Genomic DNA, 57,671 nt, shown 5'->3' on the forward strand with positions numbered 1-57,671 from the left:
CAGACGCCCCGGCGCGTGCTGGGTTGCTGGCTCGGCGATGGTGCTGTTGCAGAGGCGCGTCAGGTGTTCCGTGGCGCAGGCATTCCCGATTTCGACACGCCCGAAGAAGCGGTGCGCGCATTTTCATTTTTGCGGACCTACCGCCTGCATCAGGCCGAGCTGCTCCAGACCCCCCCCGCGCGCAGTGCGGCCCGTCCCGTCGACTTGCCCCGCATCCGCACCATCGTCGATGACGTCCTCTCCAGTGGACGCGAGCTGCTCACCGAGCCTGAGGCCAAGGCGCTGCTGGACGCAGCGGGCCTGCCAGTGGTGGCCACACGGGTGGTCGGCACCCAGGCTGACGAGGCCCTGAAGGCCGCCGCAGAACTGGGCTTCCCGGTGGCCCTCAAGATCCTGTCGCACACCATCAGCCACAAGTCCGATGTGGGCGGTGTTCGGCTCAACATCAGCACGGAGCCCGAGCTGCGCGAGGCTTGTCTGGCGATGCTGGCGCGGGTGCATGAACTGCGACCCGATGCCGATGTGCAGGGCTTCACTGTGCAACGCATGGTCAAGCTCAAACACGCCCACGAGCTGATCATCGGTGCCAGCGTGGACCCAGTGTTCGGCCCGGTGATCCTGTTCGGTCAGGGTGGTACAGCGGTCGAGGTGCTGGCCGACCGCGCCCTCGCGTTGCCGCCCCTCAACACCCCGCTGGCCCTGGCGCAGATCGAGCGCACCCGGGTCGCCAAGCTGCTGCATGGCTACCGCGACGAGCCCGCCGCCGACATCGCCGGCGTGGCCCAGGTGCTGGTAAGCGTCTCGCAGCTGCTGGCCGACGTGCCCGAAATCGCGGAACTCGACATCAACCCGCTGCTGGTCAACCACGAAGGCGTCGTGGCCCTGGACGCACGCGTGCGCGTGTCGGCCAAACGGCCGGCAGGTGCTGCCAACTTCGCCATCCAGCCCTACCCGCAACAGCTGGTCGAGAGCTGGGCCTGGCAGGGCGAGGCGATCACGCTGCGCCCGATCCGCCCGGAAGATGAGGATCAACACCGCCGTTTTCTGGAGCAGCTCGATCCCGAAGACATTCGCTTGCGCGTGTTCTACAGCCGCCGCAGCATCGAACACAGCGAACTCGCTCGGTTGACGCAGATCGACTACGCCCGCGAAATGGCCTTCATAGCCACGCGCCCCACCACCGACGACGGCGAAGAGACGCTGGGCACGGTGCGGGCCTCGGTCGACCCAGACAACCAGACGGCCGAGTTCGGCGTCATCGTCCGCTCGGACCTCAAGGGCAGCGGCCTGGGCCATCGGCTCATGAGCAAGATGATCGAGCACCTGCGCGCGAGGGGCACCCACCGGCTGGTGGGCACCGTGTTGCGCGAGAACAAGGGCATGCTGGAGCTCTCGCGAAGTCTGGGGTTCCAGGAGAGCGCCAACCCCGGCGATCCGGGCGACCATGGCACCCGCTTCGTCTCGCTCCATCTGCAGCCCGACACGTAAGCAACGCGCAACGGGCCTCAACGGTCACCCCATGGCGCCCGCCACGCACCGCGACATCAGCCCGTTGCTGGGCGGCTTCCTCACCGCGGTGTTCGCCTGATCCGCCATCGCGGCATGACCTTGCGCGGGCGCGGCATGGCCAGATTGACTAAAGTGCGCGCATGGATTCACTGACACAAATGGCGCTCGGCGCAGCCGTGAGCGTGGCCGTGATGGGTCGACGCACTGCCGTGTGGAAGGCTGCGGTCTGGGGCGCCGTTGCCGGCACGCTGCCCGACCTCGATGTGGTGATCGACCACGGCAACCCGGTGCTCAACATGGTGCGCCACCGTGCGGAGAGCCATTCGCTGTTCTACCTCACGCTGTTTGCGCCACTGCTGGCTTGGGTGGCCGCCCGGGTGCACGATGAGCTGCCCTTGTTCAGACGCTGGTGGCTGGCCATCTGGCTGGTTCTGGTCACCCACCCCCTGCTCGACAACATGACGGTCTACGGCACGCAGTTGCTGATGCCATTCACCGACCACCCCTTCGCTGTGAGCAGCATGTTCATCATCGACCCGGCGTACACCCTGCCCTTGATCGTGGGCGTGGTCACGGCGCTGCGGCTCAAAAACGATCGCGGTTTGCGCTGGAATGCGGTGGCGCTGGCCCTCAGCACGGGCTATCTGGGCTGGAGCATGCTGGCACAGCACCATGTCACCACCATCGCCCGCGCCTCGATGCCAGCGCCCGGCATCCCGGGCCATCAACTGCTGGTCACCCCTTCTCCTTTCAACACCGTGCTCTGGCGCTTGGTGGCCACCACGCCCGACCAGTACTTCGAAGGCTACTACTCGCTACTCGACCCCGAACCCACGGTGCGCTGGACAGCCCACCCACGCGGTGCGGAACTGATCAAGCACCACGGGGCTGTCGACGCGGTGGCGCAGATTGCAGCGTTCAGTCAGGGATTCTTCAAGTTACAGACCACGGTGGACCAGGGGCGGGTGCTGCTCTCCGACCTGCGCATGGGGCAGGAACCGGCCTACTCATTCCGCTTTGACCTGGGCAAGCCGGGCGAAGTGGGCGCCGCTCCAATTCAACAGCTGAGCATGCGCGCCGACATCGGCATAGCCCTGCCCTGGTTGTGGCAACGTTTGCTGGGGCGCACACAGGCCACGCTAGCTACACAACCCGGTTGAACGTGTCTGCGCCCTTGCAAGGTGCAAAAACCTCGGTGTGACATTGCACATCCTTCGGCATGGGTGCGGCACGGTCGAATGCCAGGGCAGGCACCTTCGTGGGTGCAAATCGGAGCGCTGGGCCCAAATAGCGGCGCTCCGCAGCGAGAGCCCACCTGCCCCCATGACGCATGGCTGGTGCGCAGCAAGGGCGCTATTCATCGCTTTAGCAAGCCAGATGGTGTGTATAAACACGGTTTTGAAAAAGGTTTTTAGCAGAGCCTCTGAGCCGCTCCGCGCCATAAACGACACAGCGAGACCATCCCATGACCCAACCCGTTTTCTGGCGCTTTATCGCACCATGGGCGCTGGTCACGCTGTTGACAGGCGCCGCGATCACCGTGTTGCTGATCGATGAGCAGGAGCAGCGCAACACCCGCACGGCGCATGAGCAAATGCAGCTGTCTGCGGAACGCATCACCGACGAGGTCGCCAACCGGTTTCAGCTCTATCAATACGGCGCCCGTGGTCTTCGGGGCATGGTGGCTGCCAGCCTTGGCACAGGTTTGACTCACTCAAAAATCCTGGCGTACTCACGCACGCGCGACGTTGAGGGCGAGTTTCAAGGGTCGCGCGGCTTTGGCTACATCGAGAGGGTTCCGGCCCGCCAGAGCGACAGCTATGTGGCACTCGCGCGGGCAGACGGCGCACCCGATTTCGCCATCAGGCAGCTCACGCCACATGACGAAGAGCGGTTCATCATCCGCTACATCGAACCGCTGCAAAACAACCGCAAGTCGCTGGGGCTGGACATCGGATCTGAAGCGAACCGCCGCAACGCGGCATGGGCTGCCTTGCGAAACAACAAGGCCACCATCACCGCGCCGATCACCCTGGTGCAGGCCAGCGGCGCTTCACTGCGCTCGTTCCTTTTGCTGCTGCCGGTATACCGCCCTGGCCTGCCTATCGACACCATGGCTCAGCGCGAAACGGCTGGCGTGGGCTGGGCTTACACCCCCCTGGTCACCGACGAGGTTCTCAAAAGCCTGTCTCTGAACGAAAACCTGCTGCACCTTTCGATGAAAGATGTCACCGACAGCCCCATCGGCGAGGTGTTTTACAACCAGGAGCAGCAGGCACAGTCGCGCTTCACAACGGGGCTGGCCACATCCTTTCAACGCGATATCTTTGGGCGCAGGTGGCAACTCGACTTCGATGCCTACCCGGACTTTGTGACCGGACTCAATCTCACGCGCCCCCTCAGTGTTGGCATGGTCGGCGGGCTGATCACCGTCCTGTTGGCCGTCCTTCAAGGCATGTGGATGATCATCATGCGGCGGCGGCGGGAGGTCGGGGAAGCCAACGCTTCGCTTGCTGCCATCGTTGAGAACGCGAGCGATGCCATCATGAGTGAGTCGCTAGAGGGGCGCATCCTGACCTGGAACAATGCCGCGGAAGCGATGTTTGGGCATACCCGGGAAAGCGTCCTTGGCAAACCTATCGCGACCCTGTTGCTGCCAGCCCAGCGGCAACATGAAGACCAGGACCTGATACTGCTGGCCAGTCGGCAGCGCTCCCTTGCCCCATTCGAGAGCACGCGTCTGCACCGGGACGGCCGGCTCATAGACGTCAGCGTGACCGCGAGCAACATTCACGGCGAAATGGGCCAGATTACCGGCGTCGCCTTGCTGATGCGCGACGTGTCCGAACACAAGCGCCACGAACAAGCCTTGCTGGACCTCAATGCCCAACTGGAGCAACGGGTCGAAGAGCGCACGCAGGAACTCAACGTCCATCGCGCCGAACTGGAGAGGGCACTTCGGCTGCAACACGACGAGCGGTTGCGCCTTCAAAGCATCATCGAGGGCACGGGTGCAGGCACCTGGGAGTCGAATTTCCAAACCCGCGAACTTCGCATCAACGAAAAGTGGGCGAATATCCTGGGGTACACCAAGGCCGAACTTGAGCCGGTCAGCGCGGCCACCTGGGAAGCGCACATGCACCCCGACGACCTGGTCGAGGCGCAGGCGCTGCTTCTATGGCACATCCATGGCGAACTGCCAAAATTCGAACTTGAAGCCCGCATGCGCCATCGCGACGGCCATTGGGTGTGGGTGCTGTCTCGAGGCGAACTCAAGACCCGCGATGCGAATGGTGAGCCCGAATGGATGTACGGAACCCACCTCGACATCACCGCGCGCAAGAGCGCACAAGAGCGCCTTCGCAACAGCGAGGTGTTTCTGGAACGTGTCAGCAAGGCTGCCGGCGTGGGCGGCTGGCGCCTGAGTCTCGTCGACCAAAAAATCACCTGGACCTCTCAAACCCGCCTCATCTCCGAAGTCGATGACAACTACGAACCAGCATTCGAGACTGCGCTCGCTTTTTATCCGCCTGAGGCCCAGCCTGGGCTGACCGCCGCCATACAAAATACGATCGATACGGGCGAGCCGTTCGATCTGGAGCTTCCCTACATCACCGCCCGTGGCGAGCATCGGTGGGTCCGTTCGGTGGGCGAGGCTGAGTACGGGCCATCGGCAGGCGCAAAGAGCCCGGTGGCACTGGTCGGAGCTCTGATGGACTTCACCGAGCGACACGAAATCGCCGAAACATTGATCCGAGCCCAACGCGATGCCGAAGCGGCGAACCGCAGCAAGAGCGCATTTCTGGCCAACATGAGCCACGAGATTCGCACGCCGCTCAACGCGGTTCTGGGCGTTTTTTATCTGCTGTCCGATACCCGGCTGGACGCCAGTCAGCGCCTGTTGCTGAGCAAGGCCCAGCTCGCGGGCCGCTCTTTGCTGGGGATCGTCAACGATGTACTCGATCTCGCCAAGATCGAGTCGGGCGAGCTGCTGCTCACCGCGGAGCCCTACTGCCTGCCTGATCTGTTGCGTGAAATCGAAGCCATTTACGCGCCGCAAGCCACACAAAAGGGAGTGGGTTTCCACCTGGATGAAGAGCAAGGCCTGCCGCAGTGGCTGCTGGGCGATGTCCAACGGGTGCGTCAAATACTGACCAATCTGATCGGCAACGCATTGAAGTTCACCGAGACCGGCGGCATCGAGCTGGCCACCCGTCGAATCGACGCGGGTGACTCTGAAAGGATTCGGTTGAGCGTCAAAGACACGGGCATCGGCATTCCCGGCGAGGTGCAAGCCAACCTGTTCAAACCCTTCGTTCAGGCGGACGACACCACGACCAGGCGGTTCGGTGGCACGGGCCTGGGGCTTTCTATCATCAGACAGCTGAGCGAAGCCATGGGCGGCCACGCTGGCCTGAACAGCGTACTGGGAGAAGGCAGCGAATTTTGGGTAGAGTTGCCACTCATGCAGCCTTCCAAAGGTGAGCTGGCCGGGTCCTCGAGCGCACAGGAGCCGCTGGAAATCGTGGTGGTCGACGACAACCAGTCTGAACGCGCCGCCATGGTCTCATTGGTGCGCTCGCTGGGCTGGCGGGCGATTGAGCTGTCTTCAGGCGAAGAGCTGATCAGCCATGTAGCCGAGCGCATCGAATCAGGCCGCCCGGCACCAGACGCACTGCTGGTTGACTGGAATATGCCCGGCCTCAGCGGTCTGGAGGCCTTGAATATGCTGTCGCAACGCGTGGGCGCGGGCAAGCTGCCTGCGGCTCTGGTGGTCTCGGTATACGACCGAGAGCGCATCAGCGATCTCACACACACGCAAGTGACCGACAAAATTCTGACCAAGCCGCTGGAGATCTCAGCCCTCTTCAACGCGATCAGCGAAGGTGTGAGCCGACGCGAAGGCAACACCACCAAACTGCTGCAAAACACCAAGCTCATGGACCTGCAGGCACAGTGGTTGTCTGGCGTCACCGTGCTGCTGGTTGACGATGGCGAGATCAACCTTGAAATTGCCCAGCACCTGCTGGAGAAGTACAGCGCCAAAGTGTTCACAGCGACCGACGGTGAGCAAGCACTGGCGGTGCTGCGCCAGCATCCGGGTGAGATCGATGCCGTCTTGATGGACATCCAGATGCCGGTAATGGACGGGCTGGAGGCGACCCGCCGACTGCGCCAGGACATGGGGCTACACCAACTGCCTGTGATTGCACTGACCGCCGGCGCGCTGGTGCAAGAACGCGAGCGCGCGCTCCAGAAGGGCATGAACGACTTCATGACCAAGCCATTGGAGCCTGAAACGCTGATACGAACCGTGCGCAAACACGTTGAAAAGGCGCGCGGCGCGCCGCTGCCCATGGTGAGAGCGCTCGATCCGTTCAAAAACTCAACCCACTGGCCCATCATCGAAGGCATTGATGCCAACAGTGCTGAAGTTCGGCTGGATCACGATCTCAAGCTCTTTCTCAGAATGCTGGGCTGGATCAACTCGGACTTCACAGACCTTGTGGCCATCATCTCGCTTGAACAGATCACCAGTCACCTGAATAGCGACAGATCGCGCAACGACCTTCGCGGGCGGGTACACAAACTGCGGGGCAGCGCCGGTACCCTTGGCGCAAACCAGTTGCATGCCTTGGCAACCGCCGCAGAGGATTCCCTGACCCACAGCCGTGGTGACGAAGCGCAGCGGGTTCTGGCGCTGAGCCAAGGGCTTCGCCAGCTCATTGCCGCCAGCCAGGCGGCGATCAACGAGGGCCTCAAACAAGAGAGCCAATCCCTTGACGTGTCGTCATCACAAGCGCAGCCAGCCAGCCAGAAAACCCTGAAGGCCCTGGCCGATCTCTTGCGCGCCCACGACCTGCAGGCACTCGACATGCTGACCGATATGAAAGGAGCCTTGGCCAACAAAGTCGGGGCCGAGAAGACGATGGCCTTGTCGCACGCCATGGAATCGTTGGACTTCACACACGCCCTGCGGCTGCTGGAAGAAGCCACTGCACCTTGATGTGCCCAGCCCGGCCGCTCAGGGCAAAGGCAAAATCAGCCCTGCGATCGGCTGCGCGTCTAACAGAGCCTGCGGCCGCGAGGTTCAAAGCATTCGCCGCTGGAAGCCCAGCGCGCAGTGAGCGGGACCCAAGCCCCGCTCACCCCGAATGGGCTATGCAGCGGCCTTGTGCCGCAAGCGCAAGGTGGGTTGTCAGCGCCCAGGGGAAGCGGCTGGCGCTGATCCAAAGACGCACCGAACCCGTCACTTTCGACCTGAGTGAAAAACAGTTGTCACGATTTCGCGGGTTGATGCGACCAAGGTAGGGACAACACTGCACATCGCAGCGTTGCACCACCCCCTAAGGAACCATCATGAAATCGCTTGTCATTGCTACCCTCCTCGCCTCCACCGCTTTCGCTGCCTCCGCCATGTCGGGCAACGGCGAAATCTACGGTTTCGACAAAGCCCCCGTCGGCCCCTCCAAAACCCGCGCTGAAGTCGTCGCCGAGCTGCGCGAAGCCCAGGCCGCCGGCACCATCCGTTATGGCGACGCTGACATCAAGCGCCACAACGCCCGCCTGACACCTTCTACGAGCCAGCTGACCCGCGCAGAGGTTCGCATGGAAGTGGCCGAGCTGGCTGCCGAAGGCGAGCTGTTCCAGAACAACAACTTCCAGGGCGGCATCTACCGCAACTGAGCAGATGCGTGTACTTGAACGCCGCTGCCCCGCCCTTCACGCCAGTCGCCGCCCGATCCAGGGCTCGGCGACCGGCCTGAAAACAAGCGAATGGGTCGGCATTTACACCCATTTTTGTAAGAAATAGCCTTTGGCGCTGACTGATATTTCACCTGTGGGGCATTCCCACCCTCGAAATCCAACGCCAGTACCCGACCATGAAGCTCGATGCCGCTCCACCTGCCGCAGACCATCCCCCTGTTGACGCCACGCCTGCCCACAATGCCGCGTCCGACCCAGACCCTTGGGGCCCGCTGAGGCAGCGATTGTTGCGGCACGCACGCATGGTGGTACACGAAGCAGCGCTGGCAGAGGATTTGGTCCAGGAGACATTGATGGCGATTTTCGAGAACCCGCAAGCCCACAAAGGCCAGGCCGCATTGACCACTTGGGCCACCGCCATTCTGAAGAACAAGGTGGCCGACTGGTACCGCTCACCGCACCAGCGAAGGCGTGTGCATGTGAAAGACGAAGAAGCCGACCTGTCAGACGATCCGTCCGAAGCGCTCTACAACACCCAAGGTACACGCATCGAACCGGTTCCTGTGTGGGAACAACCGGAAAACCGCGAGGCCCAGCGCCAGATGATGACGGTGATGGAAAGCTGCTTGCGCCGCTTGCCCACTCAAACGAGCAAGGTTTTCATGATGCGTGAATGGTTGGGACTTGAGTCTGCCGAAATCTGCGAACGGCTGGGTTTGAGCCCCGACAACACGCGTACCATATTGCATCGGGCCCGCACCGGCTTGCGCCAGTGCATGTCCTCCCAAGGCCACTCCGTTGGAAGCGTCACATGAATTTGCTCAACACCGTTTTTCATTCGTGCCGTCGGGTGGACGAACTCGTTTCGCAATCCATGGACGAACCGCTCGGCTGGCTTGACAGCTTGCGCATGGACATGCACCTGCGCATGTGTGGCAATTGCCAGGAAGTGAAGAGCCAGGTTGAAACGCTGCACACGCTGGGCGCTGATCTGGGCGGTGACCTGGACGAGATGGACGGGGCCGAAGCGGATGCCGTTTTCACGGTCCCCAGCCAGCCTCCGCAGCGCTGAGACGGGTCGCCAAAATGCGGAAAAAAACCAGCCTCTAGGTCAGCAACAAGGTGATCACAATGATCACCACACCGATAGCCAGGTTGATGCTGACCCATGTGCGGATCGAAGCCAGCGCAGCACCGCCCGCAGGCCAGTCACTGACCGCCACAGCAGCCGACAAGCGCTTGAACAGCGCGAAGCGGATGTGACCAAAGATCGCGATCATCACGATGCCGAGCGTGGCCATGATCGTCCAGTCCAGCGGCATGCCGAAATCCAGACCCGCCTGCACAATTTCCTTGGCGGTGCGCCCAATCAACCAAAGACCACTCACCAAGACCACGGCAATCGCCACCAGCACGGCGTTGAAAAATCGCTGCAAAGCGCCATGCATGAGCCGGATGCGCTGAGGGGGCTCCAGCGACAAAGTGGCCGGACGCAAGAAGAAGTGAGCGAACACCATGCCGCCGATCCAGACAATGATGGCGAGCAAATGGGCCAGTTTGAGTGCAGCGTAGAGCATGAAATCCTAATGAGTTGGGAAAAATCAATGGCGGGGTGCCCGCTGAAGTCCGATCGCCAGAAGCGAAGCAGCGCCCGCAAGTCTATTGGAACACCAGTGACCCGCCGTCCGAAGCGGTCACTGAGAGCAAGCGCTTGGCCAGCCTTGCTTGCATAGCCGTCGGCAAAGGCACAAAACCGGTGCCACGCAACAAGGCATCGCCCCGCTGGAAAGCCCAGTAAAGAAACCGCAGGGCCTGGCGACTGGCCTCTTTCTGATCGGTTTCGGGCTGGGCATGGATCAGCAGAAAGGTGACCACCGTGATGGGCCAGCTGCCGCCCCCGGGCCGGTTGAGCGTTGACGCGGTATCAAGGCCTTTGCGGTGCACATCGCTGGCCTGCAGGGCTTGCAGAATACTGAGCTCGCTGGCCCGGACCCACAAGCCCGACGCGTTCTGCAGCTCGACCATCGACAGCCCGTCTTGCTGCGCCCTGTCGTAGCCGGTGTAAGCCAGCGCCCCCTGCGTTGACTGGAGCAACTTGACCACGCCGCCATTGCCTTCTGCTGCCAAGGTCTTGCCCGGCCACAGTGGCAGCTTGTGGGTACCCACCTCAGCAGCAAAAACAGGATTCACCATGGACAGGTACCCCGTGAAAGCTTCGGTGGTCCCCGACTGATCGGCGCGCACCACCCGCTGCACTGGCCAATGGCCCAGCCTGACACCCGGATTGAGCGCGGCGATGCGGGGGTCATCCCAGTGCTGCGTGTGCCCGGCAAACAGGTCGCCCAACAGCTGCGCAGACAGCCGCAAAGACCGAGGCGCGCCCACACCCAGGTTGAAAACGGGCACCACCGCGCCAGCCAGGGTCGGCAATTGCAGCAATCCGCGTTCTTGCAGCACGGCTGCGCTGAGCGGGGAGTCGGTGCCGCCGATCTGCACCTGGCCTGCGCTGATTTTCCGGATGCCATCACCGGACCCGGTGGGCTGGTAGCGAAACTCCACCTGGCGCTCGGCCTCATACCGCTGAGCCCACCGCTGGTAGACGAGCGCGGGAAATGTTGCGCCAGCGGCGTCAATGACCACCTTCGGCTGGCCCGCTGGTGCTGGCGGTGCACCCACCACCGCTGCGGCATGAGCCCCACTGAGCCACAACGCACCGCCCAAAAGACACCACAACCCCGCCCGCGCCCAACGGCGCCCTTGGTCCATTTTCATTTTTGCCTTTGCCTTTGCCTTTGCCTTTTCACACGCATCACCACCACCGGTAAGGCTGTGATCACGGCATCGGCACCCGCGCAGCCTCAAGGGAGCGGACGATTTTCGTTGAAGTTTGTGACAGTTCTACCGGGCTTAAACGGGCCGACGCAGGCCCGCTCACGCCGGGGGCAAGTCCTGCAGTACGCCATCCATGCGCCGCTGCAGCCGGTAGGGCGGCAAACCCCGCAACATGCGCTTGCCATACGACTGACGCAACAGGCGGTCGTCGTAACAAACCACCACCGCCTCGTCGGTTTCCGTGCGCAAGGCCCGCCCGGTCCACTGCAACAGGCGTGCGCCCGTGGCGGGCACCACGAGCTCGCTGAACGGGTCGCGCCCTTGAGACTTGAGCCAGTCCGCGCGGGCCTGGCCCACCGGGTCGCTGGGCGAGGCAAATGGCAGCTTGGTGATGAACACCCACTCGCACAGTTCGCCCGGCAGATCCAGCCCTTCGCCAAACGACTGCAAGCCAAACAGAATCGACGCCTGGCCATCGGCCACGCGCTCGGCATGGCGCTTGAGCAATTGCATGCGGGACGCATCGCCCTGGACCAGCACCTTGTCGCGCAGCGCGCTGTGCATACCGCGCTCGAGCAGCTCTTGTGCGCGCTTCATCTGGGCCTTGCTGGTGAACAACACCAGCGCACCCCGCAGAACCTGGGTCAGGTCGTCCATCAAGGCATCGAGCATTTCTCGCGTATAGCCCTCTACGTCTTTGGGATCGGCCCGCGTCTGCACCACCACCAGGCGGCCTTGGGTCGCATGGTCGAACGGACTTTGCACCTCGCGGGCCTGCACGTCATCGTCAAACGCCAGGCCCGACTCGTGCAGAAAATGGTCGAAGCTGCCGCAGGTGGTCAACGAGGCCGAAGTGGCCACCGCTGCGCGCACGTTGCGCCACAGGTGGGTGCGCAACAGGCTGCCGGGCTGCAAGGGGCAGGCATGTGCGGTGAGGGTGACCAGCCCGCCCTGTATGCCCGCTTCGAGCCATTTCGCCAACGGCGGTTGTCCGCTGGCGGGCTCTTGCAGCCACAGCTCGGCCGTGGCCTGCAGGTGTTGCAAGCGCGGCGCCAACACGCCCAGGCGGCTGTAGAGTTTCGCGCAGCGAGCGGCATCGCCCGGGTTTTCGCGGGCATTCGCTTTGAGCTGCGTGGCCAGCGCTTCCATGACTTTCAGCAGCGCACTGGATCGGGTATGCAACTGGGCCACCGTCTCCATCCACTCGGCCGGCAAGGCCCCGCCTTCGAAGCGTTCGACCACTGGCGCGCCTGCGCGGTCAAAGCCGCCCCGGGCCACGGGCGCACGGGCCGCGCGCCCCGTGAGCTGATCCCAGGCCGGCAACGCGCCCACGCGCGCCATCGCCAGCCGTGCCAGCTCGCTTTGAGCACGCTTGAGCTCTTGCGCAAACACAGCCACGTCTACACCCGGCGTTGCCTGCAGCGCGCCAGCCACCTCTTCCACCGCACGCGGCAAGCGGTCCAGCCACTGGCTGCGCATGAGATCCATGCTTTCGGTGAACTGTCCCTGGGCCACTGCACCGAGGTGGTGGGCTTCGTCGAACACCACATAACAGTCTTGCGGCGCGGGCAAGGCATGCAGGCCCAGCGTGGACAGGAACAGGTCGTGGTTCACCACAATCACCTGCGATTGCGCCAGGCGCGCGCGCGCCTGGTAGTAGCTGCAGCTGTTGTAGCTCGGGCAGTGGCGCGCGGTGCAGGTGTGGCGCTCGGCGGCCACGGGGCTCCAGAGTTCACCGTCGGGCGGGTCGTCAAGCCGGTCGCGATCGCCATCCCAGGCGCCACTGTCGAGCTGAGCCGTCCACTGCGTGTATTGCTGGGCGCGCTCGGTCCAGCGCTCAGCGGCTTTCGCGCTCGCCGCCGCGCTGGCGACGGTGTGGGCGGCCAGGGCATCGGGCGCCTGGCTGAGGCTGTCGCTGGCGTCGTCGCTTTCAAAGAGATCGGCGCTGGCCGCGTCGCCACCGCTCAGTTGATCCAGCTTGAGGCGGCACACATAACGCCCTCGCCCTTTGGCCAGGGCGTAAGTAAACGGTTGCGGCAAGGCTGCCGACAAGGCCGGCAGGTCTTTGGCCATGAGTTGCTCTTGCAGTGCAACAGTCGCCGTGGAAATGATCACGCGCTTTTGCTGCGCGAGCGCCAGCGGGATCACGGTTGAGGCATACGCAGCCGACTTGCCCACACCGGTGCCCGCCTGCACCACCGCAATGGCACGTTCTTCGGGCGGCGGCGCCGAAGCATCTGCGTCGGCGCTGGGCCAGCTGACCAGACTCAAGGTCTCGGCAATGTGCGCGGCCATTTCCCGCTGGCCCGGCCGCGAGCGAAAGCCCGAGGCGTGGGCCACCAGATGGTCGAAAGCGCCCAGCGCCAAGGCTTCGCGCGCCAGCGGGCCACTGGGGGGAGCGGGCGGCGACACCAGCGTGGGGTCGGGCGAAGAGGAGGTGGGCAAAGACGACATGCAGAAATGAACCGGTCAAGCCCCCAGGGTGCCTGGGGCCAAACCCTGATTGTGACCCGACGCGCGCCCACAGCCCGCGCTCGACACCATAGACCGGCACAATGGCCGTGGTCGCCCTCCCCTTGTGACCTCGACACACGCCTTCTTCGATTGCCGCTCCATGCCCCGTACCCCAGCCCCCCGCACCACCACCCCTTCGCCCGCCACACACAAGCAGCAGCTCGATCTCGCCCTGCAAGGTGGCGGATCGCACGGCGCCTTCACCTGGGGCGTGCTCGACCGCTTGCTGGAAGACGAGATGCTGGAGATCGCCGGCGTCAGCGGCACCAGCGCGGGCGCCATGAACGCCGTGGCCATGGCCGCTGGCCTGATGGAGGGCGGCCGCGAAGGCGCCCGGGCGACCCTGCGCCGATTCTGGCAACGTGTGGCCGAAAGCTCGCCCTTTCACCAGCTCACCGCTGGACCCTGGGGCAACCTGCTGGGCCCCGACAACCCCTGGCTGCAAGCCTGGACCGCGCCATTGCAGCAGCTCGGCCAGATCATGGGCAGCCAGCTCTCCCCGTACCAGCTCAACCCGCTCAACCTCAACCCCCTGCGCGCCATCCTGGAAGACACCGTGGATTTCGAGCGCGTGCGCCATTGCGACCGCACCCATCTGTTCATCGCCGCCACCCAGGTCAGCACCGGTGAGCTGCGCATCTTTCGGCAAAACGAGCTCACCGCCGACATGGTGCTGGCCTCTGCGTGCCTGCCCCTGCTGTTCCAGGCGGTCGAAATCGAAGGCGAGGCCTATTGGGACGGGGGTTATGCCGGCAACCCGAGCTTGCTGCCCCTGATCAGCGAAACCCCTGCGGACGACCTGCTGCTGGTCCAGATCAACCCCACGCGGCGCGATGATTTGCCCACCAGCGCCAACGACATCCTGGACCGCGCCAACGAAGTCACCTTCAATGCCAGCCTGCTCAAAGAGCTGCGCACCATCGGCCTGATCAAGGAAGTGATAGAGGCTGCTGGCCGGCCCGACTGCACCTACGACCGCCCCCTGTTTCGCCGCGTTGACGACCTGCGGCTGCACCGGCTGGAAGCCGACGCGCAGCTCTCCAAATTCGGCGCCGCCAGCAAGAGCCGCACAGGCTGGGACTTCCTGTCTCAGCTGCACGACATGGGCCGCCATGCGGCGGATGCCTGGCTAAAGGTACACCGCCAACACCTGGGCAAACGATCAACGTTCGAGCTGCCTCAATTCCAGCCAAACTGAGGCTTGGGCATGAAAACCAAAACGCCGGCAACAGGCAGAGCCCACATGCGGTTGCTGACACCCCGTTCCCTGCGACTGCTGCCGCTGCTGCCCGCCATCGCCACGCTGCTGTTGCTGGGTTTGGTCTTGTGGGCCAATCAGCGCATCGTTGCCCGCGATCTGGCGCAACGGGCCCACTACCGGGTGTTGTAAAGCGCCAGCACCTTTGCAGACCAGCTTGCTGTTGTGGGGCCTGCCCGGCGCCCTGCCCTATAAGCAGGTGCTGGACATCGTCTCCGGGCAGCTGAACTCCTGTGCGGCCAAAACCTCTGGGAGTGAGCACGCCCTCCTCGGGCCTTGCCTGACGGACTCCGAACGAAACCTCCCTGCGACACAGGGCGGGCCCTTGTTCCCCGTTGGCACTGCGCCGCCCCGGCCATGCACGTGCCCGGCTTCGGCTGCGCAAGCTGAGCAGTTGCCGCACCGTTCGGCAAAGGTGGCACCCAGCGCGTGACTGGTCCTGGCGAAGGTCAGCAGCAAAACAAGGCCGCGCATGCTGCCAGCCGGCAGCGGGCTCCAGAAAGGCATGACGGACCGGCCGGCGGCCGTCGTCGTCGTCTTCTTTGCAGGGGACTTCATGGCTTTTTGGCCCCGACAAATAAACCCCGACCTGTCTGCCTATTGATATCCGACAAACCCAGTCGTCGGCCTATCGGGCCATACTCCCACTCCCATGAGCCCCACTGCCATCTTGCTGACCACTCTGGGCTTCGGTGCCGCGCTGATGGGCGCCCGTCACGCTTTGCACCGAGGTCTGGCGCCACATGCGAGCACCATAGGCGACACACCGCTCGAGCTCGGTCTGTGTGCCCGCGATGTGCGCATCCCTGTGGCGAAGGGCCAGGGCCTGTTTGCCTGGTATCTGCCCGCACCAACATCGGCCACGCATCCCTCGCCCGCCGTGGTTCTGCTGCACGGCTGGGGTGGTAACGCCAGCACGCTGCTGCCCGCCGCTCAGGCCCTGCACAGCGCGGGCTACGCCGTACTGCTGCCCGAATCCCGCAACCACGGCCGCAGCGACCGTGGTGGTCACAGCTCCTTGCCGGCGTTTGCCGACGACCTCGACGCCGCGCTGAACTGGCTGGGCCGGCAGCCTGGCGTGAATGCACAGCGCCTAGCCGCTTTGGGCCACTCGGTGGGCGCGGCGGCGGTGTTGCTCGTGGCCTCGCGCCGGCCCGGCTTGGCTGCCGCCGTCAGCGTTTCGGCCTTCGCCCACCCGGAGCAGGTGATGCGCCGCTGGCTGGCCGCAGTCCACGTGCCCTACTGGCCGCTGGGTTGGGGGATCAACCGGTATGTGGAGGCAGTGATCGGTCATCGTTTCCGGGATATTGCTCCGGTGAGCACATTGCCGCTGGCGCGTTGTCCGGTGCTGCTTTTGCATGGGCAACAAGACAGCACCGTGCCCGTGGCCGACGCGCACACCCTGATGCAAAACAAAGGCTGCACCCGAACGACCCTGCTCGAACTCGCCGGCACCCACGAAGGCTTCGACGACCCGGCGCAGGCTGCGCAAGCGGTGATCGAGTTCCTGGGTCTCAATGTCTGAGGCGCTGCCGGTTTTACGGCCGCCGCCCGGGCTCAAAGCCCTTCTCCCCGCTGAAAGTGCAGAGGTATCAGATCTTGACCGGGCCCTCCCAAGCCTGAGTCAATATACCCGGCTGCGCATCGGCGGGACGAGACGGCCACGGCTCACAGCGATGCACTGAGCGCTTTGCAGGCGGTATTGGGGTTGCCTGTGGCCTTGGTGATTGCGCACCCGGCATGCCGCGGCTGATGTTTCAAGTGCCTCAACACGCTCATGAGACGGCGCTCTAGACAGGCGCAAGCCGGGTGATGGCCGTTTCCGGCATTTGTTGCAGCATTTTCTGGAACGCGTGCATGCCGCGGGCCAACTCGCGCCAGGCGCCGAAGTGTTGTTCGTGGGTGCGGGTTCAGGGGCTGGTGAGCGGCACGGTGAAGTAAAACGCCGCGCCCTGCCCAACCGCACCTTCAGCCCGCACGGTTCCACCATGGCGTTGAATCAGACGCTGCACGCTGGCCAGCCCGATGCCCGAGCCTTCAAATTCGTGGTGCGCATGCAGCCGTTTGAATGGTTTGAACAACTGGTCGACGTACGCCATGTCAAAACCCGCCCCGTTGTCGCACACGCAAAACTCCACCATGCCACCGGTATGGCCCACCCGCTCAAATACGATCTTCGGCTGCGGCGTCTGGCTGGTGTACTTCCAGGCATTGCCCAGCAGGTTTTGCAACACCACGCGCATGAGCACCGGGTCGGCCATGGCGCTCATCCCGGGCGCAATCGTCCAGACCACCGCACGCTGCGGATCTTCACGCGCGATATCGACCACCACCGCCTGCGCCAGTTCACTCAGGTTCACCTGCTGCAAATGCACAACTGCCCGGCTTTGGTGGGCCATGGTCAGCAAGTCGGTGATCAGCAAACCCATGCGGCGCGCGCCATCCTGGATGCGGCGCAAATGGGCCCGCCCCTCGGAAGACAAGGTTTCGGCCTCTTCCTCCAACAGGGTTGCGAATCCGTGGATGCTGCGCAGCGGCGTGCGCAAGTCGTGGGAAACACTGTAAGCAAAAGCCTCCAGCTCGTTGTTGAGCGCGCCCAGTTCGCTGGTGCGGGCAGCCACGCGCGCCTCCAGCTCTTCGTTCATGGCCTCCAACGCCAGCTGCGCAGACCGGACTTCCGTGATGTCTTGCACCGTGCCCTGGCAACGCACCGGCTCCCCGTTCTCAAGCTCGAAGATGCCCAGCGCGTGTACGTGTTTCACGCCGCCATCGGGTAACAGGACGCGGTGGGCAACGTCCATTTTGACGCCAGACTTGATCGCCTGTTCGAACTTTTCCTCAAAGCCCGCGCGGTCTTCTGGGTGTACCCGTTTCAATATGTCTTTATAGGCCGAGCTGTCTGAGCCCTGTTGCATGCCCATGATGCGGTAGACCTCGTCAGACCAGATGAAATCACGCGTGCGCAGGTCCAGGCTCCAGTGCCCCAACTTGGCCATGCGCTGGGCATCCTCCAGCTGACGCGCGCTTTCGCGCAGGGCCTGGCCGGTGCGCTCTTCCCGCCTGAGCAACCAGGCCACGGCCAGACCACCCGCCAGCAGCACGCCCGACAGAAGGCCCGTCAGCCAGAAACTGCGGTTGAGGGACGAGACCACGGGCGCCAAAACCGACGATTCGGCCAAGCCCACGACGATCAAGATGCCGTTGCCAGCCAAGCGATGCCAACCGAACACGCGGGGTACCGTGTCCACCAGGCTGTTTTGCCGGTACGTCCCCGAAACTGCAGCCCCTTCTTGAAGAAAGGGCCGGTCTTTCGGCGCCACTTGCCCCATGGCCGCAGCGTTGTCCACACTGCGTGCCAAGACAGGCCCATCGAAGTTGAGCAAGACCACGATGTCTTTTTTGTCCAAAGCCAGCCGCCCCAGTCTTTGTCCCATGCGTTCTGCAGAGATCAACAGGTAGATGGCCCCGGCAAACTGGCCGTCCCGGTACAGCGGCCGCCCCACCGGAATCAACCATGCCCCATTGGCGCTCGATTGCAGCGGATTGCCCACCACCATGTGATCAGATCCTGAATGCACGGCGGCGAAGTGTGGCCTATCCTTGATATCCAGGCCAACATCTATATTCCGGCTGCTGTAGACCACCTGGCCCTCTGCGTTGACCACGCTCAGATGGGAAACCAGACCGTCCGGCAAGAAATTCAGCTTCTGCGCCGCCAGAGCCTGACCGGCCTCAGGTTCCCTTAGCCACGTTTCCCTGACATCCAGCAGGGTGTGGTCCATCAGCGCCAACTCGGCCCCGACCTGACCCGCCATGGCATCCGCCAGCTGCATGCTACGCAACCCCGCCCGCTCGAACACCTCAGCGCGCCATTCATTTTGCGAGCGCTGGTTCAAACCCCACAGCATGGCCACGGCCACCGCGGTGAACAGCAGAACCCACAACAAGACCGATCGCCCATTCAATTTCACAAAACCGACTCCTGTACAGGCGAATACCCACCGCAGTGATTGCGGCAGTGCTTCTTTGTACAGCAAACCGGGCAGGGCAAGCACTGAATTCCCCATGCCATCCCCTCGTAATTCACGAACCACGCACATACCGGAGCCAGAGAGAAACAGCCGCTCATCCACGCTGCGGGCGGCACCGTGCGCATCCCTGCGCAGCCGCCACGACCCTCTTCGCGATCTGGGGGGTGAACAGACCACCCATGCCATGCTGGCCCGCGATGACGCCCAGCCCCCAAATCTCGCGACAAAACCCGGAGTCAGGTGCAAATTCGAGCATGACAAAAGCGTAGGCCATGAAGCTCAAAGCCACGGTTCAGCACGGGACTTGTATATAAGTAATTACTGAATTACATTACCCATATGCCCAGTGCAACAACTTTCAAGCAACCCACCGAAGTGCGGCAGACCAGCCTCATCAAGGCTGCATTGGCGCTCGCAGGCGAGCGCAGCCCGGCAGACGTGACGACGGCTCAGTTGGCGCATGCCATCGGCGTCACGCAGGGTGCGGTATTTCGCCACTTTGAGAGCAAGGAGGCGATCTGGCTGGCTGTGGTGGAGGACACCAGCGAGCGCCTCTTGGCGCACCTGTCCGCAGCGGTCACGCCCCACACCGACGACGGCCTGAGAGCCCTCGAGGCCGTGTTTACCGCACACGTGGCGTTTGTGATCGAACACCCCGGCATGCCACGCCTGGTATTTCAAGAGTTGCAGCAACCGCAGGACACTCCACTCAAGATGCGGGTGCGCTGCCTGCTGCAGGCTTACCGGGTGCTGCTGTTGGAGCAGCTCCAGCGCGCCCAAGACCAGGGACAGCTCGCGGCGGGCACCGATTTGCCAGCGGCGGCTGTGTTTTTCATGGGCTCCATCCAGGGTCTGGTGATGCAGGCGCTGGTGAGTGGCGATGTCGCCTCGATGCGGACGCAGGCACCCAGCGTGTTTCGCCTCTTGCGCGCCGGGCTGAGCGCCTGAACGAGACCTGCATACCGGCCTCCTGCCCCCTTGCCTTCCCCTATTCACCAGAATTTCCCACCATGAAACTCACACCCGACACCACCCGCCGCATTTTTCTAGGTGCCTTGGCGCTCGCCCTGATCGCCGCGCTGGCCTGGGTGGCGCTGCGCACCGGTCCGCTGGCCCCAGTGCAGGTGCAGACCGTGAAGGTCACCCACGGCACGGTGTCGCCCGAGCTGTTTGGCATTGGCCAGATCGAGGCGCGGCGCAGCTGGATGGTGGGCCCGACCACGCCAGGGCGCGTGTTGGCGGTGAAGGTGGATGTGGGCGACCGGGTGGAGCCCGGGCAGGCATTGGCCGAGATGGACGCAGTGGATATGGACCAGCGCCTTGGCGCACTCGACGCTTCGCTGGCGCGCGGGCAAAGCAGCCGCGCTGCGGCGCAAGCCCAGCTGGCCGACGCACTGGCCAAGCGCGCGCTGGCCGAGGCCAACCTGAAACGCAATCAAGACCTCGCAAGGCAAAACTTCATCAGCGCGGGCGCTCTGGAAGCGCGCACGCAAGAGACGGCTTCGGCCAGCGCAGGCCTGCAAGGCGCGCAAGCCAACCTCGACGCCACCGCGCAAGACCTGAACCGCCTGCGCGCCGAGCGGGCGGCGCTGGCGCAGCAACGCAACAGCCTGAAACTGGTGGCGCCGGCGACGGCGATCGTATCGAGCCGCGACGCGGAAGCGGGCAGCACGGTGGTAGCGGGCCAAGCGGTCGTGAAGCTGATCGATCCGACCAGCCTTTGGGTGACGCTGCGGGTAGACCAAGGGCGTTCGGGCGGATTGGCGCCGGGTTTGTTGGCCCGCGTGGCGCTGCGCTCGCGGCCGGGGGAAACCTTCGCGGGCAAGGTGGCCCGGGTGGACCCGATGGCCGATGCGGTCACCGAAGAGCGGCTGGCGCAGGTGGCGTTTGACGCGGTTCCGGCTGGCATTTCCGTGGGAGAAATGGCCGAGGTGACCTTGCAACTGCCGACCAGCGAGAGCGGCCTACTGATGCCCAACGCGGCACTGCAAACCCAGGCAGGCAGCCGAGGCGTGTGGTTGCTCAAAGACGGCGGGCTGAGCTTTGTGGCCCTGCGCACAGGCGCCAGCAGCTTGGACGGTATGGTGCAGGTCACGCCGCTGGACACCAACGCATTGCAGGAAGGCGACGCGGTGGTGGTCTACAGCCAGAAGGCGCTTTCTGCAGATACGCGCATTTCAGTGGTGGATGAATTGACCCCCGCAGGAGCAGCCAAGTGATCAGCCTGGCCGGACGCGACATCCTGCATGGGTGGAGCAAATACGTGCTGACCGGGCTCGGCCTGGGGCTGCTGATTGGCGTGACGCTGACCATGGCGGGCGTGTACCGCGGCATGGTCGACGACGCGCACGCCTTGCTGGGCAACAGCGGGGCGGATCTTTGGGTGGTGCAGAAAGACACGCAAGGGCCTTACGCCGAGTCGTCGAGCATCAAGGACGATGTGGTGAAAAGCGTGCGCGGTATGCCGGGCGTGGCCGCGGCGGCAAACGTGGCCTACTTCACTTTGCAGGTCAGCCACGGCGAAAAAGATGTGCGCGCGATGTTGGTGGGCATGGCCCCGGGACAACCCGGCGCACCCGGCTATCTGGTGGCCGGGCGTCAGCCCACACGCAGCCATTACGAAGCGGTGGCCGATGAAAAAACCGGCTTTGCTCTGGGCGATGAAATTGGCATTCGGCGCCACAGCTACACAGTGGTGGGCCTGACACGGCGCGCCGTGTCTTCCGGTGGCGATCCGATGATCTTTGTCTCCATCAAAGACGCGCAGGAAGCCCAGTTTTTGAAGGACAACGACGCCATCGTCAACGACCGCGCCCGCACCGCTGCCAACCCGGTCTTCAACAGGCCTGGCGTGCCCGGCTTGCTGGAAGCGGTGCAAAATTTGCAAACGAGCAGCCGCAATGTCAACGCGGTGCTGGTGCAGATCGCGCCGGGCGCTGACCCGGAAGCGGTGGCCGAGCCGATACGGCGCTGGAAACACGTGAGCGTGTACACGAAGGCGGGCATGGAAGACATTCTTGTGGTCAAGCTGATCGCCAATTCAGCGAAACAGATCGGCATGTTTCTCGTCATCCTGGCCATCGTGAGCGCGGCCATCGTGGCCTTCATCATTTACACCATGACCATGGGCAAGCTGCGCGAGATCGCCGTACTCAAGCTCATCGGCACGCGCGACCGCACCATCGCCGGCATGATCCTGCAGCAGGCACTGGGCCTGGGGCTGATTGGTTTTGCCGTGGGCAAGATCGCCGCCACGGCCTGGGGCCCGGCGTTTCCCAAATACGTGTTGCTGATGCCAGGCGATGCGGTCACAGGCTTTGCCGTCACCATGGTGATTTGCGCATTGGCCAGCACGCTGGCGATTCGCGTGGCCCTCAAGGTCGACCCCGGCGAGGCCATTGGATGAACGCCATGAACACAACAACAACCCCTCAAGGCGGCATCCTGATCGAAGGGCTGCGCAAAGTTTACGGCAGCGGTGATACGGCAGTCGAAGCGCTGAAACACGTGAACATGCGGGTCAGCCCCGGCGAAGTGGTGGGCCTGGTTGGCCCCTCGGGTTCAGGCAAGAGCACTTTGCTCAAATGCCTGGGCGCCATCATCGAACCCACCAGTGGCCGCATGACGCTGGGGCAAGATGTGATCTACGACAACGGCTGGAAGGTGAAAGACCTGCGCGAGCTGCGGCGCGACCGCATCGGCTTCGTGTTCCAGGCCCCCTACCTGATTCCCTTTCTCGACGTGACCGACAACGTGGCCCTGCTGCCCATGCTCGCGGGCATGCCCAACGCCAAGGCCCGAGAACGCGCATTGGAGCTGCTCACCGCACTGGATGTACAACACCGCGCCAGGGCCGAGCCCTCTCAACTGTCGGGCGGCGAGCAGCAGCGCGTATCCATCGCGCGGGCGCTGGCCAACCACCCGCCAGTGATCCTGGCCGACGAACCCACCGCGCCACTCGACAGCGAGCGCGCGCTGGGCGTGATGCGCATCCTCAACCAGATGGCGCGCCGGGCCAACACGGCCATCATCGTGGTCACACACGATGAAAAAATCATTCCCACCTTCAAACGGATTTACCACATTCGCGACGGCCAGACCGTGGAAGAAGCGGGCGAAGGTCGGGCGCTCGAAGGCTGAAGAACGCACCCATTCCACCTCGATCGGAGACCCCATGACTACCTCACAACGTTTGCGCGCACTGGCCGTGGTGGCCCTGTTGTTTGGCGCACTCACCGTGTTCAGCGGTGGCCGGGCCCTGTTTGGTGGTGCGGCGGCTCGCGCCGCCGTGGGCAACGCGGTGGACTTCGTGCTCTGGTTCAACTTCCTCGCTGGTTTCCTGTACATGCTCGCCGGTTGGGGGCTGCTGCGCCGCCAAGCCTGGGCGCGCCACCTGTCCACGCTCCTGGCCCTGAGCACCGCCGCCGTGGCCACTGCCTTCGCGGTGCATGCGGTGGGCGGCGGCGCCTTTGAGGCGCGCACCGTGGGCGCCTTGATGCTGCGCCTGGGCTTCTGGGTGGTGGTGGCGTGGGTGGCGCACCGGTCCCTGCGAGGCGCCCAGCTTGCGGCCAGCGCGGAAGGCGGTTGAGCGTCGGGTTGCCGATTCCCCATGCCATTGTCGGGTGCGGACACCGGGTCGGCATCGACGGCACGAATGTGGGCACAAGGATCGCGCTGTTTCAAATGGGCCATGCGTTCTTAACCCCCCGAGGGCCGCTTCGCGCTGCTCCCCGTCGGAGGGGGAAGTTGCGCTCTGAACGTTGTCACGCGGCTGCCACAGGTCCGTTGCGCCTAGCCAGGACAGCCACGGCAATGAGCCCAGCCGGTCACCAGCACGCCGTTTCTGTGCTGCTGGCGTGACAGCTCCTGCGGAACGCAGCAGGTATGCTGCGCGCACCGCCAAGCGTCTGCCGCGCCCCCTTCCCACCTGGACACCCCCTCTCCCGTGCCTTCCCCCAACGCCGAGTCCGCCCCTGCGGCGGCCCATGCGGCCAACACCCAGCCCGCCTCGCCGCCGTCGCAAGCCACCCTGTGGGCCATGTTGCTGGCGCTGCTGTCGGCCTTTGCGCTCAGCCAGGCATACCGCACCGTCACAGCCATCATGGCGACCAGCTTGCAAACCGATTTTGGCCTGACGCCCGGATCGCTGGGCGCGTTTGCCGGACTGTTCGGCTTGTCGTTTGGTGTCACCCAGTTCTTCATGGGCATTGGCATGGACCTGTATGGCCTGCGCCGTACCGTGCTCACCGCCTTCCCTCTGGCCATCGCTGGCGCGACCCTGTCGGCAACGGCACCGAGCTACGGTTGGCTGCTGCTGGGACAAATGCTGATCGGCGTGGGCTGCGCGCCAGCCTTTCTGGCGTGCACAGTGTTCATTTCCCGGCATTTTCCGAGCTCGCGCTTTGCGTTTGTGTCAGGCGTTGGCCTGGGCATTGGCGGCATTGGCCTGCTGCTGACCGGCACCCCGCTGGCCTGGCTGGTCGAGCGGTGGGGCTGGCGCAGCGGCTTTGCCCTGCTGGCTGTGTTGTCTTTACTGGCTTGGCTGTTGATCTGGCGCCGCGTGCACGAACCTGTCGTTGCCGGCTCGACGCCCGAGCGGGAGCGCTGGGGCGTGGCGGTGCGTCGCTTTGGCGCCCTGTTTCTCTTGCCGCACACGCTGGGCATCTTGATGCTGGGCATGGTCGCCTACGCCTCCTTCCTCTCGCTGCGCGGGCTGTGGATCGCACCGATGCTGATCGACCGCTACGGTTTTACCTTGGTCGAAAGCGGCAACATGGCGCTGGTGATGTCGTTGATTTCCTTGTTTGCCCCGGCCCTGTTTGGCCGCTTCGACCCGGGCCCGACCCGTCGGCGCGCATGGGTGGTCAACTTTTCATTGTTGGTTGCCGCGCTCTACCTGGGGGTGGGGCTTGCGCACCACGCGGCGCTGAACATAGCACTGGTGCTGTGCATTTCGGTGCTGTCGGGCTATGCGGTGCTGCAATATTCCGACGTGCGCTCGTCTTACCCCCCCGACCTCACCGGGCGCGCGCTCTCGGTGTTCACCATGGCCATGTTTCTGGGCGTGGGCCTGGTTCAGTGGCTCACCGGCTGGGTCGCCGAGTGGGCGCTGGCTCAAGGACTGGAGCCCTACCGCGCGGTAATGATCACCATTGCCACGCTGCTGGCGCTGGGCTCGACCGCGTTTCGCTGGCTGCCCCGGTCGCCGCTCTTGCAGCAAGAGCCCGGGCCACAGACGGTACAACACACGCCCTGAGTATTTGGGTCAGCCACCTGAAGTGCTGCCCATATCCGGTGCGCCAAGCCCCTTCAGCAGCAGCGGCGCTGTCGCCGCCAGCACATCACGCAGACCCTGCCCAGAACTCCGGCGAGCACCCCGGCTACCATTGCCCCATGCAATTCTTTGATTCCGACGCCACCCGCTCCGCCCTGCCCTTCGATCGCTTGGTCCCGGCGTTGCGCGAGCGCTTCGCCGCTGGCTGCGAAACACCACCCCGCCACGTCCACGAAATCACCAACCCAGCCGACGATGTCACCCCCGACCTCGTCGGCCGCCGCATCACCTCGCTCATCATGCCGGCCTGGATTCCGGGCCAAACCTACGGGGTCAAGATCGTCAACATCGCGCCGGGCAATGCCAAACGCGGTCTGACCGGGCTGCACGGCAGCTATCTGCTCTTTGACGCACGCACCGGCGTGCCGCTGGCCCACATGGACGGCGACCAGATCACCGCGCGCCGAACAGCGGCAGCCTCGGCCCTGGCGGGCTCTTACCTGGCCCGTGCCGACGCCAAACACCTGCTGCTGGTGGGCGCTGGGCAGGTGGCGCGACTGCTGCCTGCGGCCTACCGCACGGTGCGGTCCATCGAACGGGTCAGCGTGTGGGCGCGGCGCGCCGAGCAAGCCGAGCAGCTCGCGCAGCAATTGCGAAACGAAGGCTTCAATGCGCAAGCCACAAGCCAGCTCGAGCTGGCTTGTGGCGAAGCCGACATCGTGAGCTGCGCGACCTTGTCGATGGAAGCTGTGGTGCGCGGCGCCTGGCTGGCGCCGGGCAACCACCTCGACCTGATTGGCAGCTTCACCCCCGCCATGCGCGAGGCAGACGATGCCTGTTTTGAGAACGCCCGCGTGTTCGTCGACACAGACGAAGCGCTCACGAAAAGCGGCGATTTGCTGATCCCCATGGCCCATGGGGTGCTGCGCGCCGACGATATCCGGGGCACGCTCACCACCTTGTCCAAAGGGGTCGCCACCGGCCGCAAGACCGATGCAGAGCGCACGGTGTTCAAATCGGTGGGCACAGCGCTGGAAGACTTGGCGGCGGCCAACCTGATTTACGAAACCCTGGGCCAACCGCAGGCCTGAGGCAGGCTTGATGTCGGCTTGACACCTCTGGACCCGGCCCCTGAGGGCAGGCGTCAGGCCATGGGGTTGCCGTTCAGCGTTGTCTGGGGCACCTGCTGGATCGCATCCCAATGCTCCACGATCTTGCCGTAGGCATCGAAGCGGAAAAAATCCATCGTCACATACTGATCGTTGTCCGGCCAGGTCTGGAGCGTGTGCAAAGCCACCAGATCGCCCTCGGCCACCGCGCGCACGAATGCGATCTGCTTGTCGGGATACTGCTGGTGCATCGCGGTGAAGTAGTCGACGAAGGCCTGCTTGCCATCCGCCACCAGCGGGTTGTGCTGGATGTACTCGGCACCCACATACAAGTCCACCGCTTTGGCCGGTTCACCGAGGTAGGCGGTGCGGTAAAAGTCGATCGCGTTCTGTTTGTTGGTTTCTAGCGGGTTCATGCAAAGCCTCCTCAGGTAAACCACAAGGTCGCCAGACCCAGGAAGGCCGCAAACCCGACCACATCGGTCACCGTGGTGAGGATCACACTGCCGGCCAGCGCCGGATCAATGCCCAAACGGTGCAGCATCAGCGGAATCGCCAGGCCCGCCAGCGCAGCGCACAGCAGGTTGATCAGTATGGCCACGCCAATGATGCCGCCCAGCATCGGGTTGCCAAACCAGGCAAACACCAGCAGCCCGATCACCACCGCCCACAACACGCCGTTGATCGCCGATATGCCCATCTCGCGGGTGAACATCAGGCGCAAGTTACCCTTCTGGATTTGCCCCAGGGCCAGGCCCCGGATCACCAGCGTGAGCGTCTGGCTGCCCGCAATGCCGCCCATGCTGGCCACGATGGGCATGAGCACGGCCAAAGCCACCAGCTGCTCCAGCGTGGCTTCAAAGCGGCTGATCACAGCCGCAGCCAGCAAGGCGGTGAGCAGATTGATCCCCAGCCACATCGCCCGGCTGCGCGAGCCCGCCAGCACCGGGCCGAACATGTCGGCCTCCTGGTCCAGACCGGCCATCTGCATCACGGTGCGATCGGAATCTTCCCGAATCTGATCGACCACATCATCCACCGTGATGCGCCCGACCAAACGCCCCGCCGCATCCAGCACAGGCGCAGACAACAGGTCGTGGTCCTCAAACAACTGGGCCACCTCAGACGCCGGCATGTCCACCGGAATCCCCGAAACATCCTCCTGCATCAGGTCGGATACCCGCGTATCGGTGTTGGCCGTGACCAGCGTGCTCAGCCGCAACACGCCCTGGTACAGGCCATGGCGGTCGAGCACCATCAGCATGTCGGTTTGCGGCGGCAAGGTCTCCAGCAAGCGCAGATAGCGCATCACCGTGCCCACCCGCACATCGGCCCGCACCTCGATCGGATCGGCGTTCATCAGACCGCCGGCGGTGTCTTCGGGATAGGACAGCAACGCTTCGAGCTGCTGTCGGCGGCTGCCGCCTGTGGCCACCAGCAGCTGGGCGCCCAGCGCCGTTGGGAGCGACTGGATCAAATCCACCAGATCATCGAGTTCCAGGTAATGGGCACTGGCGGCCAGATCGCCAGGCTCCATTTGCTGGGCCAGCGCCGCGCAAATCTCTTCATGCAGAAAGGTCAGCACCTTGCCCGCGCGATCGGTCTCGACCATGCTCCAGACTTCACGGCGCTCGTCGGGTGGCAAGGCCTCCAGCAGACCCGCCACCTTGGCCGGGTGGGTGCGGTGCAGCAGCTTGCCCACGCGCTTGAGACGCCCCTCGGACAGCGCTTCGCGCACCGCCTGCAAATGGCCTATCGTCTTGCCGCCCCCGCGCGCGGCCGTGCCCGCCTCGATGACGTCTGCGGCATCTTCCGCCTGGTCTTCCACATCGAGCGCCCGGAAATGCTGGCGTGGCTCGGCGCGCAAGTGCGGCAATATGCGGCCTTCCAACGCGGGATCCACCTGTTGCCACAGGGCGTCCCGCCGTTGGTCGTCCAGCCGTTCGATCAGGGCCGCGACCTTGGCGGGGTGCAAACCGGCCATGAGCTTTCGCACCCGCTTGTTGCGCCCGGCATCCAGCGCTTCAATGATGCGCTCACTGTCGGTGACCGCCCGCGAGGCCGGGTGGTTGTCATCGTCATGGGGGTCGTGGTCGTCGTGGTCGTGGTCGTGGTCGTGGTCCATATCGTTGTTGCTTTTCATAGATTTCACAGAGGCCAGATCCACAGCAGCATGGGCACGCTGATCGCAACCACGATCACCTCCACCGCCAGGCCCAGTCGCCAATAGTCGCCAAACCGGAAGCCGCCGGGCCCCAGAATCAGGGTGTTGTTCTGATGCCCGATGGGGGTAAGAAACGCGCAGGACGCACCAATGGCCACAGCCATCAGAAAGGCGTCGGCACTCACGCCCAGCGCGGCCGAGGTGCCCAGGGCAATCGGGCACATCACCGCCGCCGTGGCCGCATTGTTGATCAGGTCAGACAGGAACATGGTGACCACCAGCACCAGCACCAGCGCCCCCACCGGGCTGCCCTGGGCCACGTTTTCCAGCAACACGCGGGCGATCATATCGGCGGTTCCTGTCGTCTCCATCACCGCCGCCACCGGGATCAAGGCCCCCAACAGCACGATGACCGGCCAGTCAATCGACTCGTATACCGCGCGCAAGGGCACTGTCCGGAATGCCATGGACGCCAGCACCCCCAGCGCGAAGGCCACGGCGGCCGGCAACAACCCCAGCGCCGCCGCACCGACCGAAGCCACCATGATGCCGGTGGCGATCCAGGCGCGGCGCACGTTGGGAATCTGCAGCTCGCGCTGGGCCAGGGGCACGCAGCCCATGTCTGACGCAAACTCGGCCAGCGCTTCAGCCGGCCCCTGCATCAACAACAAGTCCCCGGGTTTGAGGGCCATGAGCCTCAAGCGCTTGAGCGCGCGCTCGCCGTGCCGCGACACCGCCAGCAAATTCAGGCCATAGCGGGTGCGCAGCTGAATGTCGCTGGCCGATCGTCCCTCGAGCAATGAGCCGGGACGCACAGCCAGCTCCATCAGCACAATGTCGCGCGAGGCACTCTTCGAAAGCTCGTCGTTGGGGGTGGGGGCTTCGGCATTTGTCGCTGCTGCGGCGGCCTCATCGGCACCGGGATGCTTGGCCGCGACCAACGGATCCACCTCGAGTGGCGCTTCGGCAGCGGCCCGCTCAGGGTGGCCCGACTCCTCCAGCTTGAGGCCCAGCGACGACAGCAGCTTGGCCAGCGATTCCGCCTCGGCCTCGATCACCAGAATGTCACCCTCGCGCAGGCGCCGCCCAGGGTAAGGCGCGATGACCCGCATGTGGTCGCGCGACATCCCCACCACCTGAGCGCCCACAGCATCCAGCGTCGGGTCCAGTTCGTACAGCGCTTTGCCAATGGAGGAGCTGTCAGCGACCACGCGGGCCTCGGTCAAATAAGCCCCTGTTTCAAAACCCTCCAGCCCCGACTGCTTGCGCACCGGGACCAAACGCCAACCCACCAGAGCCACAAAGGCCACCCCTGCAAGAGCCACGGCAAGCCCCACCGGCGTGAAGTCGAACATCGAAAACCCGCCCAGGCCACGCTCGGCCCGAAATCCCGACACGATCAGGTTGGGCGGTGTTCCGATCAGCGTGGTCATGCCCCCCAGAATGGTGCCAAAGGCCAGCGGCATCAGCACCTGGCCAGGGGCGATCTGCAGGCGGCGCGCCAGCTGGATCGCCAGCGGCATCAGCAACGCCATGGCGCCCACGTTGTTCATGAAGCCCGACAACAACGCGCCCAGCCCCACCAAAGCCAGCAAGCTGACCGTCGTACCCGCCTGCTGGGGCAAGGTATGCCGGGCCAACACATTCACAGCCCCCGAGATCTGCAGACCCCGGCTCAAGATCAACACGCAGGCCACAGAAATAACGGCCGGATGTCCGAACCCGAGGAAGGCTTCGCGCGCGGGCAGCAGGCCGGTGACCACGCAAGCCAGCAGGGCACCCGCAGCCACCATGTCATGGCGCCAGCGGCCCCAGGCAAACATGCCGACCGCGACCGCCAGAATAGACAGGATGAGAAGCTGGTTGGTTTGCATGGACCTCAACAAAAAGCGGGGAATGAAGAGAGACCAGTATGGCGGCGGTTCATCCAGGGGCGCCGCGCATGCAGCGCTCGCTTGAGCTTGCCACAAAGCGGACCCGCGCACCGGGCCATCGCGCCACCTTCAGTTTGGCTGGCTCACCCGTCCCGATCTTGCCTCGCCTGCTGCGTGGCATCCAGCAAGGCTTCGAAGCTCTGCTGGTCGGTCGATGCGTTGCGCATGGGCCGGTCCAGCGCTCGGGTGAAACTGTCCAGCCCCGACCCGTCGGCCTTGATGTACAAGGCCCCCACTTGCTGGGCCAGCGCGCTGTAGCTGCGGCCGATGGATTCCAGCCGTCGGGTCAGCTCATCCAGCAGTTCAGCATCCAGCTGCTCCAACCCCGAGGTCTGCGACTTCAACGCCTGGCCTGACGCCTCGTGGCGCCGAGGCTCTGGCACATGGGAATGCCGCGGCACCTTCACATCCGATCAACGGCAGCAGGGGCAACGGGCAAGGTGGTTTTCGGCGCCTCCAGCTGGTTGAGCCGGGCGTTGAGCGCGCGGAATTCCTCCAGCATGGTTTTCTGCAGCGCGTCAAAGCGCGAGCCTTCTACCCGGTCCGCCATCTGCTGGGCGCTGCGCAGCTCTTTGTGCAGGCGTCGGGTTTCGAGCAGTCCGGTCACCCGGCTATAGAGCGTGGCGATCAGAAACAAGGTCACAAACACCCCGGCCAACCCCAGCAGGATCAGCCCCATCGGGGCTTGCACGTCGGCGAACAGGAAGTTGAGGTTGGTTGTGGCGGTGAGCGCTGACCAGTTCAGACCGGCGAACAGCACGGTCAAGGCCACAGCGCCCCAGGCCAGGGCATGGCTGATGCGTTCCATGAGAGCTCCTTGGGCAAAAGTTAAAAGAATACTTTGATGTTATTCGCTCAATTACGATAATCAAAGTCCAAAATTGAACAACTGGATTTTCAACAATGAAAACCAAGGCGACCGCGTCCGAGCAACCAGTGTCCAACGATGGCGTCTCTAACAGTCAGGTTCGGCCGCTGCTGAACTGGGGCGATTTTGAGGTCGTGTGGGTGATCTCCCGCATCGGCCAGTTGTCGCGGGCGGCTGAAACGCTGGCGCTGTCGCATGTCACGCTGTTGCGCAAGCTGGCGGCCATCGAAACGCGCCTCAACGCGCGGCTGTTTGACCGCTTGCGGGGGCACTACACGGCCACGGCGGCCGGCGAAGAGCTGATCCAGGCCGCCGAACACATGGCGCCAGCCGCGCGCGCGGCCGAAATGCGGGTGATCGGACAAGACCTCCGCCCCCAGGGTCATGTGCGCATCACCGCCGCCGGCGTCTTGACCGCTCACGCCCTGCCACAGGTGCTGGGCCAGTTCGCCAGCGCATTTCCCGACGTCAAGGTGGAGCTGCTCTCCACCCGCGACCTCGTGAGCCTCACACGCCGCGAAGCCGACGTCGCCCTGCGCATCTCCGACGCCGTGCCCGACTGGCTCGTGGGGCGCCAGCTCGCCCAGCTCGATTTCAAGGTCTACGGCCTCAAGCGCCCGGGCATCCAGCCCCGTCTGCAAAAGCACACCACCCTGGCCCGCCAGCGCCGCTGGATCGCCTTCGAAAGCGACGCACGCGAGCTGAAATTCGACCGCTGGCTGCTCGACGAAGTGCCCGACAGCTCGGTGGTCCTGCGGGTGGACAGCTTCGAACACGCCCTGGCCATGCTGCGCGCAGGCCTGGGCATCGCCCTGCTGCCCGCCTTTCTGGAGCGCAGCTGCCCCGAACTGCAACCCCTGACCGAAGCCATCGGCGGCCTGCGCACCCCTTTGTGGGTCATCACGCACAAAGAACTCAGCCAAACCATGCGCATCAAGGTGGTCATGCAGGCCATCGGCCCCGCCCTGGCCCATGCCATCGCCGCCCCACCCGACCCCAGCCCTTAACATCGACCCATGTCAACCCTTCATTCTTGGCTGATGCGCCTGCCTTTCCTGCAATGGGAGCGGCCCACCACCAGCCTGCTGCGCAACGAAGCCCTGGCCGGCATCACCGTGGGGCTGATGGTTGTCCCCCAGGGAATCGCTTACGCCAGCCTGGCCGGTATGCCGCTCATTACCGGCATCTACGCGTCGATGTTGCCGGCGCTCATCGCCGTCTTGTTCAGTGCCTCGCCGCGCTTGTCGGTCGGCCCCACCGCCCTGTCGTGTCTGCTGGTGAGTGCCTCGCTGGCCGGGCTGGCCGAGCCCGGGAGCGCACGCTGGATCGAGCTGGCGGTCTGGCTGGCCTTGCTCTCGGGCCTGCTGCAGATCGGTCTGGGCTTTGTGCGCTCGGGCTGGCTGCTCAGCCTGGTCAACGCCCCGGTGCTCATGGCCTTCACCCAGGGCGCGGCGGTGCTGATCATCGCGTCGCAGTTACCCGGTTTGCTTGGGCTGCAGGGCGGTTGGCTGGCCCAGCTGATTGAGCCCCGTTTCCATGTCGCCACGCTGGCCTTCGGCGTGGGCGCCTACCTCGCCTTGCTGGTGGCCCGGCGTTTCAGAAAATCGTTTCCGACGGTCTTGCTGCTGGTGGTGATCACCTCCGCCATCAGCGCATGGACAGGCTTCGAGGCCCATGGTGGTGCCGTCATCGGGGATCTGCCGCAAGGCCTGCCCGGGATCTACCTGCCCGGCTGGCCGGGCTGGGACACCTTGAGCCAGCTGGTGCTGCCCACCCTGGTGCTCACGCTCGTGAGTTTCCTTGAAACAGCCTCCAGCGCACGGGTGGACAGCCGAGACCAGGGCCAGCGCTGGGACCGCGAGCAAGACCTCATCGGCCATGGCCTGGGCAAGATCGCCTCGGGCCTGAGCGGCGCGTTCCCCACCAGCACCTCGTTTTCCCGCTCCGCCCTCAACCGCTACGCAGGGGCGCGCACCGGTTGGTCCGTGCTGTTCTCGGTGGCCGTGGTGGCCCTGGCCTTGCTGTTCACGCCAGCACTCCACCATGTGCCCATGGCCGTGCTCGCCGCGATCGTGGTGGCCGCGGTTCAAGGGCTCATCGCCCCAGGTGATTTCGTCCGGCTGTGGCGGGTGTCGCGCGTGGAAACCGGCATCGCCATCATCACCTTTGTGATCACCATCGTGTCCGCACCGCGCCTGTACTGGGGCGTGCTCGCCGGCGTCGTGATGGCCCTCAGCCATTTTCTGTTCATGCGCCTGCACCCCCGCATCATCGAAGTGGGCCTGCACCCCGACGGCAGCCTGCGCGACCGCCACCTCTGGAACCTGCCGGTCCTGGGCCCCACCACCTACGCACTGCGCATGGACGCCGCGCTGGATTTCGCCACGGTCAACGGCTTCGAGCGCGCCATCACCCAGTACCTGGCCCAACACCCAAATACCCGCCACGTGATGCTGGTCGCTCACCCGATCAACTGGATCGACGCCACCGGCGCAGAAGCCTTCGGCACCCTGCGGACCCAACTGGCCGCGCAAGACATCACCCTGCACCTGGTCGGGCTGAAGCTGCCCGTAGAAAAAGTGCTCAAGGCTGCGGGCCACCTGAACCTGGGCCCGGGGCTGAAGATGTACCGAACGGAAGCAGAAGCTTTGCAGTCACCCTGGGAAGACACGCCAGAGCCAGAGGGCACACCGGATCAAGACGGCAAGCTGCGCTCGGAAGCCACACCCGAACGCGCCGAATAACGCACCAGGCTCTCCAGCGCCTCCACCTGCAACCTCGCCTGGCGCCGGCCATACACCTCTGCCTTGAGCCACTCCAGCTCGGCGTCCAGGCGCTCTTCGCTGGGCAGGCTGCAAGTCCAGACCCGCCCTTCGGCGTCCCACCGGTAACCGCGGGCCTTGAGCAGATCCTTGGATTCGAAAGGCGCCCCGATGGCTCGCAACTTGTAGCTGGACTGCGAGGCCGCCTCGATCAACCGGCTCAGGCCGGTCACCGCCGTGGCCCCCAAGGGCCGCGTCAACACCTGCAGCAGGGCGTGGCAATCCACCAACGCCCGGTGGGCATCGTAAAACCAGCCCCGATCGCTGGCCAGCGCACTCAGCTTGGCCGAACCCGCACCCAGCGCCTTCCAGTCGATGTCCATGAATGAACACGCCCAGGGCTTGGCTGCGAACCCCGGAAACCGTGCCTCTACAAAGGGGCGGTCGAATCCGGCGTTGTGGGCCACGATCAGATCGGCACGATCCACCATGGCCTGCACCGCCGCATCGTCCAGCCGGTGCCCTTTGACCATGTCGTCGCTGATGCCGGTGACTTCCTTGGCCACGGCCGGTATCGGTATGCCGGGATCTTCGAACCCCTCAAACAGCTCAACCGGTCCCCAGGGCAAACCACTGCGCATGTCCACATGCACCACCAGCATGGCCAGCTCGATGATCTTGTCGGCCTGGTGAGACAAACCGGTGGTTTCGGTGTCCAGCACCAGCACACGGCACACACTGGGCGACCTGTCGCCCGTTGAGGCTTCAGACGCGGGCTGCGGGCCATAGTCGGTCACCGGCACCAACCGGCGCAGCACCTTGTAGTCCGGGGTCTGCTCCAGCTGACGGGCCATGGTCTCCAGATCGCTCGCACAGCTTGAAGCCGATGCAGCCCCATCGGCCAGCGACGGAGTCGACGAAGCGTCTGTGGCCGGAGCCGGCGTTGGAGCAGGCGCGGATGCTGGCGCAGACTTCGGCGCTGCTACAACACGGGTGGGCTTCGATACCGGCTTCGGCGCGGAGGCCGGCGGATCAAATTCAAAACTGGACTGGTTCATGCCTGGTGTCTGATGGAGTGCGCGGGGCCCCTGAGCCATCAAGATAGCCCGTGGCCACAAAGACTCAAAAACCCCAGATGGCTGAGATGGCTCGCTTGGTGCGCAAACAGGTATTGTGGGAACATTTGCGGCCGCCTGTTCGGCTCGGTCAAGTCGGTCCACATCATAGCAACGGCCAAACGCCTCCGCGGGCTGGAGAGGCGTCGACACGCCCTGCACTTCGCAGAGGCCGAGGCGCCAGGTCAGACTTTCACAACGCCTTCTATTGGCACATACCGTCCAACGCCCGCATCCCCGATCAGCTTCGCATGTGGTCCTTGAAACAGGTCGCTGCCGCTTCTCTGGCGCACCCAATGCGGCAAGTGTGCGCTGGTTCGGCGCCCCCTGCTCGATGGGACCCCTCGGTTACATCAACCGGGCAGAGGCTGGTGCAAACTACGTCTGACCACTCGCCATGCCACCCACCTACGGTGGTGGCCTGGCTCAAACCAGCCAGTTTCCATCCCACCAGTGGCGACTCAACCGAATTTTGGAGATCCCATGACCGAAAAATACCCCACCAGCGGCTTGCAGCTGCGCACGCTCGTCAAGCCTGAGGGCAGCTTGGAGCTGTCCCTTGTGGAGGTGCCAACACAGGCGCCGGGACCCGACGAAGTGGTCGTGCAGATTCAGGCTGCGCCCATCAACCCATCCGATATCGGCCTGTTGTTTGGTGCCGCGGACATGAGCACAGCCAAAGCCTCTGGCACGCCTGAGCGTCCGGTGGTCACCGCAAACATTCCGGAGCGGCTCATGCCAGCGATGGCGGCACGCCTTGGGCAATCTTTGCCAGCAGGCAATGAAGCCGCTGGCGTGGTCGTTGCGGCTGGAAGCAGCCCTGCGGCGCAAGCGCTTCTGGGCAAAATGGTGGCTGTTTTGGGCGGCGAAATGTACGCGCAGTACCGCACGATCGCGGTCAATCAGTGCCTGCCATTGCCGCAGGACGCGACCGCTGCGGAAGGCGCCTCTTGCTTCGTCAATCCCTTGACCGCATTGGGAATGACCGAGACCATGCGCCGCGAAGGCCACAAGGCTTTGGTGCACACCGTGGGTGCCTCCAACCTGGGACAAATGCTCAACCGCATTTGCATTCAGGACGGCATTGGACTTGTGAATATTGTGCGCAAACCCGAGCAAGCGGCCCTGCTTCGTGAGCAAGGTGCAACCCACATCTGCGATTCGTCATCACCGACCTTTATCGCTGATTTGACGACAGCGATTGAACAAACGGGAGCCACACTGGCTTTCGACGCCATCGGCGGCGGGAAACTGGCCGGTCAAATCTTGAATTGCATGGAGGTCGCGATCAGCCGGGGCGCGAAAGAATACAACCGCTATGGGTCTTATGTCCTCAAACAGGTTTACGTCTATGGCGGTCTGGACTTGAGCCCGACGGAGATCACCCGCAGCTTTGGCATGACCTGGGGTATCGGCGGCTGGCTCTTGTTTCCGTTCTTGCAGAAGATCGGGGAGGCGGAAGTGGCCAAGCTGCGCGCCCGGGTGGCATCAGAACTGAAGACCACTTTTGCAAGCCACTATTCACACCAGATTTCTCTCGCGCAAGCGCTGGATGTGGACGTGATTTCTGCTTATGCACAACGCGCCACGGGCGCCAAGTATCTGATCACCCTGAACCAGGCGACGCAGTAACTGCGCGGTGATCGCGGGAGACGTTTCAACGGCACAAGCTGAGGCAAGCGGCTATCGGCAACCCGCCCGTCAGGTCCCCGCGCTGGAGACCTGACATGCCCTCTGCCTCCACGAAGGCCGAGGGCGGCAGGATCAAGCCAGTGCTTTGAGCAAGGCCTGAGCCGCAGGCTCGGAAGACGCCGGGTTTTGACCGGTGATCAACAGGCCATCGGTCACCACATGGGGGTGCCAATCGGCAGCCTTGGAATAGACGCCACCGTTTTGCGTGAGCATGTCTTCCACCAGAAACGGCACCACTTCTGTCAGCCCTGCGGCGGCTTCTTCGGTGTTGGTGAAGCCGGTCACGTTCTTGCCGTTCACCACAGAAGCACCATCGCCCGCCTTGGGGTGGCGCAGCACCGCAGGCGCATGGCACACGGCGGCAACGGGCTTGCCGGCGTTCAGCATGGCTTCGATGAGGGCGATGGAAGTCGGGTCTTCGGCCAGATCCCACAGGGGACCGTGGCCACCGGGGTAGAACACGGCGTCAAAGTCGGTCCCGGACACATCTTTCAGTTTGAGTGTGCTGGCCAGCACGGCCTGGGCCGCGGTGTCTGCCTTGAACCGCAGGGTGGCTTCGGTTTGGGAGCCCGCGTCATCACTTTTGGGATCCAGTGGGGGTTGACCACCCAGCGGCGACGCCAGGGTGATGGCAGCGCCCGAATCCTTGAATGCGTAATAGGGTGCGGCGAACTCTTCCAGCCAGAAACCGGTCTTGGCGCCGGTGTCGCCGAGTTGGTCGTGCGAGGTCAAAACCATCAATATCTTCTTCATGTCATTTCCTTGGTAGTTGGGGGTGAGTCTGCTGAGGGGAATGGGTCTGCGGCGGCACGGAAAATGGTCTTTCCCTTGTCAGCCTGCGTGCTGCGCCGCTGGGGAATTCGATGCAGCGGTTTGGGGTCATGTTGCGCTGTGAAACGCGTTGGTCGAAAGGGAGTCAGAGCGCGGCTTCAAGAATGCGGCGGCTGACGGCTGGTGTGATGTCGCGGTGTTCGCCGAGCTGGGTCATGCCGTGTTCTTCCAGTTGGTGAACCACGACGTCGATCACCTCAGCGCCCAGGCCGTAATCCTTCAGGCGGGTGCCAATGCCCATGGTCTCAAAGAAGGCCCGGGTTCTGGCAATGGCGGCGGTGATGCGTTCGTCGTCGGTCCCGGTGGTGATGCCCCAGACACGCTCGCCATATTGCAGCAACTTGTCGCGCTTGGGCACGCGGCGTTCTTCCAGCATGGACGGCAGCACGATGGCCAGCGTGCGGGCGTGGTCAATGTTGTGCAGGGCGGTCAGCTCATGGCCAATCATGTGGGTGGCCCAGTCTTGCGGTACGCCGGATCCGATCAGCCCATTCAAGGCCAGCGTGGCGCTCCACATGAGTGTGGCGCGGTCGTCATAGACGGGCTCGGGCGCGCTCAGCAGGCGCGGCCCGATCTCGGCCAAGGTCTGCAGCAGGCTTTCGGCAAAGCGGTCTTGCAGCGGCGCATTGACCGGGTAGGTCAGGTATTGCTCGATGGTGTGCACAAAGGCATCCACGACGCCATTGGCGATCTGGGACATCGGCAAGGTGTAGGTTTTGGCGGGGTCCAGAACCGAAAACAGCGGGAATACCTTGTTGCTGCGAAATGGGCGCTTGGCACCGATATCGTGGCGGGTGATGACGCCGCCGTTGTTCATTTCCGATCCGGTGGCGGGCAGGGTCAGCACGGTGCCAAATGGCAGCGCCTGGGTGATGTCCGCGCCCCAACTCGTCAGAATTTTCCACGGGTCGCCTTCGAATGGGGCTGCGGCTGCAATGAATTTGGTGGCATCAATGACGGAGCCGCCGCCCACAGCCAGCAGAAAGTCAAAGCCTTGCTCGCGCACCACCTGCACCGCTTTCATGGCGGTTTCAAAGCTCGGATTGGGCTCAATGCCACTGAAGGTGCTGTGCTGGCGGCCGCCCAGGGCCTGGCGCACCTCAGCCAGCGTGCCCGTTTTTTCGGCACTGGCGCCCCCCACCAGAATCAATACGCGGGCGTCGGCTGGCACGTGCTTGCCGATGTCGGCGATGCGGTCCTTGCCGAAGAGGATGTGGGTGGGATTCTGGAAGTCGAAGTTCAACATGGTGTTTTTTGGCGTGAATGAAATAGGAAGGTCGGCTCCGCGTTGGAGTAGACCGGTCAACTAGCTTGATAGACAAAGTGAAGAGGCTGTTCGGGTCAACCTCAGTTTGCGGCCGGGCCCAGCACCCGCTCGGTGCTGATCAGTGCGTGATCAAACGGCGTGCCATCGCGGCGCAACTTGGCCAACAGGCTGGCGCCCAACCAGAGCTCATACAAGGTCAAGGCCGTTTCCGCCGCATCCAGGCCGGGCGCGACGGAGCCATCCAGGCGTGCATCTTCCAGGCATTGGGCGATGCGCTGCACGACACGGTCGGTGCCACCACGCAAGGTCAGCCGCATGGATTCAGAGATGTCGGCCACTTCTGCGCTGAGTTTCACGATCAGGCATTTGGAGCCCGTCTGGGGTTCAGGGCAGCTGCTGTCGGAAACCTCGCACTGGCTGACCTTCCAGGACGACCAATAGCGCATCAAACGCGAACGGGCCGAAGCGCCGTCGGCCTTGAGCACGTCATCGAGCTGGGCCACGTAGTCATCCAGGTAGCGGTTGAGGAGCTCTTCGCCAAACCGTTCTTTTGAACTGAAGTAGTGATAGAACGAGCCTTTGGGCACACTGGCCGCGGTCAGGATTTCGGACAGCCCCACCCCGACAAATCCCTTGCTGGCGATGAGTCGCTCGCCGCAATTGAGGATGTGGTCTTTGGTCGGTGATTGGTCGGTACCCATGGCGCCATTGTCATCCAAGTAGACCAGTCGTCTAGCTTCCTTCGCAGAAAGCCCTGAAGTGCTCAGGGCTTTCTGCGTCCTCAGAATCGCCCCAGGGCGGTTCAGCTTGTCGCCGACAATGGTGCCTGGCACGGGCGTCTGAGCCTGTTCGTGCAGGCCACCCGTTCGCAGCGCACCCGTTTTAAGCCATCCCCCTCATCATTTTTGAAAGCACCCTGTTCTTGTGTTGAAAGGAATTGCTGCGTCTGTTCTGGCTTCGGTCCTGTTCGGCGGGATTTACTACTTGTCCCCGCTGCTGCTGCCGCTGGATGGCGAACAGATCTTTGGCTGGCGCGTGATCCTGACCTGGCCGTTCACAACCGCCATGTTGCTGTGGCGTGGCCAAGGCGGGCGGGTCGCCGATTTGCTGGTACACGCCCGAGCCAGCTGGAAATACGGGGCCATGCTGCTGGTTTGTGCGGCGCTGTTGGGTGTGCAGCTGTGGCTGTTCATGTGGGCGCCGCTGCATGGCAGGGCGCTGCCCGTTTCCCTCGGCTACTTTTTATTGCCTCTGGTGATGGTGTTGACCGGGTGTCTGGTTTTTCGAGAGCGGTTGTCGACAGGGCAGAAACTGGCCACTGCATTGGCCGCAGCGGGTGTGGCGCACGAAGCTCTGCGCGTCGGCGGGCTGTCTTGGGAGACCTTGGTGGTGGCGCTGGGTTACCCGCTTTACTTCATGTTGCGCCGCCGCCTGGGCACCGGTCACCTTGGCGGTCATTGGCTGGACATGACCCTTTTGGTGCCAGCGGGTTTGTGGTTCATGCTGCGTGCGCCATCGAGCTTGTTGCAGTTGGATTCGCATCCTGTGCTGCTGGCCTTGTTGCCCTTGCTGGGTGTGCTGAGCGCGACGGCGCTGGCTTTGTACATGGCAGCCAGCCGCTGGTTGCCCATGGGCTTGTTTGGCCTGTTGACCTATGTCGAACCGGTGCTGCTGGTGATGGTGGCGATGCTGCTGGGTGAGCGCGTGCTGCCCGAGCAGTGGTGGACTTATGGGTTGGTTTTTGCCGCTGTGGGGGTACTGGTGATCGAAGGACTTCGCAAGATGTTGAACGAGTCCAGGGCAAGGCCGGAGCCGCAAAGCGTCGAATGATGGCTGACTGTGGGCTTGGCCTTGACCCGGTTCAGTAGACAAACATCAACATTCCGTTTGTAGCGCCTCGCCATCCACAGGCCTCAGCAAGGCCTCAATGGCCGAACCGATCGCCAGCAAGTCGCGGTCACCTCCGCGGCGCCCAACCAGCATCAGACCTACCGGCAGTCCAATCCCGGTAGGGGCTGGCAACGACAGCGCCGGCAAATCAAAAAAGTTGAAGACCGAAGGGTTGCGCAGCAACAGCATATTGGCGCGCATGAAGGCACTCTCTTGCGACAGGTCATCGATACGCGGCGCCAGCATCGGTACGGTTGGCAACAGCAGCGCATCAAAGTCGGTCATTCGCGCATCGATACGGGGCAACAGTTTCATCCTGGCCTGCACCAGGCTGATGTAAGCCGCCGCGCTCATCGTTTCGCCGCGGCGGATGCGCCCCAGCACCATCGGGTCGTAGGCTTCGGGCCGGTCTTTGATCAGGTGCTGGTGGATAGACGCGGCTTCGGCGGCGACCAACGTGCCTTGCTCCTGAAGGCGGAAAGGCTCCCCCAACAGGTCGTCCAGCGTTTCGTCGCTGATCCGGGCACCGGCAGCACCCAGTCGCTCAATCGCTCGCTCAAAGGCTGCCAACACCTCGGCCTGCGTTTCTGTGAACAACACGCCTCGCGGGATGCCCAGCCTCAGGCCACGAACAGACCGAGAGGCACCAGGCAAATGCTCAACACCCGAGAGGACCGTGTCCGCTGCCAAAGCGTCGGCCACGTTATGGCACAGGGGTCCGACGGTATCGAGCGAGTACGACAAAGGAAACCCGCCGCCGCGAGGCACGCGGGCCTGGCTGGGCTTGAAACCCACGATCCCGTTCAAGGCGGCGGGAATGCGCACCGAGCCTCCGGTGTCCGAACCGATGGCAATGTCAACGAAACCCCGCGCAACCGAAATGCCGGCGCCGGACGAAGACCCGCCCGGAATGCGCGCGGCATCATGGCTGTTGCCGGGCGTGCCGTAGTGCGGATTGATGCCAACACCAGAAAATGCAAACTCCGTCATGTTGGTTTTGCCCACAATCACAGCGCCGCCAGCACGCAGGCGCCGCACCACAACCGCATCGTGCGCGGCCGGCGGTGCGTCTCGCAATATCGCCGAACCGGCCGTGGTGGGTTCGCCGGCCACGTCGAACAAATCTTTGATGGACACCAGCCGACCATCGAGAGGGCCCAGGCTGTGCCCGGCGCGCAAGCGCGCATCGGCGGCGGTAGCCGCTGCGCGTGCATCGATCTCATACAGGCGGGTGAAGGTCAGACGCCCCTCTTCGCCCGACTGTGCAATGGCCGCTAGCGCGAGCTCCAGGCGTTGTGTGGTGGCGGGTTCTGCTTGAGCCGACATGGGGATCCTCGTGTGGGATTGAGACAAACGGTGTTCAGGCGATCTCAGGCAAAACTTCGATGCCGTATCGGCCATTCAGCGCGCACCCCAACCGGAGGGCGAACAGCGCCCGGGTCGGACAGGTACCGCCTGGGACCGCAACGGTACCGCAAGTCGTGCCTGCGCCAACGGTGCAAGCGAACGTCACCAGACCCGCGCAGCCACCGTTCAAGGAAAGCAGGGTGTGGCAAGTCGCAGGCGGCCCGCTATTTCGGCCCTGCGTGACCGGTCACCTCGAAGCAGGAGCGCGCAATCATTTCGCCCCAATCCATTGGGACATCGGCTCAGCGCCAGGCGTTTGCCTGCCAGACCAGATCCGAATCCGGGACTACCGCAAATCATCAACGGTCAAGCCGTGCTGAGTCATGAGCTCGTTGATCTCATCGATGGCGGCTCGCTTCTCACTTTCGGTATCGACATCAGCAGACGCGAACAAGGCGCTGGCGCTTTTGAGCATGTCTGCATAGCGTTGCTCTGACAAGGATTCATGTCTCCTGCTTGGTTGCACAGGGGCTCTGGGGCGGTCTTGTCTTTGAAAACGGTTCATGTCGTCGACACGATAGCCGAAATCAACGCGGTTTTTGGGAGCCGCAACGATCTCGGGCGTAAAGAATCTCCCCCAGTTGCTGCTGTCGACGACTCCCGAACCCATCCAATGTCTAAAAGCTCAAGAATCGGGACAGATGGTCTGACCGGCCAGGGCCATCAACGAACGGGAAGTGGATGTTGATCTCGGCGAGCGGGTGAATTCCACATCGCAGTTAGAGAAGCCCCAGGTTTGTCTCACGGCCTTGCTTGCGCCAAGGTCCGGTCCGGGCTTCAGCGCAGACCGAAGAAACTCAGCAAGAAGCCAACCACGACGATTAGGCCCACGATGTAAATGACGGTGTTCATGACGTTGCTCCTTACGTAATTGAACATCCATCGTAGGAGGGCTGCGTCACATGGCGTGTACGCCGCCACGACGTAATGCTGTAGGACAGGGACTGCGCAAGCAGGAGGCGTGCTGCAGATGAAGGCCGAACGCCGACGTTCTGCATGGGTAGTCGAAGGCATTGATATGTTGCCAGCCCGCCGTTCAGAGCCCCCAAACATGAATACTTAACGATTCATGTTTCATAATCCTCAGAAGCACAACGACCCTGGCCACGGCATTCTGGCCCTGATGGCTATCTACCGAAGGGTTGGCGGTTGATTTTTGGCACACAAATAGGGACCATGAGGCTTCACCAAGGGTGCATAACAATGCTTTCAACAGTTAAACCCTGTAGGGAAAACGAACGAAATGATCAAGCGAACCGTTCTGATTTCCACCCTGTTTCTTTCAGCATTTTTGCTCTTCCTTGTGCAACCGATGGCAGCGAAAGTACTGCTTCCACGCTTTGGTGGCACGTCGGCCGTGTGGGCCGCCTGCCTGCTGTTCTTTCAATTCTTTCTCTTGGTCGGTTACGTATATGCCGATCGCCTGGGGCATTGGTTTGACACCCAGCAAAAGGGCTGGCTTCACATAGCCGTATTGTTGCTGTCACTGGTTCTGCTGCCAGTGGCGCTAGACGGCTATGGAAAGGCAGGTTGGACCGCTGACCCGGCGCTCCAGGTACTGCTGATGCTGACCCTGTCGATAGGCCTGCCCTACTTGCTTCTTGCGTCCACAGGTCCATTGCTGCAGTCGTTTTTCGCCGAGGCGCACTTGGGTGTGAATGTTTACCGGCTCTATGCGATTTCGAATATCGCGTCGCTGCTGGCTTTGGTCAGTTATCCCTTCACCGTCGAGCGCTGGCTCCCTGTGCAGCGCCAACTGCAAATATGGAGCTGCGCTTATGGGGTCTTCGCCATTCTGAGCGTCGCGACCGTATGGCTTTATGCAACCCAAAGCAGCCGATGGTCGCCAGCGTCCAGTTCTTCTGAACAGGGCGCCAAGCATGATTTGCCGAAGACCTCAGACTACTGGGTTTGGATTGGGTTCGCCGCGTTGGGGACAGCCTTGTTGGTCGCTGTGACCCTCAACATAACCCTCAATATCGCCAGTATTCCCCTTTTCTGGATTTTGCCGCTGGCGGTCTACCTGTTTTCGTTCGTGGTGACTTTCGACAGCGATCGCTGGTACAGCCATCGATTGGTGATGGTTCCCATGGTGTTTTTCCCCGCCTTGATTTTGCTGACCCAGCGCGCCACTACCAGCGAAATTTCATTACCCGTTTCGGTGACGATCAATACCGTTGGCTTGTTTGTCTGCTGCTGGTTCTTGCATGGAGAGCTCAGCATCAGGAAACCTGCTTCCAGATACCTGACGCGTTTCTATATGGCGGTCAGCCTGGGTGGGGCACTCGGAGGCCTGTTTGGCAGCCTGATAGCTCCGGTGACCATGACTGGGTTTCACGAGCTCGAGGTCTTGACGTTGACGGTTGCCGCAACCGCGTTCTGGGTCTTGCGCAAACACCTCGGCAAGAGGCTCGACGCCTACCTGATCTCGACCGCACTGCTCCTTTCGGTGGTGCTTTGCGCCGCCTTGGGTGTTGCGAAATGGGGTCGCAATGATGCGTCAACGCGCGCCTCAATGCGCAATTTCTACGGCGTGTTGTCAGTGATTGATGCTCAAGAATCCAATGGCAGGCTGACGCGGCGGTTGTTCAACGGCGCCATAGAACACGGTTCACAAGTCCTCGAGCCTGTTACCGACGCCCAGTCGCCCGGTGACTACTACGGCTCGACCAGCGGGATTGGAATGGCCATTGAATCGCTACCCAGCTCTCCACGGCGGGTGGGCGTGATTGGATTGGGGGCGGGCGTACTCGCGGCGTACGGTCGGGGGGGCGATCACTTCACCTTCTACGAAATCAACCCGCAAAGTATTCAAGTTGCCCAGACGTTGTTCAGCTACCTGGAGAAAACAAAGAGCAAGGTCGACGTTGTGGAAGGTGACGCCCGACTGGTTCTGACGCAGGGAAAGGCCAACCCGGATCAGGCAAAGTTGCAACTATTGGCCGTAGACGCTTTTTCTGGCGACGCTATTCCCATGCACCTGTTGACGCTGGAAGCTTTTCAGGTCTACCGGTCTCAACTGGTCGAAAACGGCATCCTCGCGGTGCATATATCGAACAAGTACCTCAATCTTCGCCCCGTCTTGCTGGGAGCCGCCAATGCTCTGGGCTGGGAGGGGTTTCATGTTCACTCACCCGGCGATGGCGACCGGCAAAGAGGCTCCGACTGGGTGATCATGGTGAAAGACCCTGCACCCTACCGCAACAGCCCATGGATGAGCAACGGCCATCGGCTCAGCGCTGGCAGGCTGCCCCATGGTCCAATCGTCTGGACAGATGGAAACAACAATCTGCTTGACGCACTTGCCGGGCAGTAGCCCGCCAGATCGAGCGTTGATGCGCCCACGCATAATTGTTCGGATGACCGGCCTACCGCATGCACCTGTCGCTCTTGATCTTGAGAGTCACCGCGACCGTTTCGGACGTTTTGCCGGCAGGTATGCCCGATTGCGTTCGGTTTCAACGGCCCGCCCACAGCCCCCCAATGTGAATTGACATGCGCGCCTCAGTCTTTCTTCGCGCCCTTTTGGTCATGGGCTCTGCAGTGGCTGCCGGGCTGTCCACCGCAGGCGATTGGGCCTTCATTTCGGTTCCGCTGGCGTTGGGTTGCCTGATCTGGAACATGGGCTCTCGCCTGTTGCGCAACACGGCGTGGCTGTTTTGCTGGTTGCTGGTTTACTTTCTGTTTGCCTTGGGCTGGATGATCTGGGCGCTGCAGTCGCCCGGAGAGTGGACGTTTGCTTGGTCAATTCCATTGATGCTCATCGTCTTTTCGCTGTTCGCAGCGAGCTATGCCGTGAGTTATTGGGGTCTGGGCCTGTTGGTGAAGTGGTTGCGTCCAAACTTCCAGCCGTTGGATGGCAAGCTCACCCATTGTTTCATGCTGGCGACTGCTTTTCTGACCGGTGACGTCATGCGCGTTTGCCTGGGCCTTGGCTCCACCTGGGGCTCCCTGGGCTACAGCCAAACGGCCAACCCCTGGATGTCGGGCATGTACGCCCTTGTGGGCACCCCGGGCGTATCGGCGTTGACCGTGTTCTGGGTGGGCCTGCTGGTGGCCGGGCTTCAATCGCTGCTTGCACGCACCAGAACCCGTGGAGAGGGGGCATTGGCCCACACCCCTCCCAGCTTCTGGCTCCTGGCTTTGGCTGCCGGCTTGATCGGATTGTGCCTCCTGGCCCGCACTTGGCACTGGACCCATGCCCTGGATCGACCTCAGCCTGTCAGGCTGGTACACACCTCGCTTTTTGAAGGCCAGAAGTACACGCCCGAGGCCCAGGCAGCGGCCCAGGGTCTGCTTCTGGATTTGGCGCAGCGAACCGACGCGGTTGCCACCCTGTACCCCGAGCTCTTTCTTGTGCACCCGGCCTTTGAATATCCGAAAGATTGGCGAGCCGAGGTGATGGCTGCGGTGAAGCGCTCGGGCAACCACCAAATCGTTGGTGCGCCAGACTCCTTGGTGTCGGCCCAACGCGTGATTCAAGGGGCCACCAATGCCATGATTCACCTTGGCCCTGAAGGCTCAGTCCGTCGACGCCCCAAGGAATCGCTCATTCCGTTTACCGAGCAAACCAGCGCCAACGCAGTGATCGCCTGGGTCTACAGCCTGTTTTCGGCCTATCCCAACGCCAACTTTCTTCCGGCGGGAATGGGCGACACGGCGCCTTTTGAGATGCCTGGCTTCAGGTTGGCCGCCGCCATTTGCAGTGAAATTTCTGACCCGATGATCGTGAACGCCCGCCTTTTAACGGCCGGTACCTTGCTCAACGCGTCCAGTGAGTCCTGGATTCACAGCGCAACGCTGGACGGCCTGATCGTCCAGATGCTGCAGGCCCGGGCGCTGGAGTCGCAAAAGCCCATTCTTCGCGCAGGAAATGGGGGATTCTCCGGTGTGGTGACCGAACGCGGACATGTCCTCAAGACCGAGGCTCTGCACACCGTGGTGAGCGTGCAAACCCGCACGGGCGAAACGCCTTACGCCCGCGCCATGGCTTGGTTTTATGGCGCCATCACCCCCCCTGCTTCGGATCCCCTGCCCCGTTGAACGCCCACCCTGACGCGCTTGACCTGGACGACCTGATACCGATCAGGTCAGGTACTGGACGTTGCTCCAACTGCGCCGAATCACCTCTTCCAGATGAACCATCTTGTCTTTCAGGGTGTACACCGTTAGCGCCACTGGAAACTTGCCCGGAGCCTGACCGACAAAGATCTGCACATCCATCAACAAATCCTGGGCCTGGCCCGAAAAGCGCGCCTGTGAACCTTGCAGAATGCCGTGACTTGCTGGAAATACCGCCAACGCGCGCGCTTCGCCGGCGCTTACACCGAAATTTTGAGCCCCGTGCACGATGGCCGAACGCGCAACGCCTGGCAGTGCACCCTCAGATACGGCCTTGTTGCTCCATCCGCTGAACGTCATGGCCGATGGAGGGTGGTACCGATCCGGGCTTTGAGCCGTGAACAGGTAGCGCCCATTCTGCTTTTGAACCCCGGTGGTCCACGGAGGCTGGTTTTCGATCCAGATCTCCAGCCCCATCTCTTTGATCTGGTGAACCTGCATTTCGCGCAGGGCCCGATCGCCGCTGATGTACCGAGCAATGCGAGGGGATTTGGTTGGTGTTTGTGCGGATACCGCACCGGCACCACACAACACCGCCACCCCGGAACAGAGCAAGGCCCTTCGGCCCAAAACCGTGCTTTGGTTCAAATCGTTCATGGTTGTTCGTTCATATCAAGGCCTACAAACCGCCAGCGCGCTGAACAGCCGACACGAGTCCCAGCAGCGTCAAGACCACCACGGCCACTACGCTGTACCACCGCCGGCTCCGGCGAAATGCCAGTCGCCAATCCAGTCTGCTGAACAGCCAGCACACCAGCCACACCAGGCCATAGCTCACGATGGCCCGGCCCAGCAAGTTGCCCAACACATACAAAGTTGACATCGCTGCTTTCCAATGAATTTGAAATCGTTGAGTTCGTTGAAGCGCCCTTCAGGGGACCGGCAATTTGGTGACCCGATCGACCACAAGCCCGCACTGGGCCGCGGTGGGTTTCTTTTTCCAGTCAATGCCCAGGTCTTGGGTCAGCAGTTTCTGCACAGAAGCCTTCTCTGCGCGAAGTGCCGCATCAAAAGGTGCGCGCTCTTGCCGCGTCGCGAACTGCATGAGCTGCATCGCAGCCGCATCGCGCGCAGCTTTGTTTGCCGTCTGCCACTGCTGGTAGATTGCGGTCAAACCCCCTTGGGCATTCGGATACATCTGACCACAAGCCTTGACGGTCCGGGCCAGAAACTGGTCTCGCGCCATCAGGCGGCTGAGAGCCATATCACCCTGCGCGGGGGCCTCGGTCGCAGGTTTTCCTAACTTCGGCACAGCACCATTGCCCGCGACCGCCGCTTGGCCCTGTGTGCCGTTGGCGCCAGCAATCCGGGCGATTGTCTGGGCAAACTGATTCGCACTGACGGGGCGCCCACCCGCATCGCGCGCCGGCTGCCCTTTCAGGAAAACAAAGTGGGCGGGCGCGCCGTACACCTTCATGGTGTCACCAAAATCGGGCGTTTTGTTCCAGGGTGACCACTGCACCCGAGCAAACACCCAAGGCAGCGAATGCTTCTGAGCGGCCGCTTGATCAAACACTTTGTCTGCACCCACGCAATACGTACAACTGCTGTCCGGCGAGGTCGCCTGGACCACCGCATAAGGGTGTTTGGCCAAGAAGGCAGCTACTTCCTCAGGCTTTAACTCCACCACAGCATCTGGCGCAGCCTGCGCCATGGCGGCCATTGAGGCCACGGCACATAGCAAAACACCTCCCTTGAAGGCCACATCAAACCAACCTGCCCCATGCACAACCAACTTCATTCCGTATCTCCCTGAAAACCATCCTAAACACTGCTCTTGACCATTGCGACAGCGCCGCCAGGAAAAGCAATCAATCCTGATGCCAAACCTTGAAGCCATCAGGCCGCCTGATCATCAGTTGAAGTGACAACGCATGCACCGACTCCAACCCCATCACGTGCTTCGCAAATGCGAACGCATTGGCGTGGGTTTCCGGTTTGGCGCTGTCCATGGCCATGAGAAAGTCGCGCGTTGGAGCCATCAGCAGCAACTCGCCCTTGGGCTCGGTTCTCTCAATCAACAAATTCCAAATGCCCTCGGAGAGCAGGCAGGCAGCGTCCAGATGGGTTTCGGCCTCCTCTGGCCCGACCCGCAACATGTGAGAACCATTGTCCTCAATGATCCGCAAACCATGCCGCTTGATTTCTTGCTGCAAGTTGTGCAACGCCAAGTCTTCGGCATCCGAGACTTTGATACCCGCCTCCTTCATCAAGGCCGGTGTCGCAAACACGAATTGATCGGACGTATCAAACGCATAAGCCTCCAGCAACTCACCACACAAAGGCCGGGTGAGTGGCATCTGGTCTGGCGGCACGCCGTTCTGCTCCAGCGCTTGAACAAACGCCAGGTGTTTGACTCGGGCGGTGAATTGATCCGCTGAGTGCGCCTTCGCGCCGCCTTTTTCAGCCTGCTTGGGCGACTGCCCCTTGAAGAAACGAGAAAACACGAAAAACCCCTTCAATCTGATTCGGTGCGGCGCATCACACCGAAGCGCGGATCACCGGCATGAGCAGGATGCCAACCTCTAATCAACGCTTGTTGACACATCCCGCGGTAGCGGCGCCTTGATAAGTGTAGGTGCCCACCATGTTGGCCATTTTGCTGCTCCAACGGTTCGCACCCACCTTCTTGAATTCTGCAGACAGCGTCATGCCAGGCAGATTGATGGTGTTCTTGCCCACGACCATCTTCGATGCGGGACAAGTCATCGTCGCAACGCCCAGGCTTGCCTTGTTGGTGGTCAGCTTGGTCGGGCATTGCTGGCTTTCACCCTCGGGGCTGTGAGCCAAAGCGTGGTCAAACTTGCTCAAAATCTCTTCGCGCGTGGCACAAACCGTCTGAGACGAATCAGGCACCTGCATGCCCTCGGGGCTTCCTTTGGACTCCATGGTCCACATGCCCGTCTGAGCCGCATCTTGAATGACCTTCAGGTCAGAGAGTTTCGCGGCATTCGCCGGTGCGGCGACCAAACTGACCAACGCCAATAGAGAGGCTGTCGAGAGACTGCACAACTTCATCCGAATATTTCCTTCATTTGGTTAGATTAAAAATTGATTCACAGAGCCAGCTGCCACTGCTCCAATCTGGGTAGGTGTTTCTGACAGGTGATTCCGGGTGTTTCGATATACCGATGGCCTCGAGAAAATGCAAACCAAGCAAAGCGCCTAATGCAAAAACCGACGATCCTGATACTCTGGTCACCGTTACTTGACAGGTCCGCTATTTGGCCAGGCCGAGAGCCTCGCCAAGCGCATCGAAATCGGTCGCAAAAGCCTCGCGCACCATCAATCCGTACCAAGCATCATCACCCAAGTCCAGGGTGCACAACCGGTAGCCGGAATTGGTTTGAGACAGCCAGGCTTGCGCGCTCTTCAGCAGTGCTTCACAACGCCCCGGTCCGGCTCCGCCGACCGTCGACGAATCAAACCCCTCCAGTCCTCGAGCCTCCAGCATACTGTCGAGCTGCGCAGTTAAGGTATCGTCGTCCTTGATGTCGGCACAAACGCCCTGCCCGTTTGCTGCAAGGCCCGCCAGTGCCTCACCGGCTTCCTTCTTCAAGCTGCGCAAGCGGCCGGTCTCCTCGATCACCGCTTCGTGGGCGTCTTTGTCGCCGTCGCACACCAACTCAACCCAGCGCGCATAGCCTTTGAGCTTGCTCTTGGCCAGATCGGCTTTTTTCCGCGGTGGCGGCAACGGCACAGCAAATCGGGCTGGAGCGCCCACGGCCCGCCAGCCATCGCGTTGCTGGCGCACCTTCGCCCGGTAATGGTCTACCAGATCGCGCGGGTAGTAGAGATGGTCACGGAACGCGCTGTCGTCAAGATCGAAGGCACATACGGCCAGCGCCGCCTCAAATGCAAAGCGGTAAAACAACTGGTCGCCTTGGCAGTTGGGGTCCACTTGACGGCCATCTTCGGCCAGAGGGCAATACACCCGCTCGGGCTTCCAGCCCAGCGGCTTCATCAGCCTGTTCCAGTTGGCCATGTATTTGGCCATGCCTAGCGACTGGGCCTCGCTCCCTTCCGAAGCCAGCGCCCGCATCAGCGCGTCCCACATGCCTTGGTAGGTGGGGTTCTTTTCGTACTTTGCGGGGCGCTTAACACCCTCGGGCAAGAAACCATCAAGCAGGAAGTCCACGGAAGGCAGACGCAAGCTTGGATGCTGATAATGCATACCAAGAAGTTGCCCAAGCCGAGTTCCATCGGGCTCTAGCAAGCACCACAACCCAACAGCAGCTAGCCCTTGATCAATTGTCATGCCAAAGAGTCTGGCCTCATATTGCTGTGTGCCGACCCCCCAACGCATCGCTTTCAGCTCCCTGAGGCGCTCTAGGACAACCAAGTCCGCACGCATTTGAGCGAGGCATCGATCTAGGGGCTCTCCCATCGCGTACATGAGCCACCAACACTCAAAGACCTCGTTTACGAAGCGACCGGATGCTGCATGGCTTTGCGCAGCCCTTTCCTCAGAATCAGCTTCCTGCAACAAAAAGTACGAATCACCTTTGGGTTCAGTAGCCAGTTGGACAATATCGAACCGGGACGCATACCTTCTGGGTTCAGGATGCGGATCCCGAAATGCATCAAGACTTCGATTCAATGCATTTTTTTTAAAAACTTCAATCATGGTGTCCATGTGCCTCCAACCCGAACATCAGTTGTGCTTGGTAGACCAGATGCATCAGTGGTAGGCAGAATTTCATTAAATGTAGTATTTCCATTTCCATCGGTCTTGGATAGTACGCGCGAAGTATTTCCAGTACCAAGGCCATTGATAATTTCCGTCCTTTCAGCCTGGGTCAGATTTGAATTACTATTAACACGATCAACAATCCATTTATCGCTCATTTGTCGCTCGTTTCCAGTCAACGTGCACAACCTACCGGTCGTATCACAAGGATCTCTCACGTTGGTGGAGCCTGTTGTCTTTGACTCCACAATTACCCATTTTCCATCTTTCTTATAGATTCCATCGATGCCTGTTTGACCGACCCAATCTCCGAAGCCGCTTGACCCATCGCCCACCGCCACTTTTGCTTCATAACCCTCCGCTTCAAGTTTTTGCTTGGTATTGAGCTCACCCCAATAGCCCTTTTTGGCACTATCCAAGTCCTTTGGTTTCTTGGCCCCCAAGAAGTACTCTCGGAAATTGGGCGCACAAGTGGCATTGTGTACCCACAAACCTGCATCACCCACGAAGTAGCTGGGTGTTTCGTTGACACTGAAGTTGTAAACCTGAACAGGTTTGGCAACGGCCTCATTGCCAGTGACGCGCACGTCGCCTTTGAGCGAAACGACCACGTCATCGTCGGTGATGTCTTTCGCCTCGGTCCAACCCTTCCCCTGCACCCAAAGAGGATGCTCATCGGTCAAGCGGTAGGTCTCAAATTCGGTCGTGAGTTCACGGTAGCTGGGTGCAACGCGACCAAACGTGTTGGTCACCGGTTTTGGCGCATCCAGCCAGGTTTTCTCATCCCGCGACAACACCGAGTTGCCTACCTGAATGTTGTTGATGGCTTGGCTGCCATCGGGCGTCAAAACGGGTGTGCCGGCGACAAAACTGGCGCATCCAAGATCGATTTTCGTGGCCCTCACGGCATCGTCCAGCTTGCCGCCAAACTTCACCAACTTGCTCGCCACTTTGAGAATCACGACCGGGTTGATGTTCTGGCCAATGACCCTCCCCAAATCATAAGCACCGCATTGAGTGGCTTGATTGAATTGATTGACCAGATCCTGTCCGATGACGGAAGCCAGTTTCTTAATCGTTTCTTCCGGGTTCTCAATAAATTGCTTCCCCAGCTCGATAAGACCTTGAGCGACCTCCAAGGGATCGGAAACCAAGCCGATCAAGTCAGAGATTTGGTCACCCAAACCGGCATAAAGGCCTTTGACAAATTCATAGCCAGCCTTGATAGCGCCTACGCCCGCGTCCCACAGCGAACCCCAAAAACCGCGATCCTCTTCTTGGGCCGCCTGCGTTCCCGGATCAAAGTTTGTGCAAATGTCTTCCAAGAAGTAGCAGCTGTTGGCGACTCCAAAGGCTTTGCGGGCTTCGACGGTAGAGAAGCACTGATTTCTCGGACACTCTTGCGTGACAATTGATGATGAACCCGATGTATCACCGGAGGAAGGCGGGTTGGAGTTGCCTTCCTGAGCCCAGACGGAGCCCGATGCCAGCAGGGAGAGCACCAATGCCAAAAGCCATGAACGGCGCATGAGTGCGTGCGCGGCAAGGGACCTGTTTTGTCGGTTTTTTTGAAGCATCGTGTTTGGCTTTGCAATGATGGGGCTCAACGGCGTCTTTCGCGCTGACGCTCAAAGGCAGGTGATCGGGGGCGTACCCGTACCCGGGCCGGTTCCTGGATCGGTGCCGGGGTCCGTACCCGGATCGGTTCCTGGATCGGTTCCTGGATCGGTCCCCGGGTCGGTACCTGTCCCCCCCGTCCCCGTCCCACCCGTACCGCTTCCGGTGCCGGTTCCCGTCCCTGTTCCCGTGGTGGCGCCTTGGTAGGCATCCGACTGCATCTGCAGGGTGGCGTAGGCCACCAAGGGCATGCGATCGGCTGCGTAAAATGCACACCGAACGGCGTCGAGGTCGAGCCCGACGGGCCCACGGGCCTTCCAGGCATCCACATCGCCCCCACCAGCGGCCCCCAGACACATCACCTTGTTCAACACGGTGCTGATCAGCGGAATCTTCAGTTGATAGCCGTAGGTGACCTTGATCTTCAGAATGTTTGCGTCACGGATGGACAACTGGCTTCCGCTGGGTCCACCTCTGAGGCTTGCGTTGTTGACCAGCCGATATTCCATGTTGTCGTTGGGAATATAGGTGTTGTTGTCTTTGTCTTTTAGCCCGAAGTTTTCGAAGGCCTCAGGAGACGGGCTGATCAATTCGATTTTGGTGAATGGCCCTTTGACGTCGGCCAATGACCGTACCCAAGCGGCACCCATCGTGCCCAGATCGGGCGTTCCGCTTGCCGAGTCGATATAAAAGGGAATCAGGCCCTTGGCCAGCGACGATTCGATTTCGTTGATGCTGGCATGTTTGTTGGCACCATGACGGGCGGCTAAAAATGTGGCGTTGTTCAGCGTTTGTTTGGCCATGAAGGCCAGTCCAAACTGCACGATTGACAGCATGAACAACAACGCGATTGGGCTGATGATCAAAAACTCTGTCATTGATGCGCCCGAGTGCTTTCGATGCGCTTGAAGCCAGGGCATTCTTACCCTGGTTTTGTCGGGGCGGTATGGGGTTCTCATGCTCTTCCTTTCAGCCTCGGTATCATCAGAAAATTCCGCTGTGCAAGAATTTCATGGCGATGGGAAACCCGATCACGATAAAAGTGCAAGGAAAAATGCACAAGATCAAGGGGCCCAACATCTTCACGGGGGCTTCCATTGCGAGCTTTTCCGCTCTCAGGAAGCGTTCCTGTCGCCGCTGGTCCCCCTGCGCCCGCAAAATTGGCCCCAGACTGGATCCGGTTTTTTCTCCCTGAATCAAGGCACTGACAAAACTGGAAACGGGTGCAAACTTGAGGCGGTCTGAGAACTCGCGAAGGGCCTCCACCCTGGGTTTGCCCCCGCTGACGTCTCGCAGCACGCGGTTGATTTCTATCACCAGAGGCCCAGGGCGGCTCCTGTCAGCGGCCGCTCGCAGCGCGCTGGAGAGATTAAGACCCGCTTCGATCGACAGCGTCAAAAGGTCGATGTAGAAAGGCAGCGCTTTCAATACAGCCGTGTTTCGCCGAACGGTGGTCTCCTTGAGCCAGAGATTGGGGTAGTAATAGGCAACAGCACCCAACAAAATTGACGCGCCGATGTTGGTGTGGCCAAGGGCTTTGGTCAGCATCAAGCCAAAACCGATTCCCAGAAGAACGCAGAGGATCTTTCCAGCATAGAACTGAAGTGGCAACAACGAGTAGTCTTGTCCAGCGCGCTTCAAGAGAACCTTGTAGGTCTCGCCAGTGGCCGCGCTGAATATGGGTTTGATCGTTGATCCGATCAACATGATGAACGGCCAGAAGATTCGGAACAGCAAGGGCGGCTTGTCCTTGAAGGTTCGGTCGTCATCCGGCGTTTCCTGAAACAGCTTGAAAGCTGAATACAAAATTCCCAGCAACGCCAGCATGAACAACACCGAGATGAGATACAGCTCCACTTCGCCCTCCCTATTTTTAAATCTTGTTGTGAAAGTTGCGCTAGGCGTCAAACATCGATGGCAATGATTTTTCGGATGAATACAGCGCCGACGATCAAAAGCAAACTGATCACACCAACCGTTACCCAGCCATACCACGTAGAAAACATCGGTGCCATGGCCTCTGGTTCGAGGTAATTCAAGGCAAACCCCATAAATACGGGCAACAGGCCCACCACAATCCCTTGCAGCTTGCCTTGTGCGGTCAACGCCTTGATTTTTCCTTCCATGACGGCCTTGCTGCGAAGGGTTTGAGCGAGCCTTTCCAGCACCTCCGCGAGATTGCCACCGACACTTTTTGAGATGGTCACAGCAGACACAAAAAGATCAATCTCTTCCAAATTCAACCGCTTGCTCATGCTCTCCATGGCATCTTCCAAACTAATCCCAAGCTTTTGTTCGCGCAAAAGCAAAGACAGCTCTTGGCTCAATGGTGGGTCGGTTTCAGTAGCCACCAGATCGAGCGCAATCGCCAAGCTTGCGCCTGAGCGCAGTGAGCCTGCCATCATGTTCAGTGCATCAGGCAGCTGGGCAATAATGCCCTCAAGCCGCTTCCTTTTGATGAATCCGTAAAGGAATCTGGGCAGGATCAGGGCAATCAGCGTCACCACAATGGCCAGAACAAGTTTTCCCGTCAGCATCCAAACCAGAATGGGCACGATCAGAACGACCCCAATGTTCACAAAGAACAGCTTTTGCGGGTCAATGAATAGAAACATCTCCTGCATCGTGATGGACGCAGAACTGGTAAACCCTTTTTTGTAGTCCACAAAAAACCCGCGCACGGCAAACACCAGCAGGGCCACGCAGAGCATCACAGACAAGGCAATGATGATGTCCATTTATTTTGCTTTCCGAAAGATATCAATGTCCAGCTTCATGCCGGAGGCCTGCATGCGTTCATAGAATTCTGGAATGGCGCCACAACCCGTGAAATAGCCTTGCACCTTGCCATCAGCGCCAAAACCGGTTTCGACGAATTCAAACAACTCTTGCAACTGGATCTTTCCCGACTCGACGCCAGTCACTTCACAGATCTTGCTGATCTTGCGGCTGCCACAGACATACCGCGTTTGTTGCACAACGATGTCAATTGCCGAGGCCACTTGCTCGCGGATCGCCGCCACCGGAAGATCCATGCCAGACATCAACACCATGATCTCCAGGCGGGCAAGCATGTCACGTGGCGTATTGGCGTGGGCGGTGGTGAGTGAACCATCGTGACCTGTGTTCATGGCTTGCAACATGTCCAGCGCTTCGCCCCCTCGGCACTCGCCTACGACGATGCGGTCGGGACGCATACGCAGCGAGTTTTTCACCAGGTCGCGAATCGTGACCGCACCCTTGCCCTCGGCATTGGGCGGGCGTGCTTCCAGCGAAACCAAATGCTCGTGGTTAATTCTCAATTCAGCAGCATCTTCAATGGTGACGATGCGTTCCCCATGCGGAATGAAGTTGCTGAGGATGTTCAGCAGCGTCGTTTTGCCCGAACCCGTTCCACCCGAGACGATGGTGTTTTTCTTGTATTGCACCGCGATGCGCAGGAACTTGACCATGTCTTCACTGGCCGATCCAAACGTGATCAAGTCTTCGCCGCCGAGCTTCTTGGTCGCGAACTTTCGAATCGTCATCGACGGCCCCTTCAGGGCTAGCGGAGGAATGATGGCGTTGAAGCGAGAGCCGTCCTTGAGGCGTGCATCCACCAAAGGAGAGCTCTCGTCGATTCGACGCCCTACCGGCGCTACCACGCGCTCGATGATTCCCATGACCGATTTTTCGCTGGAGAAAGCCAGTGGTACACGGGAAAGCACACCCTTTCGCTCGACAAAAATCTCATCAAACGTGTTGACCATGATCTCCGTCACCGTTGGGTCGGCCAACAAGGGCTCCAGCAGCCCCAAGCCAATCGCTTCGTCACGAACCTCTCGAATCAGTTCATCGCGGTCGACTTCAGGTGGCAGGACTTCCAGCTTCAGAATCTCTTCCAATGCCGTTTGAGCCTGTGCTCTGAGTTTCTCATCGGACATTTTGTGAATGTCGATTCTTCGCAGATCAAAGGACGCGATCAACTTGTCTTGCAATGACCGCCTCAAAGCCAGCCGCGATTCATCGACCAAAACCGTTTTTGAAAACGCTTCTTGCAGAGGCTCTGCTTCAGCCGCTTGTGGTTGGACTGCCCGAG

The 57,671-nt window shown here is 61.8% G+C and carries 49 protein-coding genes (2 of these 49 only partly in view); 23 read left to right on the forward strand and 26 right to left on the reverse strand.

Features of this window, described 5'->3' with window-relative positions:
* The 6 genes from E5678_RS14895 to E5678_RS14920 all read left to right on the forward strand — a co-directional run.
* Window positions 1-1,488: the 3' portion of a bifunctional acetate--CoA ligase family protein/GNAT family N-acetyltransferase gene (locus E5678_RS14895; protein WP_136179253.1), read on the forward strand. 1,191 nt of this gene lie to the left of the window's left edge; the window shows 1,488 of its 2,679 coding nt (coding positions 1,192-2,679); the start codon falls outside the window, past its left edge; its stop codon occupies window positions 1,486-1,488.
* Window positions 1,489-1,649: 161 nt separating this feature from the next.
* Entirely contained in the window at window positions 1,650-2,669 is a 1,020-nt protein-coding gene (locus E5678_RS14900) for a metal-dependent hydrolase (protein WP_136179254.1), read from the forward strand.
* Between the two features lie 305 nt (window positions 2,670-2,974).
* Entirely contained in the window at window positions 2,975-7,516 is a 4,542-nt protein-coding gene (locus E5678_RS14905) for a CHASE domain-containing protein (protein WP_136179255.1), read from the forward strand.
* Between the two features lie 353 nt (window positions 7,517-7,869).
* Window positions 7,870-8,196, forward strand: a complete 327-nt coding sequence (locus E5678_RS14910; RefSeq protein WP_136179256.1) for a DUF4148 domain-containing protein — start codon at window positions 7,870-7,872, stop codon at window positions 8,194-8,196.
* Window positions 8,197-8,393: 197 nt separating this feature from the next.
* Entirely contained in the window at window positions 8,394-9,032 is a 639-nt protein-coding gene (locus tag E5678_RS14915; RefSeq protein ID WP_136179257.1) for a sigma-70 family RNA polymerase sigma factor, read from the forward strand.
* Window positions 9,029-9,289, forward strand: a complete 261-nt coding sequence (locus tag E5678_RS14920) for a zf-HC2 domain-containing protein (protein WP_136179258.1) — start codon at window positions 9,029-9,031, stop codon at window positions 9,287-9,289. The genes E5678_RS14915 and E5678_RS14920 overlap by 4 nt, the downstream gene beginning before the upstream one ends.
* Before the next feature lie 34 nt (window positions 9,290-9,323).
* Here the strand turns inward: E5678_RS14920 and E5678_RS14925 are convergent, their stop codons facing one another.
* The 3 genes from E5678_RS14925 to dinG form a co-directional block, all read right to left on the reverse strand.
* Window positions 9,324-9,794: a CopD family protein gene (locus E5678_RS14925; protein ID WP_136179259.1), complete on the reverse strand. Its 471-nt coding sequence runs from the start codon at window positions 9,792-9,794 to the stop codon at window positions 9,324-9,326.
* 82 nt (window positions 9,795-9,876) lie between these two features.
* Window positions 9,877-10,989, reverse strand: a complete 1,113-nt coding sequence (pstS, locus tag E5678_RS14930) for a phosphate ABC transporter substrate-binding protein PstS (RefSeq protein ID WP_136179260.1) — start codon at window positions 10,987-10,989, stop codon at window positions 9,877-9,879.
* Between the two features lie 159 nt (window positions 10,990-11,148).
* Complete coding sequence (gene dinG, locus E5678_RS14935; protein WP_136179261.1) at window positions 11,149-13,503, reverse strand: ATP-dependent DNA helicase DinG; 2,355 nt, start codon at window positions 13,501-13,503, stop codon at window positions 11,149-11,151.
* 160 nt (window positions 13,504-13,663) lie between these two features.
* Here dinG and E5678_RS14940 point away from each other — a divergent pair, with 160 nt between their 5' ends.
* The 3 genes from E5678_RS14940 (at window position 13,664) to E5678_RS14950 (ending at window position 16,346) form a co-directional block, all read left to right on the forward strand.
* On the forward strand, window positions 13,664-14,761 hold the full coding sequence (locus tag E5678_RS14940) for a patatin-like phospholipase family protein (RefSeq protein ID WP_136179262.1): 1,098 nt from the start codon (window positions 13,664-13,666) through the stop codon (window positions 14,759-14,761).
* Between the two features lie 9 nt (window positions 14,762-14,770).
* Window positions 14,771-14,953, forward strand: a complete 183-nt coding sequence (locus E5678_RS14945) for a hypothetical protein (protein WP_136179263.1) — start codon at window positions 14,771-14,773, stop codon at window positions 14,951-14,953.
* A gap of 520 nt (window positions 14,954-15,473) precedes the next feature.
* Complete coding sequence (locus E5678_RS14950) at window positions 15,474-16,346, forward strand: alpha/beta fold hydrolase (protein WP_136179264.1); 873 nt, start codon at window positions 15,474-15,476, stop codon at window positions 16,344-16,346.
* Between the two features lie 385 nt (window positions 16,347-16,731).
* On the opposite strand, the gene E5678_RS14955 is transcribed toward E5678_RS14950, so the two are convergent.
* Entirely contained in the window at window positions 16,732-18,792 is a 2,061-nt protein-coding gene (locus E5678_RS14955; RefSeq protein ID WP_168708574.1) for an ATP-binding protein, read from the reverse strand.
* 399 nt (window positions 18,793-19,191) lie between these two features.
* Between E5678_RS14955 and E5678_RS14960 the strand changes: the two genes are divergently transcribed.
* The 7 genes from E5678_RS14960 (at window position 19,192) to E5678_RS14990 (ending at window position 26,217) form a co-directional block, all read left to right on the forward strand.
* A complete protein-coding gene (locus E5678_RS14960; RefSeq protein ID WP_136179266.1) occupies window positions 19,192-19,800 on the forward strand; it encodes a TetR/AcrR family transcriptional regulator in 609 nt (202 codons plus the stop codon).
* 62 nt (window positions 19,801-19,862) lie between these two features.
* The gene (locus E5678_RS14965) at window positions 19,863-21,071 is read left to right on the forward strand and encodes an efflux RND transporter periplasmic adaptor subunit (protein ID WP_136179267.1); all 1,209 of its coding nucleotides are present in this window, start codon (window positions 19,863-19,865) and stop codon (window positions 21,069-21,071) included.
* A complete protein-coding gene (locus E5678_RS14970) occupies window positions 21,068-22,258 on the forward strand; it encodes an ABC transporter permease (protein ID WP_136179268.1) in 1,191 nt (396 codons plus the stop codon). Before E5678_RS14965 ends, E5678_RS14970 begins: the two co-directional genes overlap by 4 nt.
* A gap of 5 nt (window positions 22,259-22,263) precedes the next feature.
* Entirely contained in the window at window positions 22,264-22,992 is a 729-nt protein-coding gene (locus E5678_RS14975; RefSeq protein ID WP_136179269.1) for an ABC transporter ATP-binding protein, read from the forward strand.
* Window positions 22,993-23,026: 34 nt separating this feature from the next.
* Complete coding sequence (locus E5678_RS14980; protein WP_136179270.1) at window positions 23,027-23,440, forward strand: hypothetical protein; 414 nt, start codon at window positions 23,027-23,029, stop codon at window positions 23,438-23,440.
* 441 nt (window positions 23,441-23,881) lie between these two features.
* Window positions 23,882-25,108: an MFS transporter gene (locus E5678_RS14985; RefSeq protein ID WP_348770380.1), complete on the forward strand. Its 1,227-nt coding sequence runs from the start codon at window positions 23,882-23,884 to the stop codon at window positions 25,106-25,108.
* Between the two features lie 137 nt (window positions 25,109-25,245).
* Window positions 25,246-26,217 carry an ornithine cyclodeaminase family protein gene (locus E5678_RS14990; RefSeq protein ID WP_136179271.1) on the forward strand — a complete coding sequence of 324 codons (972 nt, stop codon included), beginning with the start codon at window positions 25,246-25,248 and terminating at the stop codon, window positions 26,215-26,217.
* 53 nt (window positions 26,218-26,270) lie between these two features.
* On the opposite strand, the gene E5678_RS14995 is transcribed toward E5678_RS14990, so the two are convergent.
* The 5 genes from E5678_RS14995 to E5678_RS15020 form a co-directional block, all read right to left on the reverse strand.
* Window positions 26,271-26,651: a nuclear transport factor 2 family protein gene (locus E5678_RS14995; RefSeq protein WP_136179272.1), complete on the reverse strand. Its 381-nt coding sequence runs from the start codon at window positions 26,649-26,651 to the stop codon at window positions 26,271-26,273.
* An 11-nt stretch (window positions 26,652-26,662) separates the two neighbouring features.
* Window positions 26,663-28,360 carry a magnesium transporter gene (gene mgtE / locus E5678_RS15000; protein WP_210731924.1) on the reverse strand — a complete coding sequence of 566 codons (1,698 nt, stop codon included), beginning with the start codon at window positions 28,358-28,360 and terminating at the stop codon, window positions 26,663-26,665.
* A gap of 23 nt (window positions 28,361-28,383) precedes the next feature.
* Entirely contained in the window at window positions 28,384-30,273 is a 1,890-nt protein-coding gene (locus tag E5678_RS15010; protein ID WP_136179273.1) for an SLC13 family permease, read from the reverse strand.
* 143 nt (window positions 30,274-30,416) lie between these two features.
* Window positions 30,417-30,734: a hypothetical protein gene (locus tag E5678_RS15015; RefSeq protein WP_136179274.1), complete on the reverse strand. Its 318-nt coding sequence runs from the start codon at window positions 30,732-30,734 to the stop codon at window positions 30,417-30,419.
* Between the two features lie 2 nt (window positions 30,735-30,736).
* On the reverse strand, window positions 30,737-31,141 hold the full coding sequence (locus E5678_RS15020) for a LapA family protein (protein ID WP_136179275.1): 405 nt from the start codon (window positions 31,139-31,141) through the stop codon (window positions 30,737-30,739).
* 95 nt (window positions 31,142-31,236) lie between these two features.
* Here E5678_RS15020 and E5678_RS15025 point away from each other — a divergent pair, with 95 nt between their 5' ends.
* Together E5678_RS15025 and E5678_RS15030 are read left to right on the forward strand one after the other, a co-directional pair.
* Window positions 31,237-32,208: a LysR family transcriptional regulator gene (locus tag E5678_RS15025; RefSeq protein WP_136179276.1), complete on the forward strand. Its 972-nt coding sequence runs from the start codon at window positions 31,237-31,239 to the stop codon at window positions 32,206-32,208.
* A 9-nt stretch (window positions 32,209-32,217) separates the two neighbouring features.
* Window positions 32,218-33,945, forward strand: coding sequence for a SulP family inorganic anion transporter (locus tag E5678_RS15030; RefSeq protein WP_136179277.1), 1,728 nt, complete (start codon window positions 32,218-32,220; stop codon window positions 33,943-33,945).
* On the opposite strand, the gene E5678_RS15035 is transcribed toward E5678_RS15030, so the two are convergent.
* Window positions 33,897-34,817, reverse strand: a complete 921-nt coding sequence (locus E5678_RS15035) for a 3'-5' exonuclease (protein WP_247596793.1) — start codon at window positions 34,815-34,817, stop codon at window positions 33,897-33,899. The two genes, E5678_RS15030 and E5678_RS15035, sit on opposite strands and share 49 nt — an antisense overlap.
* Here E5678_RS15035 and E5678_RS22665 point away from each other — a divergent pair.
* Complete coding sequence (locus E5678_RS22665; protein ID WP_247596794.1) at window positions 34,816-35,034, forward strand: hypothetical protein; 219 nt, start codon at window positions 34,816-34,818, stop codon at window positions 35,032-35,034. The two genes, E5678_RS15035 and E5678_RS22665, sit on opposite strands and share 2 nt — an antisense overlap.
* Window positions 35,035-35,561: 527 nt before the next feature.
* Window positions 35,562-36,710: a zinc-binding dehydrogenase gene (locus tag E5678_RS15040; RefSeq protein WP_136179279.1), complete on the forward strand. Its 1,149-nt coding sequence runs from the start codon at window positions 35,562-35,564 to the stop codon at window positions 36,708-36,710.
* A gap of 132 nt (window positions 36,711-36,842) precedes the next feature.
* Here E5678_RS15040 and E5678_RS15045 read toward each other — a convergent pair whose 3' ends face one another.
* The 3 genes from E5678_RS15045 to E5678_RS15055 form a co-directional block, all read right to left on the reverse strand.
* A complete protein-coding gene (locus E5678_RS15045) occupies window positions 36,843-37,523 on the reverse strand; it encodes a type 1 glutamine amidotransferase domain-containing protein (RefSeq protein WP_136179280.1) in 681 nt (226 codons plus the stop codon).
* Between the two features lie 163 nt (window positions 37,524-37,686).
* Window positions 37,687-38,847, reverse strand: coding sequence for an iron-containing alcohol dehydrogenase (locus E5678_RS15050; protein ID WP_136179281.1), 1,161 nt, complete (start codon window positions 38,845-38,847; stop codon window positions 37,687-37,689).
* 101 nt (window positions 38,848-38,948) lie between these two features.
* Complete coding sequence (locus E5678_RS15055) at window positions 38,949-39,569, reverse strand: TetR/AcrR family transcriptional regulator (protein WP_136179282.1); 621 nt, start codon at window positions 39,567-39,569, stop codon at window positions 38,949-38,951.
* 223 nt (window positions 39,570-39,792) lie between these two features.
* Between E5678_RS15055 and rarD the strand changes: the two genes are divergently transcribed.
* Complete coding sequence (gene rarD / locus E5678_RS15060; RefSeq protein ID WP_136179283.1) at window positions 39,793-40,698, forward strand: EamA family transporter RarD; 906 nt, start codon at window positions 39,793-39,795, stop codon at window positions 40,696-40,698.
* 45 nt (window positions 40,699-40,743) lie between these two features.
* Here the strand turns inward: rarD and E5678_RS15065 are convergent, their stop codons facing one another.
* Complete coding sequence (locus tag E5678_RS15065; RefSeq protein ID WP_136179284.1) at window positions 40,744-42,084, reverse strand: amidase; 1,341 nt, start codon at window positions 42,082-42,084, stop codon at window positions 40,744-40,746.
* Window positions 42,085-42,451: 367 nt separating this feature from the next.
* Window positions 42,452-42,604 (reverse strand): H-NS histone family protein, encoded by a 153-nt coding sequence (locus E5678_RS15070; protein ID WP_136179285.1) that lies wholly within the window; start codon window positions 42,602-42,604, stop codon window positions 42,452-42,454.
* Window positions 42,605-43,408: 804 nt separating this feature from the next.
* Here E5678_RS15070 and E5678_RS15075 point away from each other — a divergent pair.
* Together E5678_RS15075 and E5678_RS15080 are read left to right on the forward strand one after the other, a co-directional pair.
* Window positions 43,409-45,481 carry a fused MFS/spermidine synthase gene (locus E5678_RS15075; RefSeq protein ID WP_136179286.1) on the forward strand — a complete coding sequence of 691 codons (2,073 nt, stop codon included), beginning with the start codon at window positions 43,409-43,411 and terminating at the stop codon, window positions 45,479-45,481.
* A 179-nt stretch (window positions 45,482-45,660) separates the two neighbouring features.
* Window positions 45,661-47,208, forward strand: a complete 1,548-nt coding sequence (locus E5678_RS15080; protein WP_136179287.1) for a nitrilase-related carbon-nitrogen hydrolase — start codon at window positions 45,661-45,663, stop codon at window positions 47,206-47,208.
* A gap of 42 nt (window positions 47,209-47,250) precedes the next feature.
* On the opposite strand, the gene E5678_RS15085 is transcribed toward E5678_RS15080, so the two are convergent.
* The 11 genes from E5678_RS15085 to E5678_RS15135 form a co-directional block, all read right to left on the reverse strand.
* A complete protein-coding gene (locus E5678_RS15085) occupies window positions 47,251-47,883 on the reverse strand; it encodes a hypothetical protein (RefSeq protein WP_136179288.1) in 633 nt (210 codons plus the stop codon).
* A gap of 22 nt (window positions 47,884-47,905) precedes the next feature.
* Window positions 47,906-48,109 (reverse strand): hypothetical protein, encoded by a 204-nt coding sequence (locus tag E5678_RS15090; protein ID WP_136179289.1) that lies wholly within the window; start codon window positions 48,107-48,109, stop codon window positions 47,906-47,908.
* A 48-nt stretch (window positions 48,110-48,157) separates the two neighbouring features.
* The gene (locus tag E5678_RS15095; RefSeq protein WP_136179290.1) at window positions 48,158-49,027 is read right to left on the reverse strand and encodes a hypothetical protein; all 870 of its coding nucleotides are present in this window, start codon (window positions 49,025-49,027) and stop codon (window positions 48,158-48,160) included.
* Between the two features lie 70 nt (window positions 49,028-49,097).
* Window positions 49,098-49,733, reverse strand: coding sequence for a hypothetical protein (locus E5678_RS15100; protein WP_136179291.1), 636 nt, complete (start codon window positions 49,731-49,733; stop codon window positions 49,098-49,100).
* Window positions 49,734-49,815: 82 nt separating this feature from the next.
* The gene (locus E5678_RS15105) at window positions 49,816-50,304 is read right to left on the reverse strand and encodes a hypothetical protein (protein ID WP_136179292.1); all 489 of its coding nucleotides are present in this window, start codon (window positions 50,302-50,304) and stop codon (window positions 49,816-49,818) included.
* Between the two features lie 202 nt (window positions 50,305-50,506).
* Entirely contained in the window at window positions 50,507-51,922 is a 1,416-nt protein-coding gene (locus E5678_RS15110) for a PoNe immunity protein domain-containing protein (RefSeq protein ID WP_136179293.1), read from the reverse strand.
* Entirely contained in the window at window positions 51,910-53,553 is a 1,644-nt protein-coding gene (locus tag E5678_RS15115) for a polymorphic toxin-type HINT domain-containing protein (protein ID WP_136179294.1), read from the reverse strand. The genes E5678_RS15110 and E5678_RS15115 overlap by 13 nt, the downstream gene beginning before the upstream one ends.
* 51 nt (window positions 53,554-53,604) lie before the next feature.
* Window positions 53,605-54,459, reverse strand: a complete 855-nt coding sequence (locus tag E5678_RS15120) for a TadE family protein (protein WP_168708576.1) — start codon at window positions 54,457-54,459, stop codon at window positions 53,605-53,607.
* Between the two features lie 118 nt (window positions 54,460-54,577).
* Entirely contained in the window at window positions 54,578-55,588 is a 1,011-nt protein-coding gene (locus E5678_RS15125; protein ID WP_136179296.1) for a type II secretion system F family protein, read from the reverse strand.
* Window positions 55,498-56,331: a type II secretion system F family protein gene (locus E5678_RS15130; RefSeq protein WP_136179297.1), complete on the reverse strand. Its 834-nt coding sequence runs from the start codon at window positions 56,329-56,331 to the stop codon at window positions 55,498-55,500. The genes E5678_RS15125 and E5678_RS15130 overlap by 91 nt, the downstream gene beginning before the upstream one ends.
* Window positions 56,332-57,671: the 3' portion of an ATPase, T2SS/T4P/T4SS family gene (locus E5678_RS15135; RefSeq protein ID WP_247596795.1), read on the reverse strand. The gene runs 574 nt beyond the window's last position; 1,340 of the gene's 1,914 nt are visible here — the last part of the coding sequence; its start codon lies off the right edge, out of view — the gene reads right to left on this strand; its stop codon occupies window positions 56,332-56,334.

It is taken from the genome of Hydrogenophaga sp. PAMC20947 (assembly GCF_004795855.1).
Classification (GTDB): domain Bacteria; phylum Pseudomonadota; class Gammaproteobacteria; order Burkholderiales; family Burkholderiaceae_C; genus Hydrogenophaga.

Coding starts and splice junctions, on each gene's coding strand:
- E5678_RS14900 (WP_136179254.1), top strand. CDS start 1,650: ATGGATTCACTGACACAAATGGCGCTCGGCGCAGCCGTGAGCGTGGCC.
- E5678_RS14905 (WP_136179255.1), top strand. CDS start 2,975: ATGACCCAACCCGTTTTCTGGCGCTTTATCGCACCATGGGCGCTGGTC.
- E5678_RS14910 (WP_136179256.1), top strand. CDS start 7,870: ATGAAATCGCTTGTCATTGCTACCCTCCTCGCCTCCACCGCTTTCGCT.
- E5678_RS14915 (WP_136179257.1), top strand. CDS start 8,394: ATGAAGCTCGATGCCGCTCCACCTGCCGCAGACCATCCCCCTGTTGAC.
- E5678_RS14920 (WP_136179258.1), top strand. CDS start 9,029: ATGAATTTGCTCAACACCGTTTTTCATTCGTGCCGTCGGGTGGACGAA.
- E5678_RS14925 (WP_136179259.1), bottom strand. CDS start 9,794: ATGCTCTACGCTGCACTCAAACTGGCCCATTTGCTCGCCATCATTGTC.
- pstS (WP_136179260.1), bottom strand. CDS start 10,989: ATGAAAATGGACCAAGGGCGCCGTTGGGCGCGGGCGGGGTTGTGGTGT.
- dinG (WP_136179261.1), bottom strand. CDS start 13,503: ATGTCGTCTTTGCCCACCTCCTCTTCGCCCGACCCCACGCTGGTGTCG.
- E5678_RS14940 (WP_136179262.1), top strand. CDS start 13,664: ATGCCCCGTACCCCAGCCCCCCGCACCACCACCCCTTCGCCCGCCACA.
- E5678_RS14945 (WP_136179263.1), top strand. CDS start 14,771: ATGAAAACCAAAACGCCGGCAACAGGCAGAGCCCACATGCGGTTGCTG.
- E5678_RS14950 (WP_136179264.1), top strand. CDS start 15,474: ATGAGCCCCACTGCCATCTTGCTGACCACTCTGGGCTTCGGTGCCGCG.
- E5678_RS14960 (WP_136179266.1), top strand. CDS start 19,192: ATGCCCAGTGCAACAACTTTCAAGCAACCCACCGAAGTGCGGCAGACC.
- E5678_RS14965 (WP_136179267.1), top strand. CDS start 19,863: ATGAAACTCACACCCGACACCACCCGCCGCATTTTTCTAGGTGCCTTG.
- E5678_RS14975 (WP_136179269.1), top strand. CDS start 22,264: ATGAACACAACAACAACCCCTCAAGGCGGCATCCTGATCGAAGGGCTG.
- E5678_RS14980 (WP_136179270.1), top strand. CDS start 23,027: ATGACTACCTCACAACGTTTGCGCGCACTGGCCGTGGTGGCCCTGTTG.
- E5678_RS14990 (WP_136179271.1), top strand. CDS start 25,246: ATGCAATTCTTTGATTCCGACGCCACCCGCTCCGCCCTGCCCTTCGAT.
- E5678_RS14995 (WP_136179272.1), bottom strand. CDS start 26,651: ATGAACCCGCTAGAAACCAACAAACAGAACGCGATCGACTTTTACCGC.
- mgtE (WP_210731924.1), bottom strand. CDS start 28,360: ATGGACCACGACCACGACCACGACCACGACGACCACGACCCCCATGAC.
- E5678_RS15010 (WP_136179273.1), bottom strand. CDS start 30,273: ATGCAAACCAACCAGCTTCTCATCCTGTCTATTCTGGCGGTCGCGGTC.
- E5678_RS15020 (WP_136179275.1), bottom strand. CDS start 31,141: ATGGAACGCATCAGCCATGCCCTGGCCTGGGGCGCTGTGGCCTTGACC.
- E5678_RS15025 (WP_136179276.1), top strand. CDS start 31,237: ATGAAAACCAAGGCGACCGCGTCCGAGCAACCAGTGTCCAACGATGGC.
- E5678_RS15030 (WP_136179277.1), top strand. CDS start 32,218: ATGTCAACCCTTCATTCTTGGCTGATGCGCCTGCCTTTCCTGCAATGG.
- E5678_RS22665 (WP_247596794.1), top strand. CDS start 34,816: ATGGTCTCCAGATCGCTCGCACAGCTTGAAGCCGATGCAGCCCCATCG.
- E5678_RS15035 (WP_247596793.1), bottom strand. CDS start 34,817: ATGGCCCGTCAGCTGGAGCAGACCCCGGACTACAAGGTGCTGCGCCGG.
- E5678_RS15040 (WP_136179279.1), top strand. CDS start 35,562: ATGACCGAAAAATACCCCACCAGCGGCTTGCAGCTGCGCACGCTCGTC.
- E5678_RS15045 (WP_136179280.1), bottom strand. CDS start 37,523: ATGAAGAAGATATTGATGGTTTTGACCTCGCACGACCAACTCGGCGAC.
- E5678_RS15050 (WP_136179281.1), bottom strand. CDS start 38,847: ATGTTGAACTTCGACTTCCAGAATCCCACCCACATCCTCTTCGGCAAG.
- E5678_RS15055 (WP_136179282.1), bottom strand. CDS start 39,569: ATGGGTACCGACCAATCACCGACCAAAGACCACATCCTCAATTGCGGC.
- E5678_RS15065 (WP_136179284.1), bottom strand. CDS start 42,084: ATGTCGGCTCAAGCAGAACCCGCCACCACACAACGCCTGGAGCTCGCG.
- E5678_RS15075 (WP_136179286.1), top strand. CDS start 43,409: ATGATCAAGCGAACCGTTCTGATTTCCACCCTGTTTCTTTCAGCATTT.
- E5678_RS15080 (WP_136179287.1), top strand. CDS start 45,661: ATGCGCGCCTCAGTCTTTCTTCGCGCCCTTTTGGTCATGGGCTCTGCA.
- E5678_RS15085 (WP_136179288.1), bottom strand. CDS start 47,883: ATGAACGATTTGAACCAAAGCACGGTTTTGGGCCGAAGGGCCTTGCTC.
- E5678_RS15090 (WP_136179289.1), bottom strand. CDS start 48,109: ATGTCAACTTTGTATGTGTTGGGCAACTTGCTGGGCCGGGCCATCGTG.
- E5678_RS15095 (WP_136179290.1), bottom strand. CDS start 49,027: ATGAAGTTGGTTGTGCATGGGGCAGGTTGGTTTGATGTGGCCTTCAAG.
- E5678_RS15105 (WP_136179292.1), bottom strand. CDS start 50,304: ATGAAGTTGTGCAGTCTCTCGACAGCCTCTCTATTGGCGTTGGTCAGT.
- E5678_RS15110 (WP_136179293.1), bottom strand. CDS start 51,922: ATGGACACCATGATTGAAGTTTTTAAAAAAAATGCATTGAATCGAAGT.
- E5678_RS15115 (WP_136179294.1), bottom strand. CDS start 53,553: ATGCTTCAAAAAAACCGACAAAACAGGTCCCTTGCCGCGCACGCACTC.
- E5678_RS15130 (WP_136179297.1), bottom strand. CDS start 56,331: ATGGACATCATCATTGCCTTGTCTGTGATGCTCTGCGTGGCCCTGCTG.